A 57,671-nucleotide genomic window follows, 5' to 3' on the forward strand; every position below is an offset into this window, starting at 1 on the left:
TGATCTGGGATATATTGACCTGGAGCAGAGGACCTTGCAAACCATCGACAACCCGTTCGGCACGAGGTTGTCACCCATGTGTTAGGTACGCTCTGTTACCTATGTCTCCGGTATGGACACTTCAGCTATCGGAGCAGTTGAAAGGATACGAACCATCGACCCCTCACGTCGAGCGCAAGGCACTCAAAATTCGAGGTCTGAGGCGTAAGGCATGTTATGGAACAAGTGGCGTAGAATGGATGTGTCAGCTTCGACCACGCAGGTCGTCCTCATCCTTTCTTCCGTTGCATGGCGGCAAGAACCGATCTTTCCGATTTCAGCAGATAGGCTTCCAGGAAATCGATGGCGTCCGCAGTTTTCTCCTCCTCGATCAATTGGAGGAGGCTTATGTTCAGCGCGATGTAGGGTTCATGGAGATGAGCCGTGTATGCCAGAAGGCGGAAGACAAGCCGGAGTTCGGCCAGTACGAGATCGAAGCATAGGGAAAGCCGCGGACTGTCGCATAGGCTCACCATGGCGCGGTGAAACTCCATATTGACCGTCCCGACCTGTTGCCAGTCGCTGCTGGAGCGGGCGGCATCCGCCTCGTGCGTCAGAGCTTTCATCCTGGCAAGCGCCGGATGCCCGCGGCTTGCCGCCTGGATGGCGCCCTTTTGAATGACCCATCGCACGCGGTAGATATCCATGACCGCGGATTCATTTGGTGAAACGACGAACACGCCGCGGTTGGGAATATGCGTCAGCAGCCCTTGGCTGGTCAGCAGCCGAAAGACTTCCCGCAGGGTATTGCGCGATATGCCGAATTGCCCGGCCACCTGATGTTCGGAAAGCTTTTCGCCCGGTGCGAAGCGTCCCTGGATCAGCATTTCCCGTATTCGCAAAGCCACTTTTTCGGAAAGCGGCTGATCACTCTGCTCATCCAAATCGGCCAAGGCCATGAAATTTGCTCACTCCGAAGACCCGTTCATCCGATCATAGACAGTTTTTTATTGTTGAACAATATTGTATATGTTATTCAACAATCTCTGCTCTATCAATCAACAGGCTATGATATGATGACCGTCGATCTCAACAGCGATCTTGGTGAAAGCTTTGGTCCGTGGCCGATGGGCGACGACGTTGCGATGCTCGACATCGTCACAAGCGCGAACATTGCCTGCGGCTTCCATGCCGGTGATCCTGCCGGCATTCTGAAGGTGCTGCGGGCGGCGGCGGCTCGGGGCGTGGTGGTCGGCGCGCATGTCGGATACCGGGACCTCGTGGGATTCGGCAGGCGCAACATGGATCCGTCGAGCGAAGAGCTGGTCGGTGATACGATCTACCAGATCGGCGCCCTTCAGGGGCTGGCGAAAGCGGCAGGCACGACGGTGCGTTATGTCAAACCGCACGGCGCGCTCTACAACACCATTTCGAACGACGCCCGCCAGGCGGGCGATGTGATCGCGGCGATAAAGGCCGTCGATCCTTCCCTCATCCTGATGGCGCTCGCCGGCGCCCCCATCGTCAAGCAGGCTCGTGCGGCCGGGCTGACCGTCGTTTGCGAAGCCTTTGCCGACCGCGCCTATAATGCCGACGGCAGCCTTGTCAGCCGCCGTGCGCCGGGCGCGGTCATCCACGATCCGGATCAGGTCGCCGAACGGATGCTGCGGTTGGCGACTGAAGGCCGGATCACGACAATCGACGGCGACGATATCGAACTCGAAGCGCAGACGATCTGCGTCCACGGCGACACGCCGACGGCGGTCGCGCTGGCGCAAAGATTGCGGGAGGCCTTTACGGGGCGCGGCATCCGATTGGCCGCTTTCGCCGAGGTGAAGGACGGTGCGGCCCGTGGGTGAACTCCTGCGTTTCCTTCCCGCAGGCAGCGACAGTTTCCTGATCGAGCTTGCGGATCTCGAAACGGCGCAGGCGCTGTTTGACAGGCTGCAGGAAAAACAGCTGCCCGGCGTGAAGGAACTCATCCCTGCAGCCCGCACCGTCATGGTCCGTTTCGATCCACTGGAAACCGACCGCGCGCGGCTGGCGGATCTGATCGCGGAGATGGACCTTTCCGCGCGCACGGCGCGCGCAGGTTCCTTCTTCGAGATTCCGGTGGTCTACGACGGAGAGGATCTGGGAGATGTCGCCGGCTTGCTCGGCTGGACGGTTGAGGAACTCATTTGCCGGCATAGCGAGGCGACCTTCACCGTCGCCTTCACCGGTTTCGCCCCGGGCTTTTCCTACATGACCTGTGACGATCCCGCCTTCGACGTTCCTCGCAGAAAAAGCCCGCGGGTGCGAATCCCGGCAGGATCCGTCGCGATCGGCGGCCGCTTCGGCGGCATCTATCCGTCCGATAGTCCCGGCGGCTGGCAGCTTCTCGGGACCACTCCCTGGCGGATGTGGGACACTGAGCGGGAGCGGCCGGCTTTGCTGGCCCCCGGCGACCGTGTGCGCTTTCGCCGCCTTTCGGCACAGGAAGTCGCCCCAGTCGGCATGGCTTCGGCAAAGACAACAGCGCCGGCTCCGCCGTCAGGCGGCCTAACGGTTACCCAATCGGACCGACCGGCATTATACCAGGACCTAGGTCGGGCCGGCAGGGCAGACCAAGGCATTTCCGAATCCGGTGCCCTCGATCGCGTCGCCTTGTCGGAGGCCAACCTCTGTGTCGGAAACCCGCGCGATGCGACCGCGATCGAGATCACCTTTGGCGGCTTTTCGCTGTTGGCGGATCGTCCGGTAACCTTGGCGGTGACCGGCGCGCCCTGTCCGTTGACGATTCACAGCAGCGACAGATCGGACGTCGTTATCCCCTCGGGAAGACCATTCGCACTGGATACTGGAGACGAACTGAGGATCGGCCTGCCGCCGGAGGGCATGAGAAGTTATCTCGCTTTGCGCGGCGGCTTTCAGGTATCGGCCGTCATCGGCTCGACCTCAACCGACACGCTGGCAAAAGTCGGGCCCGAACCGATTGCACCAGGCGATATTCTTGTGCCCGCGGAGCGTCGGTCGATGGCGGTTGACCCTTTCAGGCCGGTGCCGCCGCCGCTGCCGCGCAGCGGCGAGACAGTAACGCTCGACATCATCCTTGGCCCTCGCTCGGACTGGTTTACGGACAAGGGGCTTGAAACTCTCGTTTCGCAGAGCTGGCAGGTTACGGCAGAGTCCAGCCGCGTCGGAATGCGCCTGTCGGGTTCCGTTCCCCTCGAAAAGCGCGATGCGGCCGAACTTCCCTCGGAAGGCACGGCTCATGGCGCCATACAGGTTCCGCACAGCGGCCAGCCGGTCATATTCCTGGCGGACCACCCGCTGACCGGAGGATATCCAGTGATCGGTGTGATCGCGGCCCATCACCTGGACCTTGCCGGTCAGGTGCCGATCGGCGCCAACATCCGGTTCAATCCCATTGCTCCTTTCGATCCGCTGGTGAAGGAAACCATCCGATGAAAAAGCTGCTCATCGCCAATCGCGGTGAAATCGCCATTCGCATCGCGCGGGCTGCCCGAGACTACGGCGTCACGTCGGTCGGGATGTATTCGGAAGCAGATGCCAGCGCGCTTCACGCGGAACTGGTCGATGAAGCCTATGGGCTCGGTGCAGGCCGTCCGGCCGACACCTACCTCAACATCGAAAGGATCCTCGACGTCGCCCGTCGCGCCGGCGCCGATGCCGTACATCCCGGCTATGGTTTCCTGTCGGAGCGTGCGGAATTTGCGCAAGCCGTTATCGATGCGGGAATGATCTGGGTCGGCCCCTCCCCCGACGTGATCACGGCGCTCGGCGACAAGGTGGAAGCTCGGCGGATCGCGGCAAAGGTGGGAGCACCCCTCGTCAAGGGTTCCGACGGCCCGCTGCAGACGGCTGCCAATGCCGTGGCATTCGCCAAGGAGGCAGGGCTTCCGCTCGCCATCAAGGCCGCTTTCGGCGGCGGCGGGCGCGGCATGAAGGTCGCATGGCGGCTCGAAGACGTCGGCGAGCTTTTCGAATCTGCAGTGCGCGAGGCGACGGAAGCCTTCGGTCGCGGCGAGTGTTATGCCGAACAGTTTCTCGACCGGCCGCGCCATGTCGAAGCGCAGATCATTGCCGACAATCACGGAAACACCGTCGTGCTCGGCACGCGCGATTGCTCCCTGCAGAGACGAAATCAGAAGCTGGTCGAAGAGGCCCCTGCTCCGTTCATCAGTGACGAACAGCGGAGCCGCATCCACGATGCTGCCCGCGCGATCTGCGTCGCGGCAGGCTATACGGGGGCTGGAACGGTAGAATTCCTGCTGTCTCAGGCCGGCGCCATATCCTTCCTTGAAGTCAATACGCGGCTTCAGGTGGAACATCCCGTCACCGAGGAGACAACCGGCATCGATATCGTTTTCGAGCAGTTGCGTATTGCCGATGGATTGCCGCTTTCCCTCACCGACACACCGCAACCACGCGGCCACTCGTTCGAATTTCGCATCAACGCCGAGGATCCCGGTCGAGGATTTCTGCCGACCCCGGGCCTGATCACCCGCTTTCGTCCCCCCGCAGGGCCTGGCGTGCGCCTCGACGCGGGCGTCGAAGCCGGGTCGGAAATCCCCGGGCTCTACGACTCGATGATGGCAAAGCTCATCGTCACCGCGCCGACGCGCGAGCAAGCACTCGTGCGGGCTCGTCGGGCGCTTGCGGAGTTTGAGATCGAAGGAGTGGCTTCGGTGTTGCCCTTCCATCGCGCCGTTGTGAACGAACCCGATTTTACCGGAGAAGACGGTTTTCGTGTCTTCACCAATTGGATCGAGACCGAATTTCGCGGTGTGGAGCCCTCCCCCCGCGTTGATCCCGTCGAAGGCCGGCTTCTGCACAGTTTCATCGAGATTGACGGCAAGCGCCATGTGCTGGGGCTTCCGGCCGCACTCTTTTCAGGCGCCGTCACCTCTCCCGCAGCCAAGCCTCCTTCTCAAGCAGTGAGCGAAGGAGCGATTACCGCGCCCATACCGGGAACGCTGCAGCGATGGCTCGTGGAAGACGGCGCGCAGGTTGCCGAAGGCGACGTCGTGGCATTGATCGAGGCGATGAAAATGGAAACGCGGGTCGTCGCGCCGAAGTCCGGTCGCATTCGCCTGAAAGCCGAGGCCGGCAGCACCGTTGCGCTCGGCATCGAACTCGCAACGATCGAGTAGAGGCAACAATGTCGCAATCTTTCGCAGATATCCTGGGGATATCTGCGAAATGTGAGATCGACCGTTATCCGGATCACGTCGTCCCGCGTTGGCGAGTTGCTGCAATCCACTCGAGGGTGCGTCGCTCCGGATCGGAATTGCGCGTGATGTCGGTCACGACGGCAGCACTGTCAGCCCCATTTTCAAACACGCCGGCAAGACGCTCCACGGTCAAGCCGCCAATGGCGACAAGCGGTAGCGAGCCGATGCGGCTTTTCCAGTCGTGCAAGCGGTCGAGACCCTGCGGCGCCCAGGGCATGGCCTTCAGAATGGTGGGGTAGATCGGACCGAGCGCGATGTAATCCGGGCGCGCCGCAAGCGCGACTGCCAATTCCGCCTCGTCATGCGTGGAAAGCCCTAATTTCAGGCCGGCCTGACGTATGGCGGCAAGATCGGCCGCGGCCAGATCCTCCTGGCCGAGATGGACGAAATCGCAGCCCTCCTCGATGGCAAGCCGCCAATAGTCATTGACGACCAGCTGGCACCCGTGCGCCTCACAGACTGCTTTTGCCCGCTGGATGTCGGCGCGGATGTCAGACAGCGATCGATCCTTGACGCGCAATTGCACGAGTTTGACCCCGAGCGGAACCAGCCTTTCGATCCAGGCGGCGCTGTCGACAACGAGATAAAAAGGATCGAGTATCACGCGAAAACCGCCTTTCCGATCACCGGCGTCGAGGGAACCGCCATGTCGCGCGGTTCCAGCATGCCCGCGCCGAATGCCTGCCTGCCGGCATCGATCGCCTTGGCAAAGGCTTCCGCCATGGCGGCGGGATCGCCCGCGCCGGCAACCGCAGTGTTGAGCAGGACCGCATCAAAACCCAGTTCCATAACGATCGTTGCATGCGACGGCCGGCCGATCCCGGCATCGACGATCAGCGGCACCTCGGGAAAGTGCGCGCGCATGGATCGAAGGGCGGAAAGGTTGAGCGGTCCCGCCGCCGTTCCGATCGGTGCGCACCAAGGCATCAAGACCTTGCATCCCGCCTCCAGCAAGCGCTCGGCCACTACCAGATCGTCGGTCGTATAGGGAAAGACCTCGAAGCCTTCGCTGCAGAGGATCCGCGCAGCTTCCACGAGCCCAAAGACATCCGGCTGCAGGGTGTCGTGATTGCCGATCACCTCGAGCTTGATCCAGTTGGTCTGAAACACTTCGCGCGCCATCTTGGCCGTCAGCACCGCCTCGGAAACGCCGTGGCAGCCAGCGGTGTTCGGAAGCACGCGGACGCCGAGCGTGCGGATCATGTCGAAAAATGCGCCACCATTACGCCCGCCGGCCGTTTCTCGCCGCAGCGACACGGTGACGATCTCCGTTCCGGATCGTTTGACGGCATCGGCTAGCACCGCCGGCGAAGGATAACGCGCGGTGCCGAGAAGAAGTCGCGATCCGATCTGGTCTCCGTAAAAATCAAGCATATCAGCCTCCCTGCATCGGGGTCAGGATTTCGATCCTGTCATTGTCGTTCAGGGCGTGCTCTTCGCGGTCTTCGCGATGAACGAGCTCGCCGTTGACGGCGGTCGCCAGCCACTCGCCCTCGTAGTCGAGTGCGGCCAGCAGCTGTGAAAGGGTGGTGGCGGCGATTGTCTGGGGTTCGCCATTGATGATCAGACGCATTGGGAGCTCCTTTGCTTCGTCCGCCCGGAAAAGACGAGATCTGCGGCTTTTGCCGCCATTGCAGGCGCCAGGAGAAAACCGTGGCGATAAAGACCGTTGAGCACGACGGCATTGCCTTCCCGCGCGACTCGCGGAAGATTGTCAGGGAAAGCTGGACGAATGCCGGCGCCGGTTTCGACAAGGGCGGCGTCCGCAAAGGCCGGATGCAGCGTGTAAGCTGCGTTCAGCAATTCCATCAGCGCGCGCGCGGTAATCGGCCCGCCGAAATCGGTCTCGATCATGGTCGCGCCGACCATGAAAAGGCCGTCGCCGCGCGGCACGACATAGACCGGGATGCGGGGATGAAGCAGGCGAACGGGCCGTGAAAGCTCTATCTCATCGGTACGCAGATAGAGCATCTCGCCCCTCACCCCGCGCAGATCGTCAAGCTGCCCGATGCGCGCAGCACCCGTGCAATCGACGATATCGGAGAATTCGTCTTCCTCCATATCGCCGCCCGAAAAAACAACGCCCTGCGCCGTCAATTTTTCTTTCAACAGCTGTAGCGCCTGCCTGGGATTGAGATGAGCTTCCTCTGGGAAAAACAGACCTTGCCGGTACCGCCCGGCGAGGGCCGGCTCCAGCGAGGCAATGTCTTCCTCATCAACCCACCGATACGAGCTCGTCCGGCCGGCAAAGCGTTTCAGCTCCCCGTGGTCGCGCGCCGGCGCGACCACCAGCGTCCCGTTGCGGGCGACGTGCCCTGGCAACATCGCATCCCAACGATCGGCGGCCTCTGTGCCGAGCCGGAGCACGGCCTCGTCGGCGCTTTCTCGCTCGCACCAGGGCGCCAGCATGCCGCCCGCAAACCACGACGCGGCGCGCTCGAAGTTTGCGTGCGGGTCCAGGACTGTCACCTCGGCGCCCCGGGCACGCAGTTCGTGTGTGACGGCGAGGCCGGCGACGCCGGCCCCTTTGACAAGGACGCGCATCTCAAGCATCCGGCGCTTCGGTGGAAGGGACCGCAACATAGAGGTCTCCGCCATCGCGGTAACGGGCGGCCATGGCTTCCAGGCCCTCCTTCTGCGCCTCCGACCGGATATCGTGCGATATGCGCATCGAGCAGAATTTCGGGCCGCACATCGAACAGAAATGAGCGACCTTATGCGCCTCCTTCGGAAGCGTCTCGTCGTGGAAGGAGCGGGCCGTCTCGGGATCGAGGGACAGGTTGAACTGGTCTTCCCAGCGGAATTCGAAACGGGCGCGCGACAGCGCATCGTCACGAATGCGCGCGGCAGGATGGCCCTTGGCGAGATCGGCGGCATGGGCGGCGATCTTGTAGGTGATGACCCCGGTCTTGACGTCGTTGCGGTCAGGTAGGCCGAGATGCTCCTTCGGCGTGACATAGCAGAGCATGGCCGTGCCGAACCAGCCGATCATCGCCGCGCCGATCCCCGAGGTGATGTGATCGTAGCCCGGCGCGATATCGGTCGTCAGCGGTCCGAGCGTATAGAAGGGCGCCTCGCCGCAGACGGCGAGCTGCTTGTCCATGTTCTCCTTGATCTTGTGCATCGGCACATGGCCGGGCCCTTCGATCATCACCTGGCAGTCTTTCGCCCAGGCGATCTTCGTCAATTCGCCGAGCGTTTCGAGTTCGGCAAATTGCGCGGTATCGTTGGCGTCAGCGATCGAGCCTGGGCGCAGGCCGTCACCAAGGGAGAATGAGACGTCATAGGCGCGGCAGATGTTGCAGATCTCCTCGAAATGCTCGTAGAGGAAGCTCTCGCGATGATGATGCAGACACCACTTGGCCATGATCGAGCCGCCCCGCGAGACGATGCCGGTGACGCGGTTGACCGTCAGCGGGATGTAATGCAGCCGCACGCCGGCATGGATGGTGAAATAGTCGACGCCCTGTTCGGCTTGTTCGATCAGGGTATCGCGATAGATTTCCCAGCTGAGGTTTTCGGCGATGCCCTCGACCTTTTCCAGCGCCTGGTAAAGCGGCACGGTGCCGATCGGCAGCGGCGAGTTGCGGATGATCCATTCGCGGATGTTGTGGATGTTGCGACCTGTGGAAAGGTCCATGACGGTGTCGGCGCCCCAGCGGGCGGCCCAGACCATCTTCTCGACCTCCTCCGCCATCGACGAGGTGACGGCCGAGTTGCCGATATTGGCGTTGATCTTCACCAGGAAATTCCGGCCGATGATCATCGGTTCGGCTTCCGGATGATTGATGTTGGCGGGAATGATTGCTCGGCCGGCGGCGACCTCCTGGCGGACGAATTCCGGCGTCACGTGATCGGGAATGTGGGCGCCGAAGCTCTCGCCGTCGCGAAGCATCGCACCGGCCTGCGCTTTACGGCCGAGGTTTTCGCGAATGGCGATGAATTCCATCTCCGGCGTGACGATACCGGCGCGCGCATAGGCCAGCTGCGTGACCGCCTTGCCGTCCTTGGCCCGCAGCGGCTGACGCTTGGCAGGAAACGCGGGCGTCAGCCGGTCGCCACTGGCAAAGCCGTTATCCTCGGGACGAATGCAGCGGCCCTCATAGGGTTCGACGTCGCCGCGGGCGAGCACCCAGTTCCGGCGCAATGCGGCAAGACCCTGCTCAATACGGATGTCGGCGCCTTCGATCGTATAGGGACCGGAGGAATCATATACAGTCACCGGCGGTTCGCCCGAAGTCGGATGGAGGCTGATCTGCCGCATCGGCACGCGGATATCGGGGTGCAGCTCTCCTGGAACGAAGATCTTGCGAGATCCCGGCAAAGGGCCGGTCGTGACGGTCGGATGAAGATTCTTGGCGGCAATTGTCATGGTTGAGGCTCCAAATTGGTTTGGAGACCCAGTCCTCACGCCGGAATGATGGAAAGACGCCGGCCCGGATTCGAAAACGAATCCCATGCCTTTCGAGCGCTTGCACCGTCCCTACGCCAGTATGAACTGGATCAGGTTCAACGGGTCACTGCGCCACAACAGGCAAAGCCGTATTGTCCAGCAGTATCTCAGCCCCTTGCCGGGACCCCCCTGGTGAATGCTGCGGAGGCTACGTCCTCGGTCGAGTTCATGTCAACCCTGGAACTGAGACGTAACGTGATGAAGGCAGATTGCTATGTGGTGCAATCCAAGCGGTCCTACCGCCACTTGCGGGCATCCGTGCTATTCTGACAGCCATAGGGCGGTAAGGCGTTACCGAACGTGGCGTGCAGCGTGACACATCCCCATTCGTTGATCGGGCCGGGCATCCGGCTGTTCAACTCGATGCCGACTTCATCATACGGGCTTTCCGTATTGGTGACGTAGCGGTACCAGCGGAAGCCAATGACCACGACCAGGACGATGACGACCGTCAGCAATAACTGGATGGCGCGACGCAATATATTCTCCTTCAAAATCAATAATATCAGGCCAGCGTCCCATCTTCGCGGCGGCCGGATTGCCTGCCTTCCTATTGAGTTGCGCTGATGTGCACAAGATGACCGCGCGAGCGGCGGGAGGGCAAAGCCTCTCAGGCGATGGCTCTTGGAGCGATCGTGCGTGGCCCGGTGGCGTCCTCAGGCTGCCGGAAACAATCGAGTTCGCGAAGCGGAGCCGGTCTGGAAAAGTAATAGCCCTGGAGGTCGGTGCAACCCAGCGCGGTCAGAAAGTCGCGCTGATACTCGGTCTCGACCCCTTCGGCCGTCGTCGAGATACCGAGGTTGCGGCTGAGCGCGACAATGGCGCCGATGATGGCTGCCCCATTGGCTTTCGTGCCGAGCAGCGAGACGAAGGATCGATCGATCTTGATCCTGTCGATATCGAAGCGCATCAGGTGGCTGAGACAGGAATAGCCGGTTCCGAAATCGTCGAGCGAAATCTGAACGCCCCGGCCGCGCAGCGACTTCAGCACCGTGTAAACGTCGGAATTATCTTCGATCAGTGAGGACTCGGTGAGCTCGAGTTCAAGCCGGGATGGCGCCAGCCCGGTCTCCTGAAGCACCGTGAATACTTCCTCGGCAAAATTTGGCCTCCTCAACTGGGAGGGAGATACATTGACCGCGACGAAGCTGTTTTCGGGCCAGTTGCGCGCGGCTGTGCAGGCCTCGCGCAATACCCAGAAACCAAGCGCATCGATGAGGCCGCCCTCCTCGGCGACAGGGATGAAGCTCGCAGGCGTCAGCAGACCGCGTTGGCTGTGGCGCCAACGCACGAGGGCCTCGGCACCCGACGCCCGATATCCGTTCTCCGCACGGTGTATCGTCTGATAATAAACTTCCAGCGATCCGAAATCCGGCCTTTTTACGATCGGATCGGGTTGCGTGCCGTCGGCGAGGGAGGCTGCCCCTTTGGCCAGAACTTCCCGCAATTCGTTCTTGAGAATATCGCGCGCATTCCTGCCGCCGTCCATGGATGGCGAATAGGCTCGCCATTGACCTCTTCCGCCAACCTTCGCCTCATAAAGCGCGACGTCGGCATAGCGCATGATGTCATCGGCGTTCCGCCCGGCATCCGGCACGATGGTCACGCCTATAGAGCCGCCGACCCGCGCGACCGCTTCGCCCTTCAAAAGCGGGAAGGGTTTTGCGAGTTCGGCAACGATCGCCTCACATATTGCCGGCAGAATTTGATCGTCGTCGATATCCCGGAGAAGCAGGGCAAACTCATCCCCTCCAAGCCGGGCAAGCGTATCATCGGAACGAAGCACCGATCGGATCCGCTCGGCCGCCATCCTGATCAGTTCATCACCGGCAGCATGGCCGAACGTGTCGTTCACGGCCTTGAACCGGTCGAGGTCAAGAAGTGCGACGGCGAAGCGCTCCACCGAATTCTGCGTATCGGCCAGGCATTCGTCGAACCGCATCGCAAACATCGCGCGATTGGGAAGGCCGGTCAGCACATCATGCAGCGCAAGCTGCCTTGCATGGAGCTCGCTCTTCTTCAGATCGCCGAGACTGCTGCGCAAGCGCACGAGCAGGACCGAGAACAGGACCGCGATCACCAAGGCGGCAATCGAAAGCGCCGGCATCAGCCGGCCGATCACCCTCGAGCCCGGAAGGTCGGGCCGCCAGACGATGAAGCCGATCGGTTCGCCGTTTGACGTCGCATCGATCTGAAACGCAACCTCGTTTTCGTCAGCATCGGCAGTGCGCGCGAAGCGTGCGCCGTTGAGGCCCTGCTGCCGGCTCAATTCGTCCAGTGCCGCGCCATCGATGAACCGCACGACGATCAGGAATTGCCGCGTGGGCTGCTCTTGTCCCTGCGGAGCTTCGTTGATTGCCACGACTCCGACGATCGTCGGGCGACCTTCCAGCCGCATCAGATTGGCCAGAGCACGGTTGGGACGCGCGGCGCTCGCAAGGCGGCTTTCCATCGAGGACGGCGTTCGTTCGCTGGAAACCGCGCCTTGGTTCGCCTCAAGGCGGGCATCCTGAAGGAGCGGCAAAAGGAGAGGCTTCATCCAGCGATAACGCTTTTCAGTTTGGGCGTCCGCCATCATCAGCAGGTGAGCCTGCTCGTCGACGACAAAAGCCTGATCGTAGCCGAAAGCGGACATTGCGGTCTGACTGATCGCGCTTCCCGTCGCCGTCGTCAGCACCATATCGAGGCTGGAGGAAACTCCGGCTGCCCGGGAGGCCGGATGGATGCGGGCGAGATAGCCGTTGCCGAACTGGCCTATGACATGGGCTACCTGCGTGACCTGCTCCCGCAGGCGCGCATTGACCAGTTGACGCTGGCGATCGAGGGCCGCCGCGTCGCTTTCCGTTCCCGCCCACAGAGCCGAAAGCACGACAAGTCCGATCGCGCCAAGCCCGCTGACGGCGATGAGAAAGAGAATTCTGCCCGAAGCTATCCAGGATTGCTGAAACGTATTGGAGCTGGAAGGACGAACGATGTGCAAGTGTAGACCCCTGAACACAACTAGAAGCGGGCGCCGTCACTGACAGTAACAAACAAGCGTTCACGTAGAATTAAAAGCTAAGGCGCACCATGAGGCGAGATCGACGACACCCCAAGGAGTTCCCGACGATGCTGCGCATGTCCATTCAAACCATATTGCGCGGAACGCTGATGGCGGGCGGCGTGGGTGTCTTCTTGGCTGCGGCCTCGCCGGTCCCGGTGGCTGCGCAGGATCCGACCCCTATGAGAATTGCCGTTGAAGGCGCATTTCCGCCCTTCAACTATCTCGATGCCAACAACAAGCTTCAGGGCTTCGACATCGACATTGCCAATGCCCTTTGCGAGGTCGGCAAATTCGAGTGCCAATTCATCATCGAGAAGTGGGACGATATGATCCCCGATCTCATTGCCAGCAAATACGACGCGATCATCTCATCCATGTCCATGAGCCTTGAGCGGCGTCAGAAGGTTGCCTTTACTGAAAAATACTACAACAGTCCGTCGGTATTCATCGCTCGCAAGGATTCGCCGATCCGCGATATCAGCCCCGCCGCCTTGAGCGGCAAAATCCTCGGGGTGACGTCGTCGACGGCGCAGGAATCCTACGCCAAGCATTTTTATCCCGACATGAAGAAGACGGTTTTCCGGTCGTCGCCGGAATTGTACAAGGGGCTGTCGGATGGCAGCGTCGACATTATCCTTGAAGACAAGCTTGCCATCTACGACTGGATCGCGAACACGAAGGCAGGAACCTGTTGTGAGTTCAAGGGACCGGATCTGGTCGATGTGACCTATTTTGGCGAAGGCGCAGGAATTGCGCTGCGTATGGATGACGGCGATCGTCTAGCGCGCCTGAACGCAGCCTTGAAGACGATCAAGGAAGACGGAACCTACGACATGATCAACGCGAAGTATTTCCCGTTCAGCATTCAGTAGCTACCGACCGAGTTTTGTGTGATCGATGCAAGATGGCCGGCGCTTGTCCGGCCATCTCTGTTTCGGTCCTGAACGTCAGGCGGCTTTCGCGACGTCTCCATGCGGGTCGAGGACAAATTTCGTCGCCGCTCCATGGTCGAAGCTCTCATAGCCCTCAGCGGCTTCGTCAAGCGGGATGACCTTGGCGTTCACGATATCGGCGATCGGCAGCCGGTCGTGCAGGATCGCCTGCATGAGCTGGCGATTGTACTTCAGCACTGGCGTCTGGCCTGTGTGGAAGGACTGGGCCTTGGCCCAGCCGAGGCCGAAGCGGAGCGAAAGATTGCCGTGCTTGGCGGCGTTGTCGACGGCGCCCGGATCCTCGGTGACGTAGAGGCCGGGAATGCCGATCGAACCGGCGGCACGGGTGATCTCCATCATCTGATTGAGAACGATCGCCGGCTGCTCGCCGCCGGAGTGACCGCGCGCCTCGAAGCCGACGGCGTCGATGGCGCTGTCGACTTCATTGGTGCCGACGACCTGCGCGATCATGTCGCCGAGACGGTCGCTCTTGGAGAGGTCGATCGCTTCGAAACCGACCTTGGCCGCATGCGCCAGGCGGTCCTTGTTGAAATCGCCGATCATGACAACGGCAGCGCCGAGGATGCGGGCAGAGGCGGCAGCCGCAAGGCCGACAGGACCGGCGCCGGCGACATAGACGGTCGAGCCGACCCCGACGCCCGCACGCACCGCGCCATGGAAACCGGTGGGCAGAATGTCGGAGAGCATGGTGAGATCGCGGATCTTCGCCATGGCTCTGTCCCGATCCGGGATTTTCAGCAGGTTGAAGTCTGCGTAGGGAATGGTCACGTAACGAGCCTGTCCGCCAATCCAGCCGCCCATGTCGACATAGCCGTAAGCGCCGCCGGCACGCGCCGGGTTCACCGTCAGGCAGACGCCGGTATCCTGAGATTTGCAGCAGCGGCAGCGGCCGCAGGCGACATTGAACGGCACCGAGACGATATCGCCGATATCGAGCATTTCGACGTCGACGCCTTTCTCGATGATCTCGCCGGTGATTTCGTGGCCGAGGACCAGGCCCGGCATCGCGGTCGTGCGGCCGCGGACCATGTGCTGGTCGGAGCCGCAGATATTGGTCGAAATCACCTTCAGGATGACGCCGTGCTCGATGCGGCGGCCATCGGGCGCTTCCAGCTTCGGGTCGTCGATGTCGCGAACCTCGACCTTGCCCGGACGGAGATAGACGACGCCTCTATTCTTGCTCATGGATTCCTCCCACGTGTTTGAAATGCCTCGATCCGCAACCAATGCAGCCGACGGCAACCTTTCCTCCGGCCTGCCTCCTCTGCAGTCCGGCATTTCAATACCGCCGCATCGGGCGATATTCGAATTTGCAAATAGGCGGAGACGGATTGAATGGAAGGGAGGAGCGAACGCCGAAGCTTCAGCCTGTCGAGTTCGGGTCGTGATCGCCTGCCGCAATCTGTCGATCTGCTGCGCAAAGAGCTGGTTTCCGGGCTCCAGAACCTCCTTTCGGTCGATCTCGGTGTCTTTCCGGATTATTATCCGGCAATGTCCTTGAGGATCTCGGTTCCTCTGCCGCCTTGCACCTTCAGCAAACCACGCCGCGCGCAAAACAGCGCTCACGAAAACGACAGGGCGCAACTCAAAGACGACAGTCGGCAAAGACGTGATAATGCATGACGGTCAGGAACGTTGCCGCTGCCCGCGCTTAAAGTCCATGACCGTGTGCCAGAACACGGCGCCGAGGATGATCGTGCCGCCGAAAAAGGTGGCGACCGGCGGCTTTTCGGAAAACAGCAGCCAGACCCAGAAGGGCGTCAGCACGATTTCCACCGTGCCGATCAGCGCCGCTTCGGCCGGCGGCATTCGCTTTGCTCCAGCCAGGAACAGCACGAGCGCGAGGGAGAAATTGGTCGCGCCGAAGGCGGCAAGAACGATCCAGTTGTGGAGGTCCAGCGAGCCGACCGAGCCGAAGGGGGCAAAGATCGCAAGCGTGAGGAAGGCGCTGACGACGGTCGGCGGCAGGCTCGGCACGCCGGGGCTGATGCGCGGAATGATGATGACGAGAGCGAAAGAAGCGGTCATGCCGAGCGCCAGCAGATCGCCGAAACCCGTGCCGCCGCCGATCGACGAGGCCACGATGACCGCGACGCCTGCGAGAGAGATGCCGCCGGCAATCATTGTTCGCCCGGCAATCCTCTCCTTGAGGATGAGCCAGCCGAGCAGCGCCGCGATGAACGGCGTCGTCGCATAGATCATCGTCACATTGGCGACGGTGGTCGTATATAGCGCACCGATGAAACATCCCTGACTGAAGGTCTGGCATGCAATCATCGCAAGACCAGACGGATGGAAAACGGATCGCCATTGCCGCCGCGAGATGCCCCCTTCGAGGAAAAGGCAGGGGATCAGCAGAAACAGGCCTCCGAACAACGATCGCCAGGCGATCGCTGTCCACACGTCGGTGGTCAGGAGTCGGGAGTAGACGCCACTCGCGCTCCAGGCAAGGGTTGCGGCCGCGATGAGAAAGACGCCCTTCTCATGCTCGCTGGCTGCGAGTGGTCTGGCCGGATTTTCGATGGTCACGCAGGTATCTCAAAGAAGGAAGTCGAACGCGGTTCTTTTCTGGCTCAAGAATTGACATTAGACAAACGAATAGTAGAGATAGCTGACATCGATTTTTTCTATGGCTATTCCCATGCATGAGCCGATTGAGAGTGACCTGCTGAGGACCTTTCTTGTCGTCGCCGAGACCTTGAACTTCTCGGCTGCTGCCCAGCGCATCGGGCGGACCCAATCGGCCGTGAGCACCCAAATCAAGCGGCTCGAACAGACGATCGGCGAAAACCTGTTCGAGCGCGGCGCCCGCGGCGTACTGCTCACACGCCAGGGCATACAGCTCGTCCCGTATGCCCGACGAATAATCGACCTTCTGAGCGAGGCCGCCGCGACGATCCGCAGCAAGCCGTTGGATGGGCCAGTGCGCATCGGAATTCCCGAGGAATACAGCCAGACGGTGCTGCCGGCGGCTCTTGCGGCTTTCGCCGTACGCCATCCGGCCGTCGAGGTCACCGTGTCTTGCGACTATACCGTCCGTAACCTCGCCGCCCTCGAGCGGGACGAACTCGATCTGGCCGTGGTTTTCGACTGGAGCGATCAGACGAAAGGCGAGGTCCTCTGTATCGACCCGACCGTCTGGGTCACATCGATGGTGCACCGGCTGCACGACATCGATCCGCTGCCGATTGCGACCTATCGCAACTCCACCTGGTCGCGCGATTATGCGCTCTGGTCGCTGGAGCAGATCGGGCGCAATTACCGGATCGCCTTCATCGCCGATACCGGCTCGGGGCTGAAGAATGCCGTGACCGCGGGCCTTGCCGTCACCACGTTATGTCGCAGCAATATTCCGCCCGGCTGCCGCGAGTTGACTGCCGAAGACGGCTTCCCACCGGTCGATTCCTCGAAAGTCGTGCTCCGGCGCAATCCCTACCGATCCAGTGAGGCAGTTCGCGAGCTCGCGGATATGTTACGAGACGCTTTCCAGCCTACGGCGGCGTGATGCGGCGGCGCAAGCGGCGCCGGGTCTCCGACGGGCTCTCGGAGAAACTCGCACGGTAGCTTCTCGCAAAGGCGGAGGCCGAATTGAAACCGGTCGCAGCCGCGATGTCGGCGAAGGAGGCGGTCGTCTCGATCACCTTGCGGCGGGCCGCGTTCAGGCGCAGCGCGAGATAATGCACATGCGGCGGCGCGCCGATACTCTGCTGGAAAAGATCCTGCAGATGCCTTGCGCTGATGCCGACCCTACGGGCGAGCCGCGCCAGGATCAGAGGTTGCTCGATGTGCTCCTCCATCAGCCGCACCGCCTGCGTCACGCGGGGGTCGTGCATGCCGAGCCCTGCGGACGCGGCGGAAAGTTGTTCATCCGCATGGAAGGACGGCTGCTCGTAACGAAACAGCCGGCTGACCTCCAGCGCCAGCGAATAGCCTTGCCGCTGCCTGATTATCTCTAGCATCAGGTCGACGGTCGGTAGCGAACCTGACGTCGTCAGCCGTTTGGCGCTGATGACGAAACGATCCTTGACGGCGCCCACCTCGGGATAAGCCAGCGCAAAATCCTCGTAGTCCTCCCAGTGCACGGTCGCCGGCTGCCCGTCGAGCAGACTTGCCTCGGCAAGCAGCCATGTGCCGGACTCGATGCCGGCAATCATGGTGCGGTGGCGGGCGGCCTGGGAGAGCTGCATCTTCAACGCCGGTGTCGCACTTCGGTGCCAATTGTAGCTCGCCAGCACGAAAAGCGGCGTATCCTCGGTCGTCGCCCGGAAGATCCCTTCCGCCGGCACGGCGATATTGCTGGTGGTTGGGACCGGCGCCCCGTCAGGCGTCAGCAGGCGCCAGCGATAAAGCTCGCTGCCGGAGATGCGGTTGGCGCCGCGCAGCGGTTCGATGACCGATGCGATCAGGATCAGGTTCGTGTCCGGCAGGACGAGAAGATCGATATCGAGCCGTTCCGTTGATCGCTGCAGCAAGACCGCCTCCAGAAAATTCCGATAATGTATCAACTGCTTCTGAAATTGCAAAGCATCGCTGCCCAACCTGTCGCGTAATGCTGACAAGACGGGGAGAACAAAAACATGCCTCTTGCGATGAACCGCGATGTCTTCATCACCTGTGCCGTGACCGGCGCCGGCGATACGGTCTCAAAATCCAGCCACGTGCCGATCACTCCCAAGCAGATCGCCCAATCCGCGATCGATGCGGCAAAGGCCGGTGCGGCGGTCGTTCACTGCCATGTCCGCGATCCGGAAACGGGTGCTGCCAGCCGCCGCAACGATCTCTACAAGGAAGTCACCGACCGTATCCGCTCAGCGGATGTCGATGTCGTCCTCAACCTCACTGCCGGCATGGGTGGCGACCTGATCTTCGGGAATGTCGAAAGTCCCCTGCCCCTTAACCCGAAGGGCACGGATATGGCGGGTGCCACCGAGCGCGTCAGCCATGTCGCCGAATGCCTGCCGGAGATCTGCACGCTCGACTGCGGCACGATGAACTTCAACCTCGGCGACTATGTCATGACCAACACGCCGGCCATGCTGCGGGCGATGGCGAAGAAGATGACCGATCTCGGCGTGCGGCCGGAGATCGAGGCCTTCGACACCGGCCATCTCTGGTTCGCCAAGCAGCTTGCCGAAGAAGGCCTGATCGAAGACCCGGTGCTGATCCAGCTCTGCATGGGCATTCCGTGGGGCGCGCCCGACGATCTCAATACCTTCATGGCGATGGTCAACAACGTGCCTCAGAGCTGGACCTTCTCGGCCTTCTCGATCGGTCGCAACGCGATGGCCTATCCGGCCGCAGCGGTTCTCGCCGGCGGCAACGTCCGCGTCGGCCTGGAAGACAATCTCTTCGTCGGCAAGGGCCAGCTCGCCACCAATGCGCAGCTCGTCGAAAAGGTCGTGCAAGTGGTCGAAGGCATGGGCGCCCGGATCATCGGTCCCGAGGACGTTCGCAAGAAACTCAAACTGACGAAGCGCTGAGGGCGGCATGAGAGGGATCAACAAGGCAGCCTGTATCGGCGGCGGCGTCATCGGCGGCGGATGGATCGCCCGGTTTTTGCTGGCCGGCATCGACGTCGATGTGTTCGATCCGCACCCGGAAGCGGGCCGGATCGTCGGCGAAGTGATCGCCAATGCCGAAAAAGCCTATGCCATGCTGACTGGCGCGCCGTTGCCGCCGCGCGGGAGGCTCACCTTCTGCAAGACGCTGGAAGAGGCCGTCGTCGGTGCGGACTGGATCCAGGAAAGCGTGCCGGAAAGACTTGATCTCAAGCGCGGCGTGCTGACCCAGATCGATGCCGTGGCGCGACCCGACGCGCTGATCGGCTCCTCCACATCCGGGCTGCTGCCGACCGATCTGCAGCGGGACATGAAGTATCCCGAACGCCTCTTCGTCGCCCATCCCTATAATCCCGTCTATCTCTTGCCGCTCGTCGAAATCGTCGGCGGCGAGAAGACTTCGGCGGCCACCATCCAGGCGGCGATGGAAAGACTTCCGCCGATCGGCATGAAGGGCGTCCACATCGCCAAGGAGATCGAGGCCTTTGTCGGCGACCGGCTGCTCGAGGCGCTCTGGCGCGAGGCCCTGTGGCTCATCCACGACGATATTTGCACCGTCGAGACGCTCGACGACGTCATCCGCTATTCCTTCGGCCTGCGCTGGGCGCAGATGGGCCTGTTTCAGACCTATCGTATTGCCGGCGGCGAGGCGGGCATGCGCCACTTCCTCGCCCAGTTCGGGCCCTGCCTCGCCTGGCCCTGGACCAAGCTCACCGATGTCGTCGACCTCGACGACGCTCTGATCGAAAAGATCGGCCGACAATCCGACGAGCAGGCGGCCGGTCTTTCGATCCGCGAGCTCGAACGCATCCGCGACGAAAATCTCGTCGGCATCCTGCAAGCCCTCAAGGGCGGCGATAGCGGCAAGGGCTGGGGCGCCGGCAAGCTTCTGAAGGATTTCGAGCAATCGCTCTGGGCGAAAGGCGGCAGCAAGGCCGCGCCAGCCGATCCGTCGCAGCCGTTGCGGCTCGTCGAGGCCAAGGTAAGCCCGGCCTGGGTCGACTATAACGGCCATATGACCGAACACCGCTATCTCCAGGTCTTCGGCGATACATCCGATGCGCTGTTGCGCCTTGTCGGCGTCGACCTCGCCTATGTCGAGGCGGGGCGGAGCTACTACACCGTGGAAAGCCATATCCGTCATCTCGGCGAGGCGAAGCTCGGGCAGGCGATCCATTCGACCTGCCAGGTTCTGGCCGCCGACGACAAACGGCTGCATGTCTTCCACACTTTGTTCGATACGGCGACGGGCGAGGCTCTCGCCACTGCCGAGCACCTGCTGCTGCATGTCGACAGCAAGGTGGGCAAGGCGACACCGGCGCCGGCCGCAGTGCTCGATAAGGTCAAGGCGATCGTCGCGGCTCATTCGGAATTGGCGTTGCCTGAAGGCGCCGGCCGTCACGTCGGCCAGAGGCGATAGGAGGAGCGCCATGGATTTCGGTCTCAGCGAAGAACAGGAAATGATCGTCGACACGGTTCGCGCCTTCGTCGAAACCGAAATCTATCCGCATGAGACCGAGGTCGAGCGCGCCGGTATCGTCCCGCCGGAGCTTGGGCGCGAAATCCAGCGCAAATGCATCGATCTCGGCTTTTACGCCTGCAATTTCCCCGAAGAGGTGGGCGGTGCCGGTCTCGACCATGTGACCTTCACGCTGGTCGAGCGGGAACTCGGGCGTGGCTCGCTGGGGCTGACGGTCTTCTTCGGGCGGCCCTCCGGTATCCTGATGGCCTGCGAAGGCGAGCAGCGTGAGCGCTACCTCCTGCCCGCGGTGCGCGGCGAGAAGATCGATGCGCTTGCGATCACCGAGCCGGATGCCGGTTCCGACATGCGCGGCATGAAATGCGCCGCCCGCCGTGATGGGGGCGACTTCATCCTGAACGGCACGAAACATTTCATCTCCCATGCCGATGTCGCCGATTTCGTCATCGTCTTTGCCGCTACCGGCGAGGAAGAGACGCCGAAAGGCATCAAGAAGAAGATCACTGCCTTCCTGGTGGATCGCGGCACGCCCGGCTTCGACATCCTCAAGGGCTATGATTCCGTCTCGCATCGCGGCTACCATAACTGCACGCTCAGCTTCACCGATTGCCGAATTCCCGCGAGCCAGATGCTGGGCGAGTTGCATCGCGGCTTCGATATCGCCAATCAATGGCTCTACGGCACGCGGCTGACGGTTGCCGCGACCTGCGTCGGCCGGGCGCGGCGCGTCTTTGAGATGGCGCTTCCCTATGCCGCCGAGCGCAAACAGTTCGGCAAGCCGATCGGCGCCAATCAGGGCGTGTCGTTCAAGCTTGCCGACATGATCACCGAGATTGACGCCGCCGACTGGCTGACCCTTGCCGCCGCCTGGCAGGTCGATGCCGGCCGTCCCGCAGACCGGCAGATCGCTTCCGCCAAGCTCTATGCCTCGGAAATGCTCGCCCGCGTGACGGATGAGGCGATCCAGATCTTCGGCGGCATGGGCCTGATGGATGACCTGCCGCTTGCCCGCTTCTGGCGCGATGCGCGTGTCGAGCGCATCTGGGACGGCACGTCGGAAATCCAGCGGCATATCATCAGCCGCGACCTGCTTCGGCCCCTGGGAGCGTGAGCCGATGACCTCAAGGCCCCTCGACCGCCTGCTCAGACCGCAAACGATCGCCGTCTTCGGCGGCCGCGAAGCGCGCAGGGTGGTCGAGCAATGCGACCGCATGGGCTTTTCAGGCGAGATCTGGCCTGTTCATCCGAAGCTCGACGAAGTGCTCGGGCGACGCTGCTATCGCTCCCTCTCGGATCTGCCCGCAGCGCCCGACGCCGCCTTTATCGGCGTCAACCGGACGCTCACCATCGACATCGTGCGCGGCCTTTCGCGAGCCGGCGCCGGCGGGGCGGTCTGTTATGCGTCAGGCTTCAGCGAGGCGATAGCGGAACTTGCCGATGGCGCCGACCTGCAGCAAGCTCTTCTGGAGGCGGCCGGCGACATGCCGATCCTCGGGCCCAACTGCTACGGGCTGATCAATGGTCTCGACGGTGCGCTGTTATGGCCCGATCAGCACGGCATGCAGCGGATCGAACGCGGTGTCGCAATCCTCACGCAGTCCTCCAATATCGCCCTCAATCTGACCATGCAGACCCGTGGGCTGCCGATCGCCTATATGGTCACAGCAGGCAACCAGGCGCAGACATCGCTTGCCGATGTCGCCTGTGCGCTGATGGAGGACCCCCGTGTGACGGCGGTCGGCCTTCATGTCGAAGGGTTCGGCGATCTTGCCGCCCTCGAACGCCTTGCCGCGAAGGCTCGCCAGGCGAAGAAGCCGGTCGTCGTGCTGAAGGTCGGCAAGTCCGAGCAGGCGAAACATGCGGCCGTGTCGCACACCGCTTCGCTTGCCGGCAGCGATGCCGTTGCGGATGCCGTGCTTGCCCGCCTCGGCCTCGGCCGTGTCCAGACCCTGCCGGCGCTTCTGGAAACCTTGAAGCTCCTGCATATTGCCGGTCCGCTCGCAAACCATTCGATCTCGTCCATGAGCTGCTCCGGCGGCGAGGCTTCGCTGATGGCGGATGCCGCCGTCGGCCGCAAGGTGGAATTCCCGGCACTGCAGCCGCAGCAATTGCCGCGTCTTCGGCGGGTGCTGGGCGAGATGGTGGCGCTTGCCAATCCGCTCGACTACCACACCTTCGTCTGGGGCGATCTCGCCGGTCAAACCGAAGCGTTCTGCGCCATGTTCGGAGGCGGCTGCGCTCTCAATCTCGTCGTTCTCGATTTCCCCCGCAGCGACCGATGTGAGGCATCCGAGTGGATGACGACTGTGGACGCAGTCATTGCCGCAGCCTCCGCGACCGGTGCGCTGGCCGGCGTACTCGCGACCCTCCCCGAAAACATGCCGGAGCCGGTCGCCGGTCGTCTGATGGCAAAGAGCGTGGTTGCCTTCTCCGGGATCGACGAAGCCATCACCGCGGCGGAAGTCGCCGCTGGGATCGGCGAGGCCTGGGATCGTCCGCCTCCCCTGCCTCTGCTCAACGTCATCCCCGTTGATGGCGAGCTCGAGACGCTGACGGAAGCTGATGCGAAGATCGAGCTTGCTGCCTGCGGCCTCCCTGTTCCCTGGGGGCTGCAGGCTTTTTCTCCTGGTGAAGCCGCCGCGCAGGCGGAGCGGCTCGGTTTCCCTGTCGTGCTGAAAGGCCTCGGTATCGCGCACAAGACCGAGGCCGGTGCCGTCATGCTCAACTTGAAGGATAGCGGGGCGGTCTCGGATGCAGCGGCGCGTATGCCGCTGAATTCAGGTTATCTCGTCGAGAAGATGGTCGATCCGCCTGTCGCCGAGCTGATTGTCGGCGCCAGTCGCGATCCGGTCTTCGGATTGTCGCTCACATTGGGAGCGGGTGGAATCTTCGTCGAATTGCTCGAGGATTCCATCGTCCTGCCGCTTCCGGCGACGAAAGCCGATATTCGCGCGGCGATTTTGCGCCTCAAACTGGCAAAATTGATCTATGGCTATCGTGGGCGGCCGAAAGGCGACTTCGAAGCCGTGGTCGGCGCTGTCTCAACAGCGGCAGATTATGTCGTTGCGAATGCGGCACACCTGGAGGAACTGGACATTAATCCATTGATGGTTCTTCCCGAAGGGCGCGGTGTTGCTGCCGTCGATGCCCTGATACGGCGGAGGAGGTAGCAGAGCTTGAGCGACCAGATTCGCACACGACAGGACGGCGGAGTGCTTGAGGTCGTCATTGACCGGCCGAAGGCGAATGCCATCGACCTTGCCACCAGCCGCGCCATGGGCCTGATCTTCCGGGACTTCCGCGATGACGCTAACTTGCGCGTCGCCATCGTGACGGGCGCAGGCGAGAAGTTTTTCTGCGCCGGATGGGACCTGAAGGCGGCGGCATCGGGCGATGCGGTCGACGGAGACTATGGTGTCGGCGGCTTCGGCGGGCTGCAGGAACTGCGCGACCTCAACAAGCCGGTCATTTGTGCGGTCAACGGCATCTGTTGTGGCGGCGGACTGGAGATTGCGCTTTCAGCCGATCTGATCCTCGCCGCCGAGCATGCGACCTTTGCCCTGCCGGAAATCCGCTCGGGCACGGTCGCCGATGCGGCTTCGATCAAGCTGCCGAAGCGCATCCCCTATCACATCGCCATGGACATGCTTTTGACCGGACGATGGCTCGACGTTCACGAGGCGCATCGCTGGGGTTTCGTCAACGAAGTCATGCCGGCCGAGCGGCTGATGGAGAGGGCGTGGGAGCTTGCCCGCCTGCTGGAAAGCGGACCGCCGCTCGTCTATGCGGCGATCAAGGAAATCGTGCGCGAAGCGGAGGGTTCGACGTTTCAGACTGCCATGAACAAGATCACCAAACGGCAGTTCGAGACCGTCGACAGGCTCTATTCGAGCGAAGACCAATTGGAAGGCGCCCGGGCTTTCGCCGAGAAGCGAAGCCCCATTTGGAAAGGACAATAACGAGGCGGCAGCAACCGCAATGTTTTCCCGCATGATGCGGGCACCGAAGGTGGAGAGGAAACCGCCTGCGGACCAGCCCGGAAGTTCTGTCAACGCACCATAAAGAAGGAACTGGGGAATGAACGACTACACGAAATATCTCACAAGCCGCGTCACCGCGGGCGGGCTTAGCCGTCGCGAATTCATGGGACGCGCCATGGCCGCCGGCGTGACACTTGCTGTCGCCGACAAGCTCTTCACCGAAAGCGCTGAAGCTGCCGAACCGAAGCGCGGCGGCCATCTGAAGCTCGGCCTCGAAGGAGGCGCTGCCACCGATTCCAACGACCCGGCGAAGTTCCTGTCGCAGGTGATGTTCTGCATCGGCCGCTGCTGGGGCGACATGCTTGTCGAATCCGATCCGCTGACGGGTGCTGCCGTACCGGCGCTTGCCGAATCCTGGGAGCCCTCGAAGGACGCGGCGACCTGGACCTTCAAGATCCGCAAGGGCGTCAAGTTCCACAACGGCAAGGAGATGACGATCGACGACGTCGTCGCGACGCTGAAGCGCCACACTGACAAAAAGTCGGAATCCGGCGCGCTCGGTGTTCTCGGCTCGATCAAGGAAATCAAGGCCGACGGCGGCAATCTCGTGCTGACGCTCAGCGAGGGCAATGCCGACATGCCGCTGCTGCTGTCGGACTACCATCTGGTCATCCAGCCGAATGGCGGCGTCGACGATCCTCTGGCCTCGATCGGCACCGGCCCCTACAAGATGACGAGCTTCGAGCCTGGCGTCCGCGCCACCTTCGAAAAGAACAAGGACGACTGGCGAACCGACCGGGGTTATGTCGATTCGATCGAGATCATCGGCATGAACGACGCCACCGCCCGCATCGCGGCTCTTTCATCAGGCCAGGTGCACTATATCAACCGCGTCGACCCGAAGACCGTCAACATGCTGAAACGCGCCCCGAACGTCGAGATCCTCTCGACTGCCGGCCGCGGCCACTACGTCTTCATCATGCATTGCGACAAGGCGCCGTTCGACAATAACGACCTGCGCCTGGCACTCAAATACGCCATGGACCGCGAGACCATGGTGCAAAAGATCCTTGGCGGCTACGGCAAGGTCGGCAACGACTTCCCGATCAACAGCACCTATGCGCTCTTCCCCGAAGGCATCGAGCAACGCACTTACGATCCTGACAAAGCCGCGTTTCACTACAAGAAATCAGGCCATAGCGGCTCCGTCCTCCTGCGCACATCGGAAGTCGCCTTCCCCGGCGCCGTCGATGCGGCCGTTCTCTATCAGGAAAGCTGCAAAAAGGCCGGGATCGAGATCGAGGTCAAGCGCGAACCGGGTGACGGCTACTGGACCAATGTCTGGAACGTCCAGCCCTTCTCGACCTCCTACTGGGGCGGCCGCCCGACGCAGGACCAGATGTATTCCACCGCCTATCTCTCAACGGCGGACTGGAACGACACCCGCTTCAAGCGTCCTGACTTCGACAAGCTCTTGCTGCAGGCGCGCTCCGAGCTTGATGAAGCCAAGCGCAAGGACATGTACCGCACCATGGCAATGACGGTGCGAGACGAGGGTGGCGTGATCCTGCCGATGTTCAACGACTTCGTGAACGCTTCCACCAAGCAGGTGAAGGGCTACGTCCACGATATCGGCAACGACATGTCGAACGGCTACGTCGCAACCCGCGTCTGGCTGGACGCTTGATGGCAAGGGGCGCACGCCCCCTCCGATCTCCAACGAAGCCGGGACCGTGGGATGAAACCCGCGGTCCTCCCGACGTTTTAGCGCGAGGCCTTCGCCATGACCAATCCTGCCCCAAGCGACATCTTGCCTGGGCTAAAGTTCCGGCAGCGTTTTCCGTTGCTTGCCCTTATCCTCGAGCGCTTCGTGCTCAGCATCGTCCTGCTCTTTGCCGTTTCCATCTTGATCTTCGGCGGCCTGGAAGCCCTGCCCGGCGATTTTGCCACCACCTATCTCGGCCAGTCGGCAACGCCGCAGGCCGTTGCCAATATTCGTCAGGACCTTGGATTGAACCGCCCGGTCACGACGCGTTACGTCGAGTGGCTCGGCAACGCCGTCCAGGGTGATTTCGGCACCTCCTGGGCCAGCAAGAATTCGGTGAGCGAACAGATCGGCAAACGCCTCGGCAACTCCCTCTTCCTCGCGGGTTTCGCAGCGGTGATTTCAGTGCCGCTTGCCGTCGGGCTCGGCATGCTGTCGGTGCACTTCCGCAACCGAATGCCTGACAAGATCATCAACGTGATCTCGCTGGCCGCGATCTCGCTGCCGGAATTCTTCATCGGTTACCTGCTGATCCTCTTCTTTGCCGTGAAGTTCGGCATGGCGACCTTTCCGGCGACCGTCTACGACAGTATGGGCCTCGTCGAACGGTTGAAGGCGATCGCGCTGCCGACAGCGACCCTCGTGCTCGTCGTCCTCGCCCACATGATGCGCATGACGCGGGCGGCGATCCTCTCCGTCATGTCGTCTGCCTATATGGAGACTGCGGAGCTGAAGGGCCTCAGCGCCTTTCGCTCGATCGTCAAGCACGCCGCTCCCAATGCACTCGCGCCTATCATCAATGTCGTCGCATTGAACCTCGCCTATCTCGTCGTTGGCGTCGTCGTCGTTGAAGTGGTCTTCGTCTACCCCGGCATGGGGCAATATATGGTCGACGCGGTCACCGTGCGCGACATGCCCGTGGTGCAGGCCTGCGGCCTGATCTTTGCGGCCGTCTACATCTTTCTCAACATGACGGCCGATATCCTCGCGATCATCGCCAATCCCCGGCTGAGGCATCCGCGATGAGATTGAGAGATATCCCCATCACCGCCTGGGTCGGCATAATCGGCATTGCCATCGCCTTCATCTGTGCCTTCTTCGCACCCTGGATCGCCCCCTATGGCGAGACCCAGGTCGTCGGCGACGTCTGGGCGCCTGCCGATTCGAATTACGTCTTCGGCCTCGACAATCTCGGCCGCGACATCCTCTCGCGCCTGATCTTCGGCGCGCGCACGACACTGCTGGTTGCGTCGGCCGCCACCATCATCTCCTTCTCGCTCGGCATCATCCTCAGCTTCACCGCCGCCGTCTCGCGCGGCCTCATCGACACCGTCCTCTCACGATTCAACGATCTGATGATGTCGATCCCGACGCTGATCTTCGCGCTCGTAGTTCTCGCGGTGCTGCCGCAGAATATGATCGTGCTGATCCTCGTCATGGCGATCCTCGATTCCACCCGCGTCTATCGTCTCGGCCGCGCAGTGGCGCTCGATGTCGCGGTGATGGAATTCGTTGAGGCGGCGAAGCTGCGCGGCGAAGGCAAGCTCTGGATCATCTTCCGCGAAATCCTGCCGAACACGCTGTCGCCGCTGCTTGCCGAGTTCGGGCTGCGCTTCGCATTCTCGATCCTGTTCCTCTCGACGCTTTCCTTCCTCGGCCTCGGCATTCAGCCGCCGGCGGCCGATTGGGGCGGCATGGTCAAGGACAACAAGGACGGCATCATCTTCGGCATATCGGCTGCACTGGTGCCGGGCTCGGCGATCGCGGCCCTTGCCGTCTGCGTCAACCTCGTCGTCGACTGGCTCCTGAAACGCACATCCAGCCTCAAGGGAGGGCGCGGCGATGCCTGAGCTTCTTTCCGTCCGCAATCTGAAAATCGAAGCCACCAGCTATCCCCCGGGCGAAGCGCCCAGGCGGGTGACGATCGTCGACGGCGTTTCTTTCGACCTTCACAAAGGCAAGGTTCTCGGCCTGATCGGGGAATCCGGCGCCGGAAAGTCGACGATCGGCCTCTCCGCGCTCGCCTATGGCCGGGGTGGCGCCGAAATCACCGGCGGTGAGGTGCGGCTCGATGGCGCCGACATCCTGCCACTCGGCAAGAACGGCATCCGGAAAATTCGCGGTGCAAGGGTCTGTTACGTCGCGCAATCGGCGGCCGCCGCCTTCAATCCAGCCCACCGGCTGGGCGATCAGGTGGTCGAAGCGTCGATCAAACATGGATTGATGAGCAAGGACGAAGCGCACAAGCGGGCGCTTTATCTGTTCCGCGTCCTCGGCCTGCCCAATCCGGAAACTTTCGGCGAGCGCTTTCCCCACCAGGTTTCCGGCGGCCAGCTGCAGCGGGCGATGACGGCGATGGCGCTCTGCTCCAATCCTGAGCTCATCGTCTTCGACGAGCCCACCACGGCGCTCGATGTCACCACGCAGATCGACGTGCTGGCGGCGATCAAGCATGCCATCGAGGAAACGCATACGGCCGCCCTCTACATCACTCACGACCTTGCCGTCGTCGCCCAGATCTCCGACGACATCATGGTCCTGCGCCATGGCCGCCACGTGGAATACGGCAGCGTCCAGCAGATCATCGAGGCGCCGCGGGAAGATTATACCCGTGCCCTCGTCAATGTCAGGCAGGCCTACCGCGACGAGGCCGCCGATCAGTCCGGCACGCTTCTCAAAGTGGAGAATGTCAGCGCCGAATATTCCAACGGCTTCAAGGTGCTGCACGATGTCTCGCTGCATCTGCCGAAAGGCCAGACGCTTGCCGTCGTCGGCGAATCCGGCTCAGGCAAATCGACGCTGGCGCGCGTCATTACCGGCCTGCTGCCGCCAAGCAGCGGGCGCGTCGTCTTCGACGGCAAACCGCTGATGCCTGATCTCAAGAGACGGCCGAACGATGACCTCCGACGTATCCAGTTGATCTACCAGATGGCCGATACGGCCATGAACCCGCGACAGACGGTCCGTGACATCATCGGCCGGCCGCTGACCTTCTATTATGGCCTGAGGGGCGCCGAGAAGACGGCACGGGTGAAGGAATTGCTCGACCAGATCGAAATGGGCAAGGGTTTCGTCGATCGCTACCCGGCCGAACTCTCCGGCGGCCAGAAACAGCGGGTGGCGATCGCGAGAGCGCTTGCCGCCAAGCCCGAACTCATCCTCTGCGATGAGCCGACCTCGGCGCTCGATCCGCTGGTGGCCGAGGGCATCCTCAAGCTGCTCCTGCGCCTGCAGGAGGAAGAGCAGCTCTCCTATGTTTTCATAACCCACGACATCGCGATCGTCCGGGCCATCGCCGACAGCGTGGCGGTGATGCATCGCGGCAAACTGGTGCGGTTCGGTCCGAAATCGAAGGCGCTGTCGCCGCCCTTTGACGACTACACCGATCTGCTGCTGAAATCCGTGCCGGAGATGGAAATCGGCTGGCTGGAACGCGTGCTCGCCACGCGGCGCATGGAAAGCGCGGGCAACTGAAGGTACACTAGGGAATGAGCATGACCTCGCGCGGCTTCACCACCATCGACAATGAATGGATTACGCTCAAGGACGGGACTCGGCTTGCCGCGCGCATCTGGATGCCGGACGGTGCTAACGAAGATCCCGTTCCCGCCGTCTTCGAATTCCTGCCCTACCGCAAGCGGGATGGAACCAGCCCCAGGGACGAGTCAACCTATCCGGTATTTGCCGCAGCGGGCATTGCCGGCGTGCGCGTCGATATTCGCGGGTCGGGGGAATCCGATGGCGTCATCGACGGCGAATATACCGAACGCGAGCTTGCCGATGCCTGCGAGCTGATCGCATGGATTGCCGAACAGCCATGGTCGAACGGTTCGGTCGGCATGATGGGCATCTCCTGGGGTGGCTTCAACAGCCTGCAGGTCGCAGCACTCCGTCCGCCGGCGCTGAAAGCCGTCATCTCGATCGCCTCGACCGTCGATCGCTACAACGACGACATCCACTACAAGAACGGCTGCCATCTCTCGGCCCAACTCTCATGGGCGGCAACGATGCTCGGCTACCAGTCGCGCCCGCCGGATCCGGCACTTGTCGGCGAGCGCTGGAAGGAGATGTGGCTGGAGCGCCTGGCAGGTGAACCCTTCTTCATGGAGGAATGGCTGAGCCACCAGCGGCGTGACGATTTCTGGCGCCACGGCTCGATCTCAGAGGATTTTTCGCGCGTCGAGATCCCGACGCTGGTGATCGCCGGTTGGGCAGACGGCTACCGCAATACGCCTTTGATGGCGGTCGAGGGCCTGGGCGGCAAGGCGAAGGCGCTGATCGGTCCCTGGGTCCACAAATATCCGCACTTCGCCTGGCCGAAACCACGCACGGATTTCCACGGCGAAGCGATTGCCTGGTGGAACAAGTGGCTGCGCGGCGCGGATAATGGGATCGACAACCTGCCCCAGGCCCGCGCCTATATTCTCGATGCCGTCAGCCCTGCCCCGCGGCGCGACAGCGATCCGGGGTTCTGGGTGGCGAAAGAGATCTGGTCGCCGCCGCAGATGCAGTGCTTTTACGTCGAGCAGTTCGGCAGGCTCACCGAAGGCATGCCGATCCAGCAGGCGCCCGAGCATTCTGCCTATCTGCGTTCGCCCCTCGATACCGGAACGGCGTCCGGCGAATATTTCACCCTGAAGCCCGACGCCGAAATGGCGGTCGATCAGCGCTGCGACGATGCCGGCTCGCTGACCTTCGATACGATGCCGCTCACGGGCGATCACGATTATCTCGGCCGCCCGGTGGTCACGCTCGGCCTGCGTTCCCGGGCTGCGAGCGGAAATCTTTGCATGCGGCTCATCGATGTCCACCCGGATGGCACGGCAACGCGTGTCGCCTTCGGCGTCATCAATCTCACCCACCGGGAGGGTAATGCCGATCCGAAGCCGCTGGCACCGGATGAGAAAGTGTCGATCCGGCTGGTGCTCGATGCTTGCGGCTATCGCTTCCGCAAGGGGCATCGCATCCGTCTTTCGCTTTCCACGTCCTATTGGCCGATGATCCTGCCGCCGCCTGACGATGAAGGGATCGAGATCGATACCGCGTCGCTGGGCCTCGCCATGCCGATGCTTGGCGAGCACCAAAGGATCGACCTCAAGGAACCAGCCAATCCCGATCCCTTGCCGAGATACATCGAGCATGTGGGGGCAGCGACGAAGCGGCAGGTCGTCCGCGACCTTTCGGGTAACCGGACGGAGTATCATATTCACGAGGATACCGGGCTCTACGAACACCCGCAGACGGGCCTGTCGACCCGGCAATTGCGGGAGGAAGTCTGGTCGATTTCGCCTGACGATCCGCTGTCGATGAAGGGCATATCGACCTGGACCTGCGATATGCGCCGCCCTGGCTGGTTCGTGCGGACCGTCGCGACCGCGCGGATTGCCTGCACCCGGACGGAATGGATCATCAGCGCCGTTGTCACCGCTTTCGAGGATGACGTGCAGATCTTCGAAAAGGTCTTTGCGGAAAAGCGGATCGCGCGCGACCTGATGTGATCATCAGGACACGGCGAAATGCCGGACGGCTTCGCAGACGGCGTGGAAGCCGTCGCGCGCGCCGTCGCTCATGTGGCGGGCGCGCAGCCAGGCGTGTACCATCTGCGGCTCTTCCCGGAACCAGACTTCAACGCCTGCTTCCGCGAGCTGGGCGGCATATAGCCGGCCGTCGTCCCGGAGGGGATCGAAATGCGCGACCGTAATGAAGGTCGGAGGGAGCCCCGCAAGCGAGGATGCGTGCACCGGTTCGGCGATCGGATTTCCCGCCGGCGCCTGCAGGATCTCGCGATAGTAGGCAACATCCGCAGTCGTCAGTCCGGGAGCTTGGGCCATTTCGATGTAGGAGCCCGCGCCGAGGTTCCCGCCGAGTGCGGGATAGATCAGGACCTGGCCGACAATTCCGGGTAGTTCTTCGTCTCGTGCACGCAAGGCAAGGCCGGCGGCAAGATTGCCGCCGGCGCTGTCGCCGATCAGTACGACCTTGTTGTTGGCGGAAAGCAGATGTTTCAGCACGGCAAAACCGTCATCCGTCTGTGCCGGCCAGCGATATTCGGGGGCCAGCCGATAATCGACGGAAACGAGTTCCGCACCGGCGAAATCGGCGATCTCGGCGCAGATGGCATGATGGCTCTCCAGCGAGCCAACGACGAAGCCGCCGCCGTGAAGATAGAGCAGAATGGTGCGCGTTGTGATTTTGCGCGGACGATAGCGCCGGATCGGTATGCGCTGGACCATGCCGTCCGCAAAGATCATATCCGGAGGCAGCGGTCGGTCGAACCGCGCACAAAGCGCGTCGTACCAATGCCGTTGCTGCTCGATCGGCGCTTCGACGGCATCGGCAGGATAGAAGCCGTCGCAAATCTCGAGAAACTGCAGGATGCCTTTTTCGGTGGGAACAGGCGATGGAGCGGACATGAAAGGTCCTTTCGATTTGGGACATGCAGATCCGCGTCCCTGGCCGACTCTGCCCGCATCATGCGCCCTCGTGATGGAGGCAACCTGTCCGGCAGCGACCCATGGATGTCGCGATGCTTGAATATTTTGAACCCTGCATTGCAGCGCTTCGCATATTTTCAGAAAAACCGATAATTTTTTCGTCGGCGACCCAAGGAAAGCCATCGGAGAAACGTCTCAATCCCGAAATAGCATCTTGCTTGGTAGCTTGGGGGTAGGTGCGCATTGGATGCGGAGCTCATAGAACGAGCGCAGGGCGGCGACCGGGAGGCCTTCGGGCAACTGGTCTCGCGCCATTATGATTTCGTCCATGCGGCGGCATGGCGGTGGTCGGGCAGTGCCACCGATGCGGATGACATCGCCCAGGAGGTCTGCGTCAAGCTCGGCGCGGCGATCCGCAGCTTCCGCGGCGCCAGCCGCTTCAGGACATGGCTCTACACCCTGACGCTCAATGCCGCCCGCGACCACAGACGCAAGCTTGCCCGAGAGGAGCAGACCTTCCGCGCCTACGCTGCCGAACCGCAGCAGGATGCGCCAGATGGAAACGACGACGAGATATCGAGCGAATTATGGGCAGCCGTGCGCGCTTTGCCGGAAAGGCAGTGCGACGCGGTGCTGCTCGTCTATGGCGAAGGCCTCAGCCACTCCGCCGCCGGCGATGTCATGGGCTGCTCGGAGGCGACCGTGTCCTGGCAGGTCCATGAGGCGCGCAAGAGGCTGAAGGCCATGCTCGGCAAGGAAGAGGTATGACCGTGGACAAGGAACTGGAAAAACTCTCCCGCACCACACCGCCGGCAGCCGATCCGGAGGCGCGCGCGCGTGCGCTTGCCGCGGCGATGGAGGCCTTCGACGACGCAGGAAATAATGCAGCGGCAGCCCAAGGAAATGCGAAAGGCCGGCGTCAAAGCTCCATCATCAACTGGATATGGAGCCCTGCTATGAACAAGAAATTCCTTGCCGGTTCAGCCCTTGCGACGCTGCTCGTCATTCCCGCCGCCGGTTATCTGACCTTCGAGCTGACTCGCAGCGGATTGCCGATTGTCGACCAGGAGAGGGTCACAGACAATATTGCGCAAAACAATACGCCGAAGCCGGCAGAGCCCGTCACGGTCGGGCCTCGGCTCTCCGAGGCAACGACCGAAGAGGACCGGCCGGCCCAGCCGTCGGTGGCCAATGGCGCGCAAGCCTTGCAGGACAAGGGACAGCAGGCCGCAAAGCCTGATGTTCTCAAAAACAAGTCGGAGGACTCCGCCGCGATACTCGGGATGGCTAAAAGTGCTGCACCAGCGGCTCCGGGCATGGTGGCTGAGGGGCAACTCTTGGCCGAACCGATGGAGGCTGTCGCCCCCTCGCCCGTTCCGCCGGCAGACGGACGTCTGCAGATTCAGCTCGAGCCCAATCGCGAGCGGTTTGCCAATGCCGAGGCAAATCCGATCAAGAGCGTTGCCACCGATCCGGTCTCGACCTTCTCCGCCGATGTCGACAGCGCCTCCTATTCCTTCGTGCGCCGGTCGCTGACCGGGGGCGCGATGCCCGATCCGCAATCGGTTCGCGTCGAGGAGATGATCAATTATTTCCCCTATGACTGGCCGGGTCCTGACAATGCCGACCAGCCCTTCAAGGCGACCGTGACGGTGATGCCGACCCCTTGGAATCATGACACGGAACTGATGCATGTGGCGATCAAGGGTTATGACATCGCCCCGGCGACCGCGCCGCATGCCAATCTGGTCTTCCTGATCGACGTGTCGGGTTCGATGGACGAACCGGACAAGCTGCCGCTTTTGAAGAGCGCCTTCCGTCTCCTCGTCAACAAGCTGAAGGCCGACGATACCGTCTCCATCGTCACCTATGCCGGCAATGCCGGCACGGTGCTTGAGCCGACGCGTGTGGCGGAGAGAGCGAAAATCCTGTCGGCGATCGACAGGCTGGAGGCTGGAGGCTCGACCGGCGGCGCCGAGGGCATAGCGGCGGCCTATGATCTGGCCAAGCAGGCCTTCGTCAAGGACGGCGTCAACCGGGTGATGCTGGCGACCGACGGCGACTTCAATGTCGGCCCCTCGAGCGATGAGGATCTGAAGCGCATCATCGAGGAGAAACGCAAGGACGGTATCTTCCTGACCGTTCTCGGCTTCGGGCGCGGCAATCTCAACGATTCCCTGATGCAGACGCTGGCACAGAACGGCAATGGCAGCGCCGCCTATATCGACACCCTGGCGGAGGCCCAGAAGACGCTGGTTGAAGAAGCCGGATCGACGCTGTTTCCGATCGCAAAGGACGTCAAGTTCCAGGTGGAGTTCAATCCGGAACGGATCGCCGAATACCGGCTGATCGGCTACGAGACGCGGGCGCTCAACCGCGAGGATTTCAACAATGACCGTGTCGACGCCGGCGATATCGGCTCCGGCCACAGTGTCACGGCAATCTACGAGATCACGCCCAAGGGAAGCCCCGCGGTCATGAATGACGACCTGCGTTACGGCACGGCCGAGAAGGCGCCGGCCGCGACTTCGGACAATGCGCAGGGAGGCGAGCTTGCCTTCGTCAAGATGCGCTACAAGCGGCCGGGCGAAGACAAGAGCGCTCTCATCACCACACCCGTCGGCGACAGCAATACCGTCGCCAGCGTCGACGCCGCACCGCAGGATGTACGCTTCTCCGTAGCGGTCGCCGCCTTCGGCCAGAAACTGAGCCGCATCGCCGCCGTCGATTCCTATTCCTATCAGGCGATCGCCGATCTCGCCGCGGCATCGCGGGGAACGGACACCTTCGGCTACCGGTCGGATTTCCTTGGACTGGTTCGTCTGGCGGGCGGCCTCAGCCAACAGTGAAGGCTGATCGGATCGGCAGTTCTCGACAGAGAGGCTTCCCGGAAGGGCAGCCTCTCCTCGGCAATTACCCCAGTCTCGATCCGTTGGCCGTGAGATAAACAGCGTAAAGAGACGTGGTCGCGGTGATGAAGAGACGGTTCAGCTTCTCTCCCGCGAAAGCAACATTGGAAACGATCTCGGGAATATGGATCTTGCCGATCAGCGTACCGTCAGGATCATAGGCGTGCACGCCGTCGCCGGCGCTCGCCCATATTCTTCCCTTCCGGTCCACGCGAAAGCCATCGAAAAAGCCTGAGGTGCATTCGGCGAAAACGCCGAGATCGGTCAGCTTTCCGTCACCTGATACTGCGAGCTTTCGTATATGACGAGGACCGCCGGGCAGGTGCGAGGCGCCGGTATCGGCAACGTAGAGCACGGTTTCGTCAGGTGAGAAAGCCAGCCCGTTCGGCTTGACGAAATCGGAGGTCATCTGCTCGGTCGCGCCTGTTGCCGGATCGTGCCGGTAGAGGTGGCATCCGCCGATTTCCTCTTCGCCATAGTCGCCCTCATAATCGTGGAGGATGCCGTAGCTCGGGTCGGTAAACCAGACCGTGCCGTCGGATTTGACGATGACATCGTTTGGGGAATTCAGCCGTTTGCCCGCGATGCGGTCGGCCAGAACGCTGATCCCACCGTCGAATTCGGTTCGCGTGACACGGCGTGTCAGGTGCTCGCAGGTGACGAGCCGACCGAGATTATCGACGGTGTTGCCGTTCGAGTTGTTGCTGGGCGCGCGGAATACCGAGGTGTGCCCGCTGGTCTCGTCATAGCGCATCATCCGGTTGTTGGGGATATCGGAGAAAACCAGATAACGCCCGGCGGCAAACCAGGCCGGTCCCTCCAGCCAGCGACCGCCCGTCCAGAGCCGCTCGACGCGCGCGTGGCCGACGAAGCAGCTTTCAAAGCGCGGGTCGAGAACCTCGAACCCTGTACCTTCGATTTCCCCGAACATCATGTTTTCCTATCTAGATTGTTATCGATATCATCTTGGCCTGTTTTTCAGGTCTCGTACAGGTGTCGATGCGCCGGCATTGGCGGAAATCCGGCGTCATTTCGGTTTTTCCAGCTGTGGAACGGCGCATTGCTGCAATAAAATCGATTGTGGGATGATAGCGATAACTTTATCGTGTTTCGAATTGCCCAACTTGGAAAGCTTGTTTTGAAAGCGGCGCGCAGTGAAAAACGAGGATGAGCCCAGGGACAAGCGTCTCAAGCCTGGAGACGCCCAAAAGCTGACGATGGCTGAGGTCGCCAAATATGTCGGCGTGTCGGCCATGACCGTTTCGCGCGCCTTCCGGCAGGATGCGAGTGTTTCCGAAGAGACCCGCAAGCGCATCATGGAAGCCGTCGATGCGCTCGGTTATGTGCTGGATCTCTCCGCCGGCAGTCTTTCGTCGCGGCGCAGCGGCTTCATCGCGGCGCTGGTGCCCTCGATCAACAATTCGAATTTTTCCGACACCGCCCGGGGCATCACCGATGCGCTGGAAAATACCGGCCTTCAGCTTCTTCTCGGCTATACCGATTATGCCGCGGAGAAAGAGGAGAAGCTGATCGAGGCGATGCTGCGCCGGCGCCCCGAAGGCATCATTCTGACGGGGGGGTCGCACACCAGCCGCGCGCGGCGCATGCTCGAGAAGGCCGGCATTCCCGTTGTCGAGACCTGGGAGCTTCCGGAGGAGCCGATCAATCATGTGGTCGGCTTTTCCAATACGGAGGCGATGGCCCTGTTGGTGCGCACACTTGCCAGCCAGGGATATCGGAAATTCGGCTATATCGGCGGAACGACGGCGCGCGACACGCGCGGCAGCCAGCGGCGAAGCGGTTTCCAGAAGACCGTCGAAGAACTCGGCCTGGGACCGGGGCGGATGATCTCCTTCGGCGTGCCGCCCATCACCATGGAACAGGGCGGCCAGGCAATCGTCAGCCTGCTGGAGCGCTGGCCGGACACGGAAGTGGTTCTCTGCGTCTCCGACCTTTCCGCCTTCGGCGCGATCATGGAATGCAAGCGCAGGGGGATGAGAGTTCCTGAAGACGTGGCCATTGCCGGCTTCGGCGACTACGAGATCTCGTCCATCTGTCATCCCAGCATCACCACCATCGATGTGGATTGCTACGGCATCGGCCGCCAGGCCGCCGCCCGCCTGCTGGATGCCCTGCAGGGCGGCGGCGCGGCCGGCGGCGACATCACATTGACCAGCTATAAGGTCGTCCTGCGCGAAAGCACGGAGCGCGCCGGCTCCCGATAGCGGGAGCCGATATCAGAAGGCGATCTGGACTTTCATGGACTTGCTGCGATCGCTTGCCAATTCGAAGGCGGCGACGGCCTCTTCGATTGCAAAAACACCCGTCAGCAACGGCTTCAGGTCGACGCGGCGCGCGTTGATCAATTCGACGGCGAGCGCAAATTCCTCGTGGAACCGGAATGTCCCGCGCATCTCGATTTCCTTGGCGACGATCATGTTCTGCGGAATGGAGACATCGCCGCCAAGACCGAGCTGCACCAGAACGGCGCGAGGCTTCAGGGTTTCCAGGCCGGCGCGCACCGCCCTCTCATTGCCTGATGCCTCGAACATGACGTCGAAATATCCCTTGTCCGCGCTGTAGGCAGCAAGGTCGGCGGCATGCGTCGCCACGTTGATCGTTCGGTCCGCGCCGCTGGTGCGGGCAATCGCCAGAACGCTGTCGGTCACATCGGTCGCGACGATTTCGCGGGCGCCGAGAACGCGCGCCGCAACGATCGCCAGCATTCCAATGGGGCCGCAACCGGTGACGAGCACCCGTTTGCCCAGCAGCGATCCGGCGCGGTTTGCCGCATGCAGCGTCACGGCAAAGGGTTCGGCGAAAGCGGCCTCGTGAATGGAGATGCCGTCGGCGACCTTGTGGCATTGCCAGCGCTCCGCCACCAGCCGCTGGCGAAAGCCGCCCTGAATATGCGGCATGGGCATGGCGCTGCCGTAGAACCGCATGTTGAGGCAGTGGTTCTGCTGCCCTTTCAGGCAATATTGGCAGTGGTTGCACGGCCGGCTCGGGGAAACCGCAACCCGGTCTCCGACGGCAAGGTCAGTGACGCCAGCGCCCAGCGCCTTCACCGTACCGGCGATTTCATGACCGAGGATCATCGGTTCGCGCAACCGAACGGTGCCGAACCCGCCGTGATTGTAATAATGCAGGTCGGAACCGCAGATGCCGCCGGCTTCGATGGCGATTTCCACCTGCCCTGCTCCCGCAACCTCCGGCTCGCGCTCTTCGATCCTCAGATCCTTGGCGGCATGGATGACGATGGCTTTCATATCGGGATCCTCACACGACGGGAGTTGGGAGCGCGCTACCTGCAAAATGCGCAGCGAGATTGTCTCTGACCAGCTTGCCCATGGCCTTGCGGGTTTCGACAGTGCCAGAGCCGTGGTGGGGCTGCAACACGACGTTTTGCAGCGTCAGGAAACGCGCATCGACCCTCGGCTCGTTGAGGAAAACATCAAGGCCCGCGGCCTGGATGGTCCGGTCCTGGAGCGCTGCGATCAGCGCCTGTTCATCGACGGTCGTCCCGCGCGAGACATTGATCAATATGCCGTTCGGCCCCAGGGCCTTGAGCACGTCCGCGTTGATGATTTTCACCGTCGCCTCCCCTCCAGGAACAATGACGATCAGGAAATCGGCCCAGCCCGCGAGCGCGATCAGATCGGGTTCGTAGGCATAGGGAACGTCGGTGTGGTCGTGGCGCGCAAAATAGGAGATATCGCAGCCGAAGGCGGCGGCGCGCTTGGCGATCGCCTTGCCGATCCGCCCCATGCCGACGATCCCGACTTTTTTGCCCGAAACCCGCGTCACCAGCGGCATGGCAACGCTGCCCCACAGTCCCGAGCGGACGAGAACATCGGCCTGCGGAATCTGCCTTGCCGTGGCAAGCAACAATCCGATCGCGATATCTGCGACATCCTCCGTGAGCACGTCGGGAGTATTCGTCACGCGAATGCCGTTGGCCCGCGCATAGGACAGGTCGATTGCATCGGTGCCGACGCCGTAACAGGAGACGATTTCCAGCTTCGGCAATTGCGCCATCAGCTCGGCGGATGCCCCGAGTTCGCCGCGGGTGGCGATGGCGCGGATATCCTTGCCGACCCGCGTGATCAGTGTCTGCCGATCCGTCGCCTCCCACAGGCGATGGACGCGGTAGTTCGCCTCCAGATCGACCATATCCCATTCCGGATATGATCCGGTCATCAAGATCTCTACCTCAGGCATTCCGTTTCCATCCCGCATTTTGTCGGTTGATTATGTTATCGATAACATATAATTCGAAAGAGGAATGTCAAGTATGTTTCACCGTGAGCGGCCGCGTGAGCCGTCGCCGGCGGCGAGACTGGAGGAGCTGTTTGCATGAAGAACTTGTTTGATCTGACCGGCCGCCGTGCCCTGATCACCGGCTCGAGCCAGGGGATCGGCTACGCCCTGGCCGAAGGTCTGGCGCAATATGGCGCCGAGGTCGTCATCAATGGCCGCACGCCCGAAAGCGTCAAACGCGCGGTCGAGAGCCTCAAGAGCCAGGGCCTGTCGGCCCACGCGGCGATCTTCGATGTGACCAGCAAGGAGGCTGCCAAACGGGGTGTCGCCGCGATCGAAGCCGATATCGGGCCGATCGACATCCTGATCAACAATGCCGGCATGCAATTTCGCACACCTCTGGAAGATTTTCCGGAGGACAAGTGGGAACTGCTGCTGACCACCAATATCTCAAGCGTGTTTTACGTCGGTCAGGCGGCGGCCCAGGGCATGATCGCCCGCGGCAGGGGCAAGATCATCAACATCGCCTCGGTTCAAAGCGAACTGGCGCGCCCCGGCATCGCTCCCTATACCGCGACCAAAGGCGCCGTGCGCAATCTGACGCGCGGCATGTGCGCCGATTGGGCCAAGCACGGCCTGCAGATCAACGCGATTGCGCCGGGCTATTTCAAGACGCCGCTCAACCAGGCGCTCGTCGACAATCCGGAATTCTCGTCCTGGCTCGAGAAGCGCACGCCGGCAGGACGCTGGGGCAATGTCGAGGAACTGGTGGGTGCGGCCGTTTTCCTGTCGGGCAACGCCTCGTCCTTCATCAACGGGCACACGCTCTATGTCGACGGCGGTATCACCACCTGCCTCTGATCGAGACGAGATGATGGAAATCGAGAGAAAGATGCCGCCGCTTGCCGTCGTCGTCATGGGTGTGAGCGGCTGCGGCAAATCCTCGGTCGGGGAGCGCATCGCCGTTCGAAACGATATGGCGTTTCTGGAAGGCGACCAGCTTCACCCCGCCCGAAATGTCGAGAAGATGGCGCAGGGCATACCGCTCACTGACGCTGACCGCCTGCCCTGGCTCGACCGGATCGGCGAGGAAATAAGGGCCGCGCAGAACGCATCGCGGGGATTGGTGATTTCGTGCTCGGCGCTGAAGAGAAACTATCGGGACCGGTTGCGGCAGGCGGCGGGCGGGCGCCTCGCCTTCGTTTTCCTGGAGGGCTCCCGCGACCTGCTGCTGTCGCGGATGCAGGCGCGTCAGGGCCATTTCATGCCGGCGTCGTTGCTCGATAGCCAGTTGCAGACGCTGGAGCCGCCGACCGGTGAAGCTGGTGTGGTGACTGTGGCGATCGACAATGCCTTGGATGATATTGTGGCACTGGCTTGCAAGGGACTGAGCGGCATAGCCGTCAAGGGAGGAGATTATCATGCAGGATGATTACAGGGCAGATGTCGCCGTCATCGGCGCCGGCATTATGGGAACGGCGATCATTACGCGATTGATCGAAACCGGGCATAAGGTTTCGGTCTTCGATCTGGACGCCGAAAAAGTCGCGGCGCTCGAAGCCAAGGGCGCCCGCGCCGCAAGCTCCGTGGAGAACGCGGTCTCGGCCTCGGAATTCTGTGTGCTCAGCCTCAATCACGCAAATATCGTCCGCTCTGTCGTCTTCGGCAAGAGCGGGGTGGCAGCGGCAGCAAATGCCGACAAGTTGCTGATCGACATGTCCTCCATCGATCCCGCCGAAACGGCTGAAATGGCAGCGCGACTCCGCGAGGAAACCGGCATGGCGTGGGTGGATTGCCCGTTGTCCGGCGGGGTGCCCGGTGCGCTCGGCGGACGCCTGACGATCATGGCCGGCGGCAGCCCGGAGGATTTCGAGCGGGCACGCGTGGTGATGAAGCATCTTGCCGCCAATTACACGTTGATGGGCGCATCCGGCGCCGGGCAGACCACGAAGCTCATCAACCAGCTGTTTTGCGCGGTGCTGTTTCAGGCCGTCGCCGAGGCAGTTAAGCTCGCTGAAGCCGGCGGCGTCGATCCGGCCGCCATTCCGGCAGCCCTTGCCGGCGGCCGGGCTGATAACCGGATCATGCAGGAATTCATGGCGAAATTCGCCGCCCGGGATTTCTCGCCGACAGGCCGGATCGACAACATGTTGAAGGACCTGGATTCGCTTCAAGCCTTTGCGCTCAAGACGAAGACCCCATTGCCGATGACCGGCTCGGTTGTCGAGGTCCACCGGCTGCTCTGCGCTGCCGGCCTCGGGCCGAAGGACTCCGCCGAAATGATGCGTCTTCTCGACGGGTTCCAGGCCGACTGAGGTCAGTCGCTCCGGAAATTCGAGATTGTCATTTTCCGCTTGACCATCCGCAAATGTTATCGATAACATACGCTCAATGACAACTGAAGCTTTGGGAGGAGCCAACAGTGGAAGCCAAGAGACTGCTGGAGTTCCAGTCGATCACCAAGAGCTTCGGCGGCACGCAGGCGCTCCGCGACGTCTCGATCGATCTGCGCGAAGGCGAAATCCTCGCACTGCTCGGCGAAAACGGCGCAGGCAAATCGACGCTGATCAAGACGCTCGCGGGCATCTACAAGCCCGATGCCGGCGACATCCTCTTCCGCGGCCAAAGCTATCACCATCGCCCGCCGAAGCCGAACGAGCGGCAGCCGGTCGCCTTCATCCATCAGGACCTCGGCTTGATCGAGTGGATGACCGTCGGCGAGAACATGGGCCTGTCGCAGGGTTTCTCGATGCGCCGCGGCCTGATCGATTGGAACAGGACGCAGGCGCGCGCCAAGGAGGCCCTGAAGCTGGTTGGCTGTGACTTCGATCCCACCACGCGGGTTTCGGCCCTGTCGCGCACCGAAAAATCGCTCGTCGCCATTGCCCGCGCGCTTGCCGTCGAGGCCGACGTTCTCGTGCTCGACGAGCCGACGGCGAGCCTTCCCGCCGATGAAGTCGACCGGTTGTTCAATGCGATCCGCCCGCTGAAGGATCGCGGCGTCGGCATGATCTACGTCTCCCACAGGCTCGACGAGATTTTCCGCATCGCCGATCGGGTCGCCGTTCTGCGCGACGGCTGCATGGTCGGCCAGAAGCCCGTCAGCGAGACCACTCCTGACGAGCTGGTGACGATGATCATCGGCCGCAGCGGCGACAGCCTCTTTTCCAAGACCGAGACCAAGCCCGGCAAGGCAATCGTCAAGGTGCGCGATCTCGTTTGCGCCGGTACGAGCCCGATATCCTTCGATATCCGCGAGGGCGAGCTTCTCGGTCTTGCGGGATTGCGCGGCGCCGGTCAGGAACGGATCGGCCGCGCCCTGTTCGGTTGCGAGCCTTTCGGCGGCTCGGTTTTGCTGCATGACCAGGCTCCGGATCTTTCGAGCCCGCTGCGGGCCATGGGATCGGGCATTGGCCTGATCGCCCGCGACCGGACGGAAGAATCCGTCGCCTTGTCGCTTTCCATTCGGGAAAACACCTACATCAATCCCGGTGCAGTCGGGCGCGGGCTTTTCTCCTTCCTGTCGCCGCGGGGCGAGGCGGACCTCGCCCATAAGATCGGCCAGTCGGTCGGCCTGCGGCCAAACGACCCGGATCTGCCCGTGGAGGCCTTGTCGGGCGGCAACCAGCAGAAAGTGGTCGTCGGCCGCTGGCTGGCGACCGGCCGCAAGCTGCTGATCGCGGAAGATCCGACCGCCGGCGTCGACATCGGCGCGCGTGCCGAGATCTACCGCCTGATCACCAAGGCGCTCGAAGCCGGCCTCGCGGTCGTGGTGGTTTCGACGGACTTCGAGGAAATCGCCCATATCTGCCACCGCGCGCTGGTTTTCTCGCGCGGCAAAATCGTCAGCGAACTGACTGGAAGCGCTCTGACGACGGAGGCGGTCATCACAGCCGCATCCGCATCGGAAGCCGCTTGAGCCATCGGGAGAACAGCCATGCAATCCATTGAATCCACGGCGCTGGAGCCGACCAAGAGCGAAATGGCCGGCCTGTCTACAGGGCAGAAGATCGGACGCCTGATCCCGGTCTATGGGCTGGTGATCCTCACCGTCGGCCTGATAATGATCTTCTCGATCCTTCTGCCCGATACCTTCCCGACGGTGTTGAACGTCCGCTCGATTGTATCAGACAAGGCGATCATTGCGCTTCTGTCGCTCGCCGCGATGATCCCGATGGCATCGGGCCGCATCGATCTGACCGTCGGCTACGGCATCGTGCTCTGGCACATTCTCGCCATCAGCCTGCAGACGGCCTACGGCCTGCCCTGGCCGGTCGCCGTCCTCATCGTTCTCGCGCTCGGTGTCCTCACAGGCTTCATCAACGGCCTGCTGGTCGAGGTCGCCAAGATCGACAGCTTCATCGCAACGCTCGGCACGGGAACGGTTCTCTATGCGCTTGCACTTTGGCACACCGGCGGGCGGCAGGTGGTCGGCGTCCTGCCGGATGGTTTCTATGCGCTGAATGGCACCATGCTGTTCGGCCTGCCGATCACCGGCTTCTACGTGCTGCTGATCGCCATCTGCATGTGGATCGTGCTCGAATACCTGCCGATCGGCCGATATCTCTACGCCATCGGCGCCAATCCCAAGGCCGCCGCGCTCAATGGCATTCCGGTCCGCAAGTTCGTGATCGGCGCCTTCGTCACCTCGGGTCTGCTGGCCGCCCTGACCGGCGTCCTCCTCGCCTCGAAGCTGCGCATCGGTCAGGCAAGCGTCGGCCTCGAATATCTCCTTCCGGCGCTTGTCGGCGCATTCCTCGGGTCGACGACGATCAAGCCGGGGCGCGTGAACGTCTGGGGCACCTTGATCGGCGTCATCATCCTGGCGGTCGGAATTTCCGGAATTCAGCAATTCGGCGGGTCGTTCTTCGTCGAACCGCTGTTCAACGGCGTGACCCTGCTGATTGCCATCGGCATAGCAGGTTACGCCCAGCGCAAACGCGGAGCCGTGAGGAGGATCACGCCCGCATCGAAATGATGCCGGATCGCCGGCATTTCATAACAAACACAATGGAGGAGTGAACATGAAGCGCAGGACTTTATTGCAGGCAACGGTCGCAACCGTCGCCGTTATGCTCAGCGTGCCGGCATTGGCCGACTCGATGGCCGACGCCAAGGCAGTGGTGGACAAATATGCCTCCAAGGTGAGCGCGTGGGATGGCCCGACGAGCGGCCCCAAGGGCGCCAGCGGAAAGAATATCGTCATCCTGGCCGCCGATATGAAGAACGGCGGCATCCTCGGCGTCGTCAATGGCGTTCAGGAAGCGGCAGGCGCACTCGGCTGGACGGTCAAGGCGCTCGACGGCGCCGGCTCGATCGGCGGGCGGACCGCGGCTTTCGGCCAGGCCATGGCGCTGAAGCCTGATGGTATCATCATCAACGGCTTTGACGCGGTTGAGCAGAAGCCGGCGATGGAAGCGGCCAAGGCTGCCGGAATTCCGATGGTTTCCTGGCACGCCGCCTCGGCGGTCGGTCCGGTCCCCGAAGTCGGCGTTTTCGCCAACGTCACCACCGATGCGATGGAAGTATCGAAGTCTGCGGCTGATTGGGCCTTTGCCGATGCCGGCGGCAAGCCTGGTGTCATCATCTTCACCGACTCCACTTATGCGATCGCGATTGCCAAGGCCGATCGCATGAAAAAGGAGATCGAAGATCTCGGCGGCACGGTGCTCGAATATGTCGACACGCCGATCGCCGAAACCTCCCAGCGCATGCCCCAGCTCACCACGTCGCTTCTGCAGAAGTATGGCGCGAAGTGGACGCATTCCCTTGCCATCAACGACCTGTACTATGACTTCATGGGGCCGTCGCTTGCGTCGGCCGGCATTGCCGGAGACGGAAAGCCGGTCAACGTCGCAGCCGGCGACGGCTCGGAGAGCGCCTATCAGCGTATCCGCGCCAAGCAGTTCCAGGCCGTCACGGTCGCCGAGCCGCTCAATCTCCAGGGTTGGCAACTCGTCGACGAACTGAACCGCGCTTTTGCGGGTGCTCCCTGGTCCGGCTATGTCTCGCCGCTGCATGTCGTGACCAGCCAGAACGTCGAGTTCGACGGCGGACCGAAGAACAGCTTCGATCCCGATAACGGCTATCGCGATCAATACAAGAAGATCTGGGGCAAATAAGCCTTCCGATCAGAGGGCGTATCGAGCGATACGCCCTCCCTCCCCGCACGACCTCAACATCGATCCAGCTCCGGCGAGTTTTGGAAAAGAGAACCTATGATCATTCGTTATGCTTTGTTTGAAGGCGAAATCCATCCCGGGAAAGAAGAGGAGTTCCGCACCTTCGTCAGGCAGCGGCTCGTGCCTCTGTGGACGAAATTTCCAGGCGCCGAGGAAATCCGGGTGCTGGACGGAACGGAGCGCGACGAAGGCGCCCCGGTCTATGCCATGGCGCTTGCCATTCGTTACCCCGATATGGATGCGGTGAACGCAGCGCTTGCCTCCGACGTGCGCTTCGAAAGCCGCGAGGTCACCGGGCAACTCCTGCAGCTCTTCACCGGCAAAGTGCATCACCACGTCTTCTCGGCCAACGAATATCCGCCGGCTACTGCCTGACATCAGGCGATCGCGGTTTCCATAACGTCGCGGCGATCGAAAACCGCCCAACCAAATATCGTTGCTGTAAAGCGCCTGCGGACAGCCGTCTCGGGCGCTTTTCCATGTCGGTACGCCCCGCCTATCCCACGGCTCGAGGGATGGCGCCCTTTCCACTGTTCACTCTTTTGGGGACAATTTTTCCTCAGGCGACGTTATTGTTAAACGAAACAGTCTATAAAAATAGTAGATAATATTCCATCTTACCATGCATCGCTTTTGGGAGACCTTCCCTCGGCCCTCTTCTTCCAACCGCGCAGAACTGCAGTGTGGTATGAGCATCAATTCCGAATTTCTCTGGTATATTCCCAACGACGTCAGACCCGGTCATCGCGGTGATTCCACCGTCGAGAATCACAACAGCCTCGATACGCTGACCAGCCACGCCAAGGCGCTGGAGGAGCATGGCTGGAAGGGCGCGCTCATCGGCACCGGTTGGGGCCGGCCCGACACGTTCACCGTTGCGGCCTCACTTGCGGCACGCACCACGACCTTCGAGCCGCTCATCGCGATCCGCCCCGGCTATTGGCGGCCGGCGAACTTCGCGTCCGCGGCAGCCACGCTGGACCACCTGACGGGTGGCCGCGTGCGGATCAACATCGTATCGGGCAAGGACAACCTGTCTGCCTATGGCGACAGCGAGGGCGATCAGGCGCATCGCTATAGCAGAACCAGGGAATTCATGCGGCTGGTCCGCCGATTGTGGACCGAAGAAAACGTTACGTCGGCAGGGGATCACTTCCGGGTCGCCGAGTCCACCGTGGTGCCGCGCATCGAGATCCGCGGCGACCGCCGCCACCCCAAATTCTACTTTGGCGGCGCCTCCGAGGCCGCCGAGCAGGTTGCCGCCACCGAAGCCGATGTTCAGCTTTTCTGGGGCGAGCCGCTCGACGGCGTCCGAGAACGGATCGAGCGGCTGAAGGCGCTGAGCAGGCAGCTGGACCGCGATCTCCCGCCGCTGGAATTCGGATTGAGGATCACGACCTTGGTCCGCGACACGACGGAACAGGCCTGGGCTGACGCCGAGGCGAAGGTTGCCGAGATGGCGAAGAGCAAAGGCGCCGGCTGGCACGACCACCAGCGCGTGCTCGCCGTCGGCCAGCAGCGGCTGCTCGAGCTGCATCAACGCGGCGACGTGCTCGACGATAACCTCTATACCGCGCCCGGAAAATTCGGCGGCGGCGGCGCCGGCACCACGTGGCTGGTCGGTTCGGCGGCGGATGTCGCCCGCTCGCTGCGCAAATACCAGGATCTGGGCATCACGCATTTCGTGCTTTCCGACACGCCTTACCTTGCCGAGATCAAACGGCAGGGCGAGCAGCTGCTGCCGCTATTGCGCAGCTGACACCGGAAAGGCGTCAGGCCGTCGTCCAGCGTCGGAAAAGCCAGCGCCGAAATCATTGTTCGCATGCAGGCCGCTCGAAAAGCGTCAAAGAGTCTGGTTTGCAACAAGAGATGTGTGCCGTTACTGTCCAGCAACTTGGCATACTCTTCCTGGTGCCCAGCTTAGTGCAGTTTGCGCGGAAAATGCCGATAAAATATACGAAAAGCGCCACGCAATGATGCTCCGCCGTCCGCGTTTACATTCTCTAAAATATATTCCCCTAAATTTTTAGGATATTGGAATGACGTTCGCAGGATCGTCACCTACGCCATGATGGCGGCTGGGGCACCCGAAATCTCGCATGAAATCGACATTTTGACCTCGATGCACGCCTCGCATCTCGGGCGCGCCGAGGCGCATTCGGCGACAGATCGAGCTCCGCGCTTGAACGAGATGTGACGAGCGATCCTGGTGGCCAAGATACCTTTGACAAGCTTCGCCGACGCGATGGAGAGTGACAATGAAGGGCATTAAGAATTTCGGGATCGGGGTGCGCCTCACCCTCGGTTTCAGCTTCCTGCTTCTGCTGATGGCCTGCCTGACCATCTACTCGGCGGTGAAGGTTGAGCAGATCAATAGCAATCTTGAAACGATCAACGACGTCAACAGCGTGAAGCAGCGGTTTGCGATCAACTATCGCGGCAGCGTGCACGACCGGGCGATCGCCATTCGCGACGTGACCCTTGTGACGTCGGCGGACGAACGCAAGGCCGCCGAAGCCTTGATCGAAAAGCTGGCAGCCACTTACGCCGAGAATGAAAAGCGCATGGCCGATATGGTTGCATCTCCGGCAGGTGCGACGGACCAGGAAAAGACCATCCTGAGCGAGATTGCCGACATACAGGCGAAGACCAATCCTCTGGTTGCCCAGATCATCGCGCTGCAGGAAAAGGGCGACGGCGAGGCGGCCCGCAAGATCCTGCTCGAACAGGCCCGCCCGGCCTTCGTTTCCTGGCTCGGCGCCATCAACAAATTCATCGATTATCAGGAAGCGCTGAACAAATCGGTCGGCGGCGAGGTTCGCAGTGTGGCGAGCGGCTTCAAGCCGATCGCGCTGACGGCGCTCGCCATTGCCGCTCTTCTTTCGATCATTGCCGCCGCCATCACCGCACGCACGATCGTCGGCCCGCTGGCAAAGCTTCAGCTTTCGCTGAAGGCGATGGCGGAAGGCAATCTCGACGGCGATCGCCGTCTCGAAGCGCGGGGCGATGAGATCGGCAAGCTCGCGCGGGCCGTAGCCGGCCTGCGCGACGCGATTTCGGCAAAGGCGGAACGAGAAGCCGATGCCGAAGCCAAGCGTGCTGTGACGGAACGACACCGGCTCGAGCAGGATGCCGATGAACGCCGCACCCTGGCCGAGCAGACTGACAAGGCTGTTGGTCAGCTGGGCAATGCATTGCAGGCGCTGGCTGACGGCGACCTGACGCAGCAGATCGACACGCCGTTCATTCCGTCTCTGGAAAAGCTCCGGGCCGACTTCAATGCCGCGGTCGAAAAGCTCCGAGCCGCCATGCAGAAGGTTGCCCAGAACGCGAGCGCGATCGCAGCCGGTGCACAGGAGATCCGCTCCGCCTCGGACGATCTGGCCAAGCGGACCGAACAGCAGGCAGCCTCGGTCGAGGAAACCGCCGCTGCCCTGGAAGAGATCACGACCACCGTCGCCGAATCCACCAACAAGGCCCAGGAAGCCGGGCAGCTCGTGCGCAAGACCAAGGACAACGCCGAGCGCTCGGGCAGCGTGGTCCGGGATGCCGTGGACGCGATGGGCAAGATCGAATCCTCGGCCACCGAAATCGGCAGCATCATCGGCGTCATCGACGAGATCGCCTTCCAGACCAACCTGCTGGCATTGAACGCCGGCGTCGAAGCCGCCCGCGCCGGGGAAGCTGGCAAGGGCTTTGCCGTCGTTGCCCAGGAAGTGCGCGAATTGGCGCAACGTTCCGCCAAGGCGGCAAAGGAAATCAAGGAACTGATCAACGCGTCGAACGGCCATGTGAAGAACGGCGTCGCCCTCGTCGGCGAGACCGGCAAGGCACTGCAGGAGATTGCCGCACAGGTTCAGCAGGTCGACGGCAATGTCGGGGCCATCGTCGGCGCTTCGCAGGAGCAGGCGACGGGGCTGAAAGAGATCAACACCGCCGTCAACAAGATGGACCAGGGCACGCAGCAGAACGCCGCCATGGTGGAAGAAGCCACAGCCGCCGCGCATAATCTCGCCAAGGAAGCCGATGCGCTGTTCCAACTCCTAGGACAGTTCAGCATCGGGGGAACGGTCGTATCGAAGCGGATATCACAGCCGTCAGCAGCGCCACAGCATGCTCAACCCGTGGCGTCGCCCGCACGCCAGATGATCGCCAAGGTGGGCAAGTCGTTCCAGGCGAGCGGGAGCGCGGCATTGGCCGGCGATTGGGAAGAGTTCTGATCGCGCCCGTTGCGAAGGGAAGCGTACGCTGCCCTTCGTTTTGACGTTGTCTTATGCCCGGACAGGAGCACTCGCTGGAAGCAGAGCGCTGACCACGACCGCAATGGCGATGTTGGCCGCAAGCGCCAGGAGGCCGGTATAGACGGTGAAGGGTTCGCCGCCGAGGCTGACCAGATGAAGAGGCTTCCAGCCGGCATCCCAGACGAGGAGGGTGCCGCCGCAGAAGCCGACGAACCAGCCGGTAAGCAGAGCGGGTGCGCGGAACCAGTTGGTATAGAGGCCGAAGACCAGGGCCGGAAGCGTCTGCAGGATCCAGATGCCGCCGAGCAGCTGCAGGTCGAGTGCGAATTGCGTCGGCAGGAAGATGATGACGAGAAGCGCTCCGACCTTTACCACCAGCGACGTGATCTTCGCGACCTTGGCTTCACCCGCATCGCTGACCTGGGGGTCGACATAGGCCTTCCAGAAATTGCGGGTGAAGAGATTGGCAGCGCCGATGCTCATCACCGCCGCCGGCACCAGCGCACCGATGGCGATTGCCGCAAAGGCAAAGCCGGAGAACCAGCCCGAAAAGAGCGTCTTGAACAGCGCTGGAACGACGTCATTGGCGCTCTCGAGCTTCAGGTTGGCGGCATGGCCCATATAGCCGAGCAGCGCCAGAAGGCCGAGCAGCAGCGTATAGGCGGGCAGCATGATCGCATTCTTGCGGATCGTCTTGCCGCTGTTGGAGGCAAAGATGCCCGTCAGCGTATGCGGATACATGAAGGCCGCAAGCGCCGAACCGAGAGCGAGCGTGGCATAGGCGACATACTGGTTGCCGCCAAGCAGCAGGCTGCCGGACCCCTTGGCCTGGAAGGCGGCGTCGGCCGAGGCGAAGACATTCGCATAGCCTCCGAGCTTCGACGGGATGAGTGCGACGGCTGCAATCACCACGATATAGATCATGATGTCCTTGACGAAGGCGATCAGCGCCGGCGCGCGCAGGCCCGCCGAATAAGTGTAGAGCGCCAGGATGATGAAGGCGATCGCAAGCGGCAATTCGCCATGCAGTCCGAGCGCCTTCAGGACCGCGGTCATACCGACGAGCTGGAGGGCGATGTAAGGCATGGTGGCGATGACGCCGGTTGCCGCGACGGCGAGTTCGAGACCACGCGATCCGTATTGACCATGGACGACGTCGGCTGCCGTGACATAACCGAATTCCTTGGCGCGTTTCCAGAGAACCGGCATGACCATGAAGACGAAGGGATAGACGACGATCGTATAGGGCAGCGCGAAGAAGCCGTAGGCGCCCACCGTATAGACCAGCGCCGGGACGGCGATCACGGTATAGGCGGTATAGAAATCGCCGCCGACGAGGAACCAGGTGATCCAGGTGCCGAAATTGCGTCCGCCGAGGCCCCATTCGTCGATATGCGCCAGCGTTTCGGGCTTGCGCCAGCGGCTCGCGACGAAGCCCATGACCGTGACGAGCGCGAAGAAGAAGATAAAGACGGCAAGCGCCGTGCCGTTGATGTCAGTCGTCATGGCGGGTGCTCCGATAGGCGATCCAGGTCAGCGTCGCGGTGATCGGCACCCACAGAATTTGATACCAATAGAAGAAGGGGAAGCCGAAAAGCGACGGTTCGCGGGCGTTGTAGAATGGCGGCCAGAGCAGACCTATGAAAGGAATGACCAGCAGCCAGAGCGCTGCCTTGTTACGTGGTTTTTCCATGTCGGATACCTCTCAGGCGCCGCGGGCGCGGTCGCCATGTTCCAGTTGTCGGCGTGGAAGGCAGATCTGTCAGCCGGCGGCCGCGGCAGGCCCGGTTCGGGTCGCGTGAGGTTTTCCGATCGAACGGAAGCGGACATGACGCATATGAATTCCTCCCAACGGCTTACCCTTGGGCCAGCCGTGATCGACTCCTATGGCGCTGGTTTTGTTCCTACAAGATAGGCGCTGGGCCGAAATGCCGCAGCCTACCCAGAAGTGGGTAGGCTTGGTTTAGCCGACTTTCGAGACGATGCCGTGATCGAGCGCATAGCGAATGAGACCCGCAGTGGTGGCAATGCCGAGCTTCTTCTTCAGGTTCTTGCGATGCGTCTCTGCCGTCGCCGAGGTTATCCCTAGCATCTCGGCGATTTCCCTGTTACTGCGGCCGGCGACGATCAATCCCAGAGTGTCGCGCTCGCGCGGCGTCAGCGGATCGGCACCCTCCTCCGCACGTTCGCCCATCAGTGCGTCGAAGACACCCGAGGAGAAATAGGTACCTCCGCCCGCGACCGTCTCGATGGCCGAGACGATCTCGTCGGTCGAGACGTCCTTCAGAATGTAGCCGGCTGCGCCATGCATGACCGAAGAGGAGATATATTCGCGGCTGTCATGCATCGAGAGCATCACGACGCGGGCTTGCGGAAGTTCGTTCCGGAACAATTCGATCGCGTCGATGCCGCTGAGCTTCGGCATGTTGATGTCCATCAGCACGACCTGCGGCAGAACCTGTCGGCCGATATCAAGCCCCGTTTGGGCAAGCCCGGCCGTTCCGGCGACTTCGATATGGTCGAATGTTTCGAGCACGGCTTTCAGGCCGTCCAGCACCAGCGGATGGTTGTCGATCAAGAGCACCCTGATTTTCGGACGTTCCGTCATGCGGCTTCCGCCTGCCGATCGGCGGGACGATTGGCCGATTTCGGCAGCATCGCCGTCAGCGTCGTGCCGGCCTCGTTGCTGTTGATCAATAAAAGGCCGCGGAAGTGGGCCATCCGCTCCTGCATGTTGCGCAGGCCGAGACCCGATGTGCCCGATACACCGTCCTTGCTGCCGTCGAAGCCGGTGCCGTTGTCGGTGACGGTCATGCGCGCACGGCCGCCGTCGCTCCAGAGCTTGACGACAAGCCTTGAGGCGCCGGAGTGCCGCTCGACATTGTTGAAGGCTTCCTGCGCGACCCGATAAAGCGCGGTATTGGCTTCGGCCTTCAACGTATCGCTAAAGCCCGAAGCGTCGATCTCCGTCTCGATCCCGGTCCGCTCGGCGAAGTGATAACACAGTGCCTCCAGCGCCGCCCTCAGGCCGAGGTCGTCGAGCACGCGCGGGCGCAGATCATGCGACAGCAGCCGGATTTCCTTGATCGCTCCATTCAGCGCTTCGATGCCGCGGTCGATGGTGAGGGCCGCATCGTCGACATTGGTCCTGACCTTGCGGCCGGCGAGATCCATCGCATAGCGCACGCCGACGAGGTTCTGGGAAATGCCGTCATGCAATTCGCGCGCAAGCCGCGCGCGCTCTTCTTCCTGGGTGTCGATGACCCGTTGCGTCAGCGCCTTGAGCCGGCTGTCGGCCATGCGACGCTCGTGGAAGGTCAGCAACATGCAGGTCGTGAAAACGACGAGCACTGAGGGCACGGCGATCAGCGCGACGATGACGAAGGTTCGCCTTATGTTGGCGCGGGTCACCGCATTGGCGGCCGCACTCTGGGCAAAGACGTCGTCGAGGTAGACGCCGGTTCCGACGACCCAGTGCCATTTGTCGAGACTGACGACGAAGGAGAGCTTGTCGGCGATCTGCCCGGTCGATGGTTTCTGCCATTTGTACTGATGCAGGCCGCCGCCCGCCTTTGCCGTGGCGATCAGTTCGGCAATGACCTTGTCGCCATCGGGATCGGTGAGGTCGAGCCAATTGTGCCCGTGCCGGAACGTCTGGCGCGGATGGACGATGTTGTTGCCGTCATAGTCGTAGACGAAGAAATATCCATCCTTGCCGTAGTCGAGCGAGGTCAGAATCTCAGACACCTGCTGCTTGGCTGCCTCGTCGTTGGGACCGGCCTTGTCATAGATCGTCTGGATGGCGGACAGGGCAAGGTTGGTCAGATTGAGGATTTCGGCTTCCTTGGTCTTCAGCATGTTCTGCTCGAACGTATCGATGCTGTTCTTGGCGAGGTTTGCCGATTGCCAGGTGATGAAGGTGGTGATCGCAAGGATCGAAATGACGAGCGGGACGATCGCCAATGCGATGATCTGGTGTCGGAGCGTCAACGATCATTCCTCCCGAGAATGTGCGCCCGGAATTATGCCCTTTGTCATATGCGAGTCCAGCGGCTTGTCCGCGCGGCCGGACCAATGCGGCCGCGCCATCACTGTTCCAGGGGCACAAACAGGCCGAGCTTGACGTCCCGCAGTACCACATTCGTGTGCATGCGACGGATCTGCGGATTTTCCGCCATGATCAGCGCGGCGATGTCGTCATAATGCTCAACGTCACGGGCGGTGACGATTGCGATCAGATCGACCGCGCCGGTGACGTAATAGACCTGCTGGATGTGATCCTGCTTCTCCGCCCAGAGGCGGAATTTCGCCAGTGCGTCGTAATTGTCCCGTTCGATCTCCATCCCGACGATGAAAACCATCGCCGTTCCCGTTGCCTTGCGGTCGACGACGGCGACTTCCGCCTTGATGATCCCGTCTTCGCGCAGGCGCTTCAGGCGCCTCTGCACGGCCGAGACCGACAGACCGACCCTTTCGGCGATGGTTTCGGCCTTCAGCTGGCAGTCGCGCTGAACGATATCGAGTATGTCACGGTCAAAACGATCCAGTTGTTCCATTATCCAGTCCTAATTTGTCGCAGCATTTATCGCATTCTGCCGCATTCGCCGCATGAGAAAGATTATTTTGCACAAAATATGCAGAAGAGACAAAAATTGCGCGAAAAATCCGCGTTCTTTTATCATTATCCTTTGCAAATTCAGTTCAGCCGGACCCATGCATGTCGGATCAACCCTTTCCTGCTCTTCGCGTCGAAGATCTCCATAAAAGCTTCGGCTCGCAACAGGTTCTCAAGGGTATTTCGACCGAGGCCCACAAGTCGGATGTCATCTCCATTATCGGCTCGTCGGGTTCCGGCAAGAGCACCTTCCTCAGATGCATCAATTTCCTGGAAACGCCGGATCAAGGTCGCATTGCCGTGAATGGCGAGGAGATCGCGCTGAAGGCTGGCCGCGGCGGCCGGCTGCAGCCGCGCAGCTGGCGGCAGGTCGAACGGCTGCGGACCGGGCTCGGCATGGTCTTCCAGAGCTTCAATCTCTGGGCGCATCGCACCGTGCTGGAAAACGTCATCGAGGCGCCGGTGCATGTTCTGGGCATTTCCAGACGGGAGGCGACCGAAAAGGCTGAAGCGCTGCTCCACAAGGTCGGGCTTTTCGAGAAGCGCGATGTCTATCCCGCCTTCCTTTCCGGCGGCCAGCAGCAGCGCGCGGCGATCGCGAGAGCGCTCTGCGTCGATCCCGATGTCATGCTGTTCGACGAGCCGACTTCGGCGCTCGATCCCGAACTCGTCGGCGAGGTACTGAAAGTTATCCGCGATCTGGCGGAAGAAGGCCGGACCATGCTGATCGTCACGCATGAGATGCGCTTCGCCCGCGATGTCTCCAGCCGTGTTCTCTTCCTGCATCAGGGACGGATCGAGGAAGAAGGACCGCCGGAGCAGATATTCGGGGCGCCCGTCAGCGCCCGCTGCCGGGAATTCACCGGCCTCAGCGCCCACTGATGCACATCCCATCATCGACAACATCCAACAGGAGAATCCTGCGAATGAAACTGCTCCCCATGCTCTTTGCCGGCGCGGCACTTGCGCTTTCGGCCGTCACCGCACAGGCCGAAGTCCGCTTCGGCGTCATGAACGAATCCTACCCTCCCTTCTTCGCCAAGGATGCTTCAGGCGAATGGCACGGATGGGAAATCGATCTGATGAATGCCGTCTGCGAAGAGATGAAGGAGAAATGCTCGATCGTCGACATTTCCTGGGATGGGCTCATTCCCGCTCTGCAGAGCAAGAAATTCGACGTGATCTGGTCATCGATGTCGAACACCGCCGAGCGCTCGAAGGTGATCGATTTCACCGACAAATATTACAACACGCCGAGCACCCTGATCGGTCCCAAGGACCAGAAGCCGGGCGCCACCGCCGAGGACGTGAAGGGCAAGACCATCGGCATCCAGGTGTCGACGATCCAGTCGGAATATTACAAGAAATATTTCGCCGGTGCTGCCGAGGAAAAGACCTACCAGACGCTCGACGAGGCTTTCCAGGATCTCGCCTCCGGCCGCATCGACTATGTTTTCGGCGATTCACTGGCGCTCGACGCTTTTCTGAAGAGCGACGGCGGCAAGGATTGCTGCGCCAAGATGGGTGATGTCGCCGACGACAAGGAAATTCTCGGAGCCGGTGTTTCGGGCGGCCTCCGCAAGGAAGATACCGATTTGAAGTCCAAGCTGAACGCGGCCATCACTGCCGTCCGCGCCAGCGGCAAATATGACGCCATCACCAAGAAATACTTCGATTTCGACATTTACGGCGCGAAGTAAGCAATCCCCACGATGGCGACCGCGCAACAAGGCATTCTGGACCTGCTCTCCCCCTATCCTCCGGGATGGGGCGGCGTCCTGCTGACGGGCGCGGTCTCCACGATCGCCATCTCGGCCTGCGCTTTCGCGATTGGCCTGCTGCTTGGCACCGGCGGTGCGCTTGGAAAGCTTTCGGGCAATCGAGCGCTCCGCCTTCTGCTCGATCTCTATACGACTGTCATTCGTGCCGTTCCCGAGCTAATTCTCATCGTCGGGCTCTATTACGCGGGGACCGATGGGCTCAACCGGCTTCTGGCCGCGCTGGACCTGCCGCCGGTCAATGTAAATGGCTTCGTCGCGGCCGTCGCTGTGCTGGGTTTCGTGCAGGGCGCCTATATGACCGAGGTGCTGCGCGGCGCGATCCTTGCCATTCCCGTTGGCCAGATCGAAGCCGCCAAGGCCTTCGGCATGGGGCCGATGCTGCGGTTTCGCCGCGTCCTGCTGCCAGCGCTGTTGCCGAATGCCCTGCCGGGCCTAGCCAATCTCTGGATGTCGGTCACCAAGGACAGCGCATTGGTCGCGGTCGTCGGTTATCAGGAACTGGCGCTGGCCACCCGTCTGGCCGGGGCGAGCACCAAACACTACTTCATCTTCTTCCTCGCCTCGGCCTTTCTCTACCTCGCCATCACGCTGGTTTCCAACGTCGTCTTCAAGCTGATCGAAGGGCGGGTGCGACGCGGTCAGCCGCGCCTCGCCTGAAGAAAGTACGCCCATGAGTTTCACCTGGATCTCTTCTTACTGGCCGCTGCTGCTGACAGGCGCCTGGCAGACCGTTGCGCTGCTCATCATTTCCGTCGTGTTCGGCTTCATCCTTGCGATCGGTCTCGCCTTCGCGCAGGTCAG

The 57,671-nt window shown here is 61.8% G+C and carries 51 protein-coding genes and 1 riboswitch (1 of these 52 running past the window's edge); of the genes, 31 read left to right on the forward strand and 20 right to left on the reverse strand.

The window, feature by feature from the left end; genetic code table 11:
- Window positions 1-269: 269 nt before the first annotated feature.
- Entirely contained in the window at window positions 270-938 is a 669-nt protein-coding gene (locus EFQ99_RS29755) for a GntR family transcriptional regulator (protein ID WP_126924745.1), read from the reverse strand.
- Between the two features lie 114 nt (window positions 939-1,052).
- Here EFQ99_RS29755 and EFQ99_RS29760 point away from each other — a divergent pair, with 114 nt between their 5' ends.
- Genes EFQ99_RS29760 through EFQ99_RS29770 form a run of 3 tightly spaced genes read left to right on the forward strand, consistent with a single transcriptional unit; the run spans window position 1,053 to window position 5,135 of the window.
- The gene (locus EFQ99_RS29760) at window positions 1,053-1,838 is read left to right on the forward strand and encodes a LamB/YcsF family protein (RefSeq protein ID WP_126924746.1); all 786 of its coding nucleotides are present in this window, start codon (window positions 1,053-1,055) and stop codon (window positions 1,836-1,838) included.
- A complete protein-coding gene (locus tag EFQ99_RS29765) occupies window positions 1,831-3,429 on the forward strand; it encodes a 5-oxoprolinase subunit B/C family protein (protein WP_126924747.1) in 1,599 nt (532 codons plus the stop codon). The genes EFQ99_RS29760 and EFQ99_RS29765 overlap by 8 nt, the downstream gene beginning before the upstream one ends.
- A complete protein-coding gene (locus tag EFQ99_RS29770; RefSeq protein ID WP_126924748.1) occupies window positions 3,426-5,135 on the forward strand; it encodes an acetyl/propionyl/methylcrotonyl-CoA carboxylase subunit alpha in 1,710 nt (569 codons plus the stop codon). Before EFQ99_RS29765 ends, EFQ99_RS29770 begins: the two co-directional genes overlap by 4 nt.
- A 73-nt stretch (window positions 5,136-5,208) precedes the next feature.
- Here the strand turns inward: EFQ99_RS29770 and EFQ99_RS29775 are convergent, their stop codons facing one another.
- The 7 genes from EFQ99_RS29775 to EFQ99_RS29805 all read right to left on the reverse strand — a co-directional run bounded on the left by EFQ99_RS29775 (window position 5,209) and on the right by EFQ99_RS29805 (window position 12,649).
- A complete protein-coding gene (locus tag EFQ99_RS29775) occupies window positions 5,209-5,820 on the reverse strand; it encodes a thiamine phosphate synthase (protein WP_126924749.1) in 612 nt (203 codons plus the stop codon).
- A complete protein-coding gene (locus EFQ99_RS29780) occupies window positions 5,817-6,590 on the reverse strand; it encodes a thiazole synthase (protein ID WP_126924750.1) in 774 nt (257 codons plus the stop codon). Before EFQ99_RS29780 ends, EFQ99_RS29775 begins: the two co-directional genes overlap by 4 nt.
- A gap of 1 nt (window position 6,591) precedes the next feature.
- Window positions 6,592-6,789, reverse strand: a complete 198-nt coding sequence (gene thiS, locus EFQ99_RS29785) for a sulfur carrier protein ThiS (RefSeq protein WP_126924751.1) — start codon at window positions 6,787-6,789, stop codon at window positions 6,592-6,594.
- A complete protein-coding gene (gene thiO, locus EFQ99_RS29790; protein ID WP_126924752.1) occupies window positions 6,780-7,760 on the reverse strand; it encodes a glycine oxidase ThiO in 981 nt (326 codons plus the stop codon). Before thiO ends, thiS begins: the two co-directional genes overlap by 10 nt.
- 1 nt (window position 7,761) lies before the next feature.
- Complete coding sequence (gene thiC, locus EFQ99_RS29795) at window positions 7,762-9,588, reverse strand: phosphomethylpyrimidine synthase ThiC (protein WP_126924753.1); 1,827 nt, start codon at window positions 9,586-9,588, stop codon at window positions 7,762-7,764.
- Window positions 9,589-9,678: 90 nt separating this feature from the next.
- Window positions 9,679-9,810, reverse strand: a riboswitch (TPP riboswitch).
- A 95-nt stretch (window positions 9,811-9,905) separates the two neighbouring features.
- Complete coding sequence (locus tag EFQ99_RS29800; RefSeq protein WP_164736464.1) at window positions 9,906-10,148, reverse strand: hypothetical protein; 243 nt, start codon at window positions 10,146-10,148, stop codon at window positions 9,906-9,908.
- Window positions 10,149-10,279: 131 nt separating this feature from the next.
- Window positions 10,280-12,649, reverse strand: coding sequence for a putative bifunctional diguanylate cyclase/phosphodiesterase (locus tag EFQ99_RS29805; RefSeq protein WP_126924754.1), 2,370 nt, complete (start codon window positions 12,647-12,649; stop codon window positions 10,280-10,282).
- A 128-nt stretch (window positions 12,650-12,777) separates the two neighbouring features.
- Here EFQ99_RS29805 and EFQ99_RS29810 point away from each other — a divergent pair, with 128 nt between their 5' ends.
- The gene (locus EFQ99_RS29810) at window positions 12,778-13,584 is read left to right on the forward strand and encodes an ABC transporter substrate-binding protein (RefSeq protein WP_126924755.1); all 807 of its coding nucleotides are present in this window, start codon (window positions 12,778-12,780) and stop codon (window positions 13,582-13,584) included.
- 75 nt (window positions 13,585-13,659) lie between these two features.
- Here the strand turns inward: EFQ99_RS29810 and fdhA are convergent, their stop codons facing one another.
- Together fdhA and EFQ99_RS29820 are read right to left on the reverse strand one after the other, a co-directional pair.
- The gene (gene fdhA, locus EFQ99_RS29815; RefSeq protein ID WP_126924756.1) at window positions 13,660-14,850 is read right to left on the reverse strand and encodes a formaldehyde dehydrogenase, glutathione-independent; all 1,191 of its coding nucleotides are present in this window, start codon (window positions 14,848-14,850) and stop codon (window positions 13,660-13,662) included.
- A gap of 441 nt (window positions 14,851-15,291) precedes the next feature.
- Window positions 15,292-16,194 carry a DMT family transporter gene (locus tag EFQ99_RS29820; protein ID WP_126924757.1) on the reverse strand — a complete coding sequence of 301 codons (903 nt, stop codon included), beginning with the start codon at window positions 16,192-16,194 and terminating at the stop codon, window positions 15,292-15,294.
- 112 nt (window positions 16,195-16,306) lie between these two features.
- Here EFQ99_RS29820 and EFQ99_RS29825 point away from each other — a divergent pair, with 112 nt between their 5' ends.
- Window positions 16,307-17,170, forward strand: coding sequence for a LysR substrate-binding domain-containing protein (locus tag EFQ99_RS29825; protein WP_126924758.1), 864 nt, complete (start codon window positions 16,307-16,309; stop codon window positions 17,168-17,170).
- Here the strand turns inward: EFQ99_RS29825 and EFQ99_RS29830 are convergent.
- On the reverse strand, window positions 17,157-18,170 hold the full coding sequence (locus EFQ99_RS29830; RefSeq protein WP_126924759.1) for a GlxA family transcriptional regulator: 1,014 nt from the start codon (window positions 18,168-18,170) through the stop codon (window positions 17,157-17,159). The genes EFQ99_RS29825 and EFQ99_RS29830 overlap by 14 nt on opposite strands.
- A gap of 72 nt (window positions 18,171-18,242) precedes the next feature.
- On the opposite strand from EFQ99_RS29830, the gene bcoG reads away from it, so the two are divergent.
- From bcoG to EFQ99_RS29880, 10 genes are all read left to right on the forward strand, one after another.
- Entirely contained in the window at window positions 18,243-19,145 is a 903-nt protein-coding gene (gene bcoG, locus EFQ99_RS29835) for a 3-dehydrocarnitine:acetyl-CoA trimethylamine transferase BcoG (protein ID WP_126924760.1), read from the forward strand.
- A gap of 7 nt (window positions 19,146-19,152) precedes the next feature.
- The gene (locus EFQ99_RS29840) at window positions 19,153-20,643 is read left to right on the forward strand and encodes a carnitine 3-dehydrogenase (protein WP_126924761.1); all 1,491 of its coding nucleotides are present in this window, start codon (window positions 19,153-19,155) and stop codon (window positions 20,641-20,643) included.
- Window positions 20,644-20,653: 10 nt separating this feature from the next.
- Window positions 20,654-21,814, forward strand: coding sequence for an acyl-CoA dehydrogenase family protein (locus EFQ99_RS29845; protein ID WP_126924762.1), 1,161 nt, complete (start codon window positions 20,654-20,656; stop codon window positions 21,812-21,814).
- Between the two features lie 4 nt (window positions 21,815-21,818).
- Complete coding sequence (locus EFQ99_RS29850) at window positions 21,819-23,873, forward strand: acetate--CoA ligase family protein (RefSeq protein ID WP_126924763.1); 2,055 nt, start codon at window positions 21,819-21,821, stop codon at window positions 23,871-23,873.
- A gap of 6 nt (window positions 23,874-23,879) precedes the next feature.
- The gene (locus EFQ99_RS29855; RefSeq protein ID WP_126924764.1) at window positions 23,880-24,662 is read left to right on the forward strand and encodes a carnitinyl-CoA dehydratase; all 783 of its coding nucleotides are present in this window, start codon (window positions 23,880-23,882) and stop codon (window positions 24,660-24,662) included.
- A 118-nt stretch (window positions 24,663-24,780) separates the two neighbouring features.
- Window positions 24,781-26,370: an ABC transporter substrate-binding protein gene (locus EFQ99_RS29860; RefSeq protein WP_126924765.1), complete on the forward strand. Its 1,590-nt coding sequence runs from the start codon at window positions 24,781-24,783 to the stop codon at window positions 26,368-26,370.
- Window positions 26,371-26,466: 96 nt separating this feature from the next.
- A complete protein-coding gene (locus EFQ99_RS29865; protein ID WP_126924766.1) occupies window positions 26,467-27,474 on the forward strand; it encodes an ABC transporter permease in 1,008 nt (335 codons plus the stop codon).
- The gene (locus EFQ99_RS29870) at window positions 27,471-28,298 is read left to right on the forward strand and encodes an ABC transporter permease (protein ID WP_126924767.1); all 828 of its coding nucleotides are present in this window, start codon (window positions 27,471-27,473) and stop codon (window positions 28,296-28,298) included. Before EFQ99_RS29865 ends, EFQ99_RS29870 begins: the two co-directional genes overlap by 4 nt.
- On the forward strand, window positions 28,291-29,922 hold the full coding sequence (locus EFQ99_RS29875; protein WP_126924768.1) for an ABC transporter ATP-binding protein: 1,632 nt from the start codon (window positions 28,291-28,293) through the stop codon (window positions 29,920-29,922). The genes EFQ99_RS29870 and EFQ99_RS29875 overlap by 8 nt, the downstream gene beginning before the upstream one ends.
- A gap of 20 nt (window positions 29,923-29,942) precedes the next feature.
- Window positions 29,943-31,946 (forward strand): CocE/NonD family hydrolase, encoded by a 2,004-nt coding sequence (locus EFQ99_RS29880; protein ID WP_126924769.1) that lies wholly within the window; start codon window positions 29,943-29,945, stop codon window positions 31,944-31,946.
- A 3-nt stretch (window positions 31,947-31,949) separates the two neighbouring features.
- Here EFQ99_RS29880 and EFQ99_RS29885 read toward each other — a convergent pair whose 3' ends face one another.
- Window positions 31,950-32,861 carry an alpha/beta hydrolase gene (locus tag EFQ99_RS29885; RefSeq protein WP_126924770.1) on the reverse strand — a complete coding sequence of 304 codons (912 nt, stop codon included), beginning with the start codon at window positions 32,859-32,861 and terminating at the stop codon, window positions 31,950-31,952.
- Between the two features lie 264 nt (window positions 32,862-33,125).
- Here EFQ99_RS29885 and EFQ99_RS29890 point away from each other — a divergent pair, with 264 nt between their 5' ends.
- Both EFQ99_RS29890 and EFQ99_RS29895 read left to right on the forward strand, forming a co-directional pair.
- Window positions 33,126-33,650 carry an RNA polymerase sigma factor gene (locus EFQ99_RS29890; RefSeq protein ID WP_126924771.1) on the forward strand — a complete coding sequence of 175 codons (525 nt, stop codon included), beginning with the start codon at window positions 33,126-33,128 and terminating at the stop codon, window positions 33,648-33,650.
- Complete coding sequence (locus tag EFQ99_RS29895; RefSeq protein ID WP_126924772.1) at window positions 33,647-35,731, forward strand: vWA domain-containing protein; 2,085 nt, start codon at window positions 33,647-33,649, stop codon at window positions 35,729-35,731. The genes EFQ99_RS29890 and EFQ99_RS29895 overlap by 4 nt, the downstream gene beginning before the upstream one ends.
- Window positions 35,732-35,795: 64 nt before the next feature.
- Here EFQ99_RS29895 and EFQ99_RS29900 read toward each other — a convergent pair whose 3' ends face one another.
- Window positions 35,796-36,722 carry an SMP-30/gluconolactonase/LRE family protein gene (locus EFQ99_RS29900; protein ID WP_126924871.1) on the reverse strand — a complete coding sequence of 309 codons (927 nt, stop codon included), beginning with the start codon at window positions 36,720-36,722 and terminating at the stop codon, window positions 35,796-35,798.
- A gap of 223 nt (window positions 36,723-36,945) precedes the next feature.
- On the opposite strand from EFQ99_RS29900, the gene EFQ99_RS29905 reads away from it, so the two are divergent.
- Window positions 36,946-38,016 (forward strand): LacI family DNA-binding transcriptional regulator, encoded by a 1,071-nt coding sequence (locus EFQ99_RS29905; RefSeq protein WP_126924773.1) that lies wholly within the window; start codon window positions 36,946-36,948, stop codon window positions 38,014-38,016.
- A 12-nt stretch (window positions 38,017-38,028) separates the two neighbouring features.
- Here the strand turns inward: EFQ99_RS29905 and EFQ99_RS29910 are convergent, their stop codons facing one another.
- Both EFQ99_RS29910 and EFQ99_RS29915 read right to left on the reverse strand, forming a co-directional pair.
- Window positions 38,029-39,060: an L-idonate 5-dehydrogenase gene (locus tag EFQ99_RS29910; RefSeq protein WP_126924774.1), complete on the reverse strand. Its 1,032-nt coding sequence runs from the start codon at window positions 39,058-39,060 to the stop codon at window positions 38,029-38,031.
- A gap of 10 nt (window positions 39,061-39,070) precedes the next feature.
- Entirely contained in the window at window positions 39,071-40,012 is a 942-nt protein-coding gene (locus EFQ99_RS29915) for a 2-hydroxyacid dehydrogenase (RefSeq protein ID WP_126924775.1), read from the reverse strand.
- 135 nt (window positions 40,013-40,147) lie between these two features.
- Here EFQ99_RS29915 and EFQ99_RS29920 point away from each other — a divergent pair, with 135 nt between their 5' ends.
- From EFQ99_RS29920 to EFQ99_RS29960, 9 genes are all read left to right on the forward strand, one after another.
- Window positions 40,148-40,912, forward strand: a complete 765-nt coding sequence (locus tag EFQ99_RS29920; RefSeq protein ID WP_126924776.1) for an SDR family oxidoreductase — start codon at window positions 40,148-40,150, stop codon at window positions 40,910-40,912.
- A gap of 13 nt (window positions 40,913-40,925) precedes the next feature.
- Window positions 40,926-41,483: a gluconokinase gene (locus EFQ99_RS29925; RefSeq protein ID WP_126924872.1), complete on the forward strand. Its 558-nt coding sequence runs from the start codon at window positions 40,926-40,928 to the stop codon at window positions 41,481-41,483.
- On the forward strand, window positions 41,473-42,366 hold the full coding sequence (locus EFQ99_RS29930; protein ID WP_126924777.1) for an NAD(P)-dependent oxidoreductase: 894 nt from the start codon (window positions 41,473-41,475) through the stop codon (window positions 42,364-42,366). Before EFQ99_RS29925 ends, EFQ99_RS29930 begins: the two co-directional genes overlap by 11 nt.
- Before the next feature lie 107 nt (window positions 42,367-42,473).
- Complete coding sequence (locus tag EFQ99_RS29935) at window positions 42,474-43,970, forward strand: sugar ABC transporter ATP-binding protein (protein WP_126924778.1); 1,497 nt, start codon at window positions 42,474-42,476, stop codon at window positions 43,968-43,970.
- Window positions 43,971-43,988: 18 nt separating this feature from the next.
- Window positions 43,989-45,029 carry an ABC transporter permease gene (locus EFQ99_RS29940; protein WP_126924779.1) on the forward strand — a complete coding sequence of 347 codons (1,041 nt, stop codon included), beginning with the start codon at window positions 43,989-43,991 and terminating at the stop codon, window positions 45,027-45,029.
- Between the two features lie 46 nt (window positions 45,030-45,075).
- Window positions 45,076-46,173: an ABC transporter substrate-binding protein gene (locus tag EFQ99_RS29945; protein WP_126924780.1), complete on the forward strand. Its 1,098-nt coding sequence runs from the start codon at window positions 45,076-45,078 to the stop codon at window positions 46,171-46,173.
- A gap of 96 nt (window positions 46,174-46,269) precedes the next feature.
- Window positions 46,270-46,608, forward strand: coding sequence for a hypothetical protein (locus EFQ99_RS29950; RefSeq protein WP_126924781.1), 339 nt, complete (start codon window positions 46,270-46,272; stop codon window positions 46,606-46,608).
- 313 nt (window positions 46,609-46,921) lie between these two features.
- Window positions 46,922-47,992 (forward strand): LLM class flavin-dependent oxidoreductase, encoded by a 1,071-nt coding sequence (locus EFQ99_RS29955; RefSeq protein ID WP_126924782.1) that lies wholly within the window; start codon window positions 46,922-46,924, stop codon window positions 47,990-47,992.
- 499 nt (window positions 47,993-48,491) lie between these two features.
- On the forward strand, window positions 48,492-50,453 hold the full coding sequence (locus EFQ99_RS29960; RefSeq protein ID WP_126924783.1) for a HAMP domain-containing methyl-accepting chemotaxis protein: 1,962 nt from the start codon (window positions 48,492-48,494) through the stop codon (window positions 50,451-50,453).
- 51 nt (window positions 50,454-50,504) lie between these two features.
- Here the strand turns inward: EFQ99_RS29960 and mctP are convergent, their stop codons facing one another.
- The 5 genes from mctP to EFQ99_RS29985 all read right to left on the reverse strand — a co-directional run bounded on the left by mctP (window position 50,505) and on the right by EFQ99_RS29985 (window position 55,030).
- Entirely contained in the window at window positions 50,505-51,980 is a 1,476-nt protein-coding gene (gene mctP, locus EFQ99_RS29965; protein WP_126924784.1) for a monocarboxylate uptake permease MctP, read from the reverse strand.
- Window positions 51,970-52,167 carry a DUF3311 domain-containing protein gene (locus EFQ99_RS29970; protein WP_126924785.1) on the reverse strand — a complete coding sequence of 66 codons (198 nt, stop codon included), beginning with the start codon at window positions 52,165-52,167 and terminating at the stop codon, window positions 51,970-51,972. The genes mctP and EFQ99_RS29970 overlap by 11 nt, the downstream gene beginning before the upstream one ends.
- Window positions 52,168-52,437: 270 nt before the next feature.
- Window positions 52,438-53,082, reverse strand: a complete 645-nt coding sequence (mctR, locus tag EFQ99_RS29975) for a two-component system response regulator MctR (RefSeq protein WP_126924786.1) — start codon at window positions 53,080-53,082, stop codon at window positions 52,438-52,440.
- On the reverse strand, window positions 53,079-54,464 hold the full coding sequence (mctS, locus tag EFQ99_RS29980; protein WP_126924787.1) for a two-component system sensor histidine kinase MctS: 1,386 nt from the start codon (window positions 54,462-54,464) through the stop codon (window positions 53,079-53,081). Before mctS ends, mctR begins: the two co-directional genes overlap by 4 nt.
- 98 nt (window positions 54,465-54,562) lie before the next feature.
- Entirely contained in the window at window positions 54,563-55,030 is a 468-nt protein-coding gene (locus EFQ99_RS29985) for an Lrp/AsnC family transcriptional regulator (RefSeq protein ID WP_126924788.1), read from the reverse strand.
- 161 nt (window positions 55,031-55,191) lie between these two features.
- Between EFQ99_RS29985 and EFQ99_RS29990 the strand changes: the two genes are divergently transcribed.
- The 4 genes in view from EFQ99_RS29990 to EFQ99_RS30005 are tightly spaced (at most 44 nt apart) and all read left to right on the forward strand, a layout consistent with a single transcriptional unit that may run on beyond the window.
- Complete coding sequence (locus EFQ99_RS29990; protein ID WP_126924789.1) at window positions 55,192-55,971, forward strand: ABC transporter ATP-binding protein; 780 nt, start codon at window positions 55,192-55,194, stop codon at window positions 55,969-55,971.
- Between the two features lie 44 nt (window positions 55,972-56,015).
- Complete coding sequence (locus EFQ99_RS29995) at window positions 56,016-56,789, forward strand: transporter substrate-binding domain-containing protein (protein ID WP_126924790.1); 774 nt, start codon at window positions 56,016-56,018, stop codon at window positions 56,787-56,789.
- A gap of 12 nt (window positions 56,790-56,801) precedes the next feature.
- Window positions 56,802-57,527 carry an ABC transporter permease gene (locus tag EFQ99_RS30000; RefSeq protein WP_126924791.1) on the forward strand — a complete coding sequence of 242 codons (726 nt, stop codon included), beginning with the start codon at window positions 56,802-56,804 and terminating at the stop codon, window positions 57,525-57,527.
- Window positions 57,528-57,540: 13 nt separating this feature from the next.
- On the forward strand, window positions 57,541-57,671 hold the 5' end (the start) of the coding sequence (locus tag EFQ99_RS30005; protein ID WP_126924792.1) for an ABC transporter permease. It continues 559 nt past the right edge of the window; only the first 131 of its 690 coding nucleotides appear in the window; its start codon is at window positions 57,541-57,543; its stop codon lies beyond the right edge, outside the window.

It is taken from the genome of Rhizobium vallis, from assembly GCF_003985155.1.
GTDB classification, from domain to species: domain Bacteria; phylum Pseudomonadota; class Alphaproteobacteria; order Rhizobiales; family Rhizobiaceae; genus Rhizobium; species Rhizobium vallis.

Coding starts and splice junctions, on each gene's coding strand:
- EFQ99_RS29845 (WP_126924762.1), top strand. CDS start 20,654: ATGGATTTCGGTCTCAGCGAAGAACAGGAAATGATCGTCGACACGGTT.
- EFQ99_RS29880 (WP_126924769.1), top strand. CDS start 29,943: ATGACCTCGCGCGGCTTCACCACCATCGACAATGAATGGATTACGCTC.
- EFQ99_RS29950 (WP_126924781.1), top strand. CDS start 46,270: ATGATCATTCGTTATGCTTTGTTTGAAGGCGAAATCCATCCCGGGAAA.
- EFQ99_RS29930 (WP_126924777.1), top strand. CDS start 41,473: ATGCAGGATGATTACAGGGCAGATGTCGCCGTCATCGGCGCCGGCATT.
- EFQ99_RS29870 (WP_126924767.1), top strand. CDS start 27,471: ATGAGATTGAGAGATATCCCCATCACCGCCTGGGTCGGCATAATCGGC.
- EFQ99_RS29810 (WP_126924755.1), top strand. CDS start 12,778: ATGCTGCGCATGTCCATTCAAACCATATTGCGCGGAACGCTGATGGCG.
- EFQ99_RS29780 (WP_126924750.1), bottom strand. CDS start 6,590: ATGCTTGATTTTTACGGAGACCAGATCGGATCGCGACTTCTTCTCGGC.
- EFQ99_RS29850 (WP_126924763.1), top strand. CDS start 21,819: ATGACCTCAAGGCCCCTCGACCGCCTGCTCAGACCGCAAACGATCGCC.
- EFQ99_RS29940 (WP_126924779.1), top strand. CDS start 43,989: ATGCAATCCATTGAATCCACGGCGCTGGAGCCGACCAAGAGCGAAATG.
- EFQ99_RS29865 (WP_126924766.1), top strand. CDS start 26,467: ATGACCAATCCTGCCCCAAGCGACATCTTGCCTGGGCTAAAGTTCCGG.
- bcoG (WP_126924760.1), top strand. CDS start 18,243: ATGCCTCTTGCGATGAACCGCGATGTCTTCATCACCTGTGCCGTGACC.
- EFQ99_RS29875 (WP_126924768.1), top strand. CDS start 28,291: ATGCCTGAGCTTCTTTCCGTCCGCAATCTGAAAATCGAAGCCACCAGC.
- EFQ99_RS29970 (WP_126924785.1), bottom strand. CDS start 52,167: ATGGAAAAACCACGTAACAAGGCAGCGCTCTGGCTGCTGGTCATTCCT.
- EFQ99_RS29840 (WP_126924761.1), top strand. CDS start 19,153: ATGAGAGGGATCAACAAGGCAGCCTGTATCGGCGGCGGCGTCATCGGC.
- thiC (WP_126924753.1), bottom strand. CDS start 9,588: ATGACAATTGCCGCCAAGAATCTTCATCCGACCGTCACGACCGGCCCT.
- EFQ99_RS29910 (WP_126924774.1), bottom strand. CDS start 39,060: ATGAAAGCCATCGTCATCCATGCCGCCAAGGATCTGAGGATCGAAGAG.
- EFQ99_RS29825 (WP_126924758.1), top strand. CDS start 16,307: ATGCATGAGCCGATTGAGAGTGACCTGCTGAGGACCTTTCTTGTCGTC.
- EFQ99_RS29990 (WP_126924789.1), top strand. CDS start 55,192: ATGTCGGATCAACCCTTTCCTGCTCTTCGCGTCGAAGATCTCCATAAA.
- EFQ99_RS29885 (WP_126924770.1), bottom strand. CDS start 32,861: ATGTCCGCTCCATCGCCTGTTCCCACCGAAAAAGGCATCCTGCAGTTT.
- EFQ99_RS29915 (WP_126924775.1), bottom strand. CDS start 40,012: ATGCCTGAGGTAGAGATCTTGATGACCGGATCATATCCGGAATGGGAT.
- EFQ99_RS29995 (WP_126924790.1), top strand. CDS start 56,016: ATGAAACTGCTCCCCATGCTCTTTGCCGGCGCGGCACTTGCGCTTTCG.
- EFQ99_RS29920 (WP_126924776.1), top strand. CDS start 40,148: ATGAAGAACTTGTTTGATCTGACCGGCCGCCGTGCCCTGATCACCGGC.
- thiS (WP_126924751.1), bottom strand. CDS start 6,789: ATGCGTCTGATCATCAATGGCGAACCCCAGACAATCGCCGCCACCACC.
- EFQ99_RS29985 (WP_126924788.1), bottom strand. CDS start 55,030: ATGGAACAACTGGATCGTTTTGACCGTGACATACTCGATATCGTTCAG.
- EFQ99_RS29955 (WP_126924782.1), top strand. CDS start 46,922: ATGAGCATCAATTCCGAATTTCTCTGGTATATTCCCAACGACGTCAGA.
- EFQ99_RS29770 (WP_126924748.1), top strand. CDS start 3,426: ATGAAAAAGCTGCTCATCGCCAATCGCGGTGAAATCGCCATTCGCATC.
- EFQ99_RS29945 (WP_126924780.1), top strand. CDS start 45,076: ATGAAGCGCAGGACTTTATTGCAGGCAACGGTCGCAACCGTCGCCGTT.
- EFQ99_RS29925 (WP_126924872.1), top strand. CDS start 40,926: ATGGAAATCGAGAGAAAGATGCCGCCGCTTGCCGTCGTCGTCATGGGT.
- EFQ99_RS29755 (WP_126924745.1), bottom strand. CDS start 938: ATGGCCTTGGCCGATTTGGATGAGCAGAGTGATCAGCCGCTTTCCGAA.
- EFQ99_RS29895 (WP_126924772.1), top strand. CDS start 33,647: ATGACCGTGGACAAGGAACTGGAAAAACTCTCCCGCACCACACCGCCG.
- EFQ99_RS29760 (WP_126924746.1), top strand. CDS start 1,053: ATGATGACCGTCGATCTCAACAGCGATCTTGGTGAAAGCTTTGGTCCG.
- EFQ99_RS29860 (WP_126924765.1), top strand. CDS start 24,781: ATGAACGACTACACGAAATATCTCACAAGCCGCGTCACCGCGGGCGGG.
- EFQ99_RS29900 (WP_126924871.1), bottom strand. CDS start 36,722: ATGTTCGGGGAAATCGAAGGTACAGGGTTCGAGGTTCTCGACCCGCGC.
- EFQ99_RS29960 (WP_126924783.1), top strand. CDS start 48,492: ATGAAGGGCATTAAGAATTTCGGGATCGGGGTGCGCCTCACCCTCGGT.
- mctP (WP_126924784.1), bottom strand. CDS start 51,980: ATGACGACTGACATCAACGGCACGGCGCTTGCCGTCTTTATCTTCTTC.
- mctR (WP_126924786.1), bottom strand. CDS start 53,082: ATGACGGAACGTCCGAAAATCAGGGTGCTCTTGATCGACAACCATCCG.
- EFQ99_RS30000 (WP_126924791.1), top strand. CDS start 56,802: ATGGCGACCGCGCAACAAGGCATTCTGGACCTGCTCTCCCCCTATCCT.
- fdhA (WP_126924756.1), bottom strand. CDS start 14,850: ATGAGCAAGAATAGAGGCGTCGTCTATCTCCGTCCGGGCAAGGTCGAG.
- thiO (WP_126924752.1), bottom strand. CDS start 7,760: ATGCGCGTCCTTGTCAAAGGGGCCGGCGTCGCCGGCCTCGCCGTCACA.